Source organism: Puniceispirillum sp. (SeqCode) (assembly GCF_965657105.1).
In the GTDB taxonomy this organism is placed as follows: domain Bacteria; phylum Pseudomonadota; class Alphaproteobacteria; order Puniceispirillales; family Puniceispirillaceae; genus Puniceispirillum.
Window position 1 is genome coordinate 19087 of the sequence record NZ_CBFHNB010000001.1, and the last position, 57671, is coordinate 76757.

The window sequence follows — 57671 nt, forward strand, 5'->3', positions numbered from 1 at the left end:
CCCCTGCCATCAAATAATGGCTGGCCATAATAGCTAGCCATATTAAGCGCACGCGTGGCTGGTTTCAGATCAACCGCATGATGTTTATAGAGTACAGAACCAGCCTTAGTTCGTGCAACAGGAATGCGGTAATCTAGCTGTCCTTGTTCAATTGTGACGGGCTGGCTTAGAGCAAACCCTATTTTTGATGGCGCGCTAACGTCCGTTTGACGCATTGGTATTTCAGCTCCCACCGTCCAGCTTGATGATAAGATGGTGCTGACACCTGTCAGCAAACTGCCCTTTGTTTCAACTTGGGAATGTGTCATGCCGCCTGCCAACTGGGCAAAGCCATTCAGCCCCAATAGATCGCGTTTATAGTCAATATTGATATAGGCGGTATTGCTTGATTTAACCTGCCCAAAACTGCCGCTAAGCCGATTGCCTAGAAACTCATTTTCTGCCATGCCTGCTCCTAATGTCATCCGCGTCCAATCGCCAAGGAGAATGGGCAGCGCAACATGCTGGTCAGATTTAAAATAGGCTGCGTAATGATCCGCGATGCCGCCAGCACGCGCGACGCTAGTACGAGGCACATCTGCTGGCAATATACGCGTTGTCAGATTGACATAGAAATCCCGCTCAAATGAATCCAGCACCATAACCTCGCCAAATGCGGCAAATTGTGCAGGCGTTCCGCCCGCAATTATCGCACCACCGGACACCGCCGCCACCGATCCCGCCGCCCGTCCTGTTGTAGGGATCCCCACAGCGCCATAAGGACTGGTAGCCTTTTCCATATCGAGAAGGCCTTGACCATGTAGATTGACATCATAGCCCGCGACGGTCTTATCCGCCGTCACCAATAACAGCTTTGCCAGATTTTTACCTGACATATGCGGCCACATCTGATGCACCACTGCCAGCGCACCAGCGACCATCGGTGCAGCCATGCTGGTACCTGTCAGATAAGCGTAATCACCATTGTGATAGGTGCTATAGATATAGGTGCCAGGCGCCATTATGAAGCTATCCTGTATTTTTGCAGCATCATGGCAATGATCGTCAACCCAGGTCACGCACACATTGCCGGCCGCATTACCACGCAGGAACTCGCCATCCATATCCCAATTACCGACGATCAGCATCTGTCCGTCTAGAATCAGCGCACCATTATCGTCCGTGGCGGTGGCCAGTTGGTTATAACCAGCACTATAAATGGTGCCATCATTGCCAGCCGCCTTGACCAGCACCTGATCTGATCCCAAAGCTGTTTTCCACGCATAAGCATCGCCTAAGCTGTTATAGTAGCCATTAACACCATGGTAAGCATGTGTGCTGTAATAAGAACCGTCGTCCAGCTTCACGAGGGTATTTTCAAAACTTGCATCCCGTAGATAAGCCGCGCTCATATTGATTGCGACAGCACCCAAATCACGACCCCAAGCGGCAGCTTGGCGCGCAATCTGGAAACTGTAACTCCAGCCGCTTGTGACCTTGGCAATCGCCAGATCCGCATCAAACGCAGCGCCATGCATTCCACTATCATTCTTGGCTGCCGCCACAATTCCAGCCACATGTGTGCCATGTCCATTTGTGTCAGTTAGCCCAGTGCCTGAAAAATCAATGCCATATTTGATTTTGGACGCAAGATCCACATGACTTGCATCAATGCCTGTATCGGCAATAACAATTAGGCTTCCTTTACCCGTCCAGCCGCGCGCGTAAGCATCGCTGAAATTTGTAACAGCTAAAGGTGAGGCGCCATAGGCATTGCCCCAATATTCCGCCGTTTCAAAATAGGATGGCGCAAGCGTGTCAGCATCATCTAAAGCACCTTCATTCAGATTATCTGTGCGCACACCAATATCATTAACATCAAAGCGTGTATCCTCAACTGGCGGCACTTCACTTACCGACAATCCAGCTCCACCACCGCCGCCACATCCAGAAAGAACGCAAAGCATGCATACCGCTACAAAAGGCCCACTGTGGGCTGACATTTTGCGCAGCAATATCAGTAGTTTTGTGGTTGGTAATTTTATGAAACCGATTAGGCGGCACGTCAGAAAGACATGATTTGTTAGGCACGTTAAATACGCATACATAAGTGCGACGTCTCCAGTCTGGGGGTAAGGACTGGAACAGTCGTAATATCATAGGTAGATAAAGTAAAATTTCGGTTAATTGCTAATTTTTATACAACTTAAAGAATGTAAACCTTATAGATAAACATTCATGATATTTTTAGTTTATTAACCTTAATTTAATACTTATTAAAATACTGTTTATTAACACTTAAAACAAACCCCTTTTTCATGTGCTTAAAGTTCGTATTTTGAGCATGAGAAATATATACAATATTAAAATACAACTATTGCGATAATAATGCATTGCGAATCGTAGATTTTTACTGGTGTTTTGTTAACCTTTAAAAGATACAAGACCAAATCATGGTCAGGCTGCGATGGTTCTACTCACCAAGATCAAAATGCTGCATAGGAAAATTAAGGTAGAACTTAATGACATGGAATGTAACAGCAGAGGTAATAATATACATTTTCCTACTCATATCAGTTATCGAGGTTTCACATTGTGACTCTTAATATTTTGATAAACTTCTACCAAATATGCCACTTCGCTAATTTGTCAGGTGTAGAAAAAGCCGATATTATCCATTTGGCTTCAGAAAACGGAGGGATAAATGGACGAACACACAATCCAGACGGCACCAGCTGATGTGGGGCCGGAAAACACAAAATTGATCAACGCGTTTGCCGATGCGGTGATTGCTGATGATGACGAGCAAGCAACGCGCCTTGCAAAACTAATTCTGTTTCAGCCAGAAAGCCTGATGGCAATCAAGATCGCCCGTGGAGCCGCGCATATTCGTGAGCGTGGTTTTCGTACTGATCTAGCAGATAGAAAATATGGCCATGGCTGGTTGGATCGATAAACTCGAATTCGCTCTTGCAAGTGAATTTGAATATGTGCGCGATCTGGGTGCGCCGGGAGCTGTACAAAGGCATAAAGACGTTCGTGCGCGCCAATGTGACTTGTTTCGCGATCTTGGCAAGAATGGGACTATTAGTGACATTCTTTCCGGCGAAAAAAGCCTGCTTGCGTTTGAACTTGCCTATTACGCCAATAGCAAAGCGATGAAAGGCAGTCTTGAAGATGCACTATTTGATCTAGCCATTACCGAGAAGCTGGTTCAAATAATTCAGAATCCGGCAAGCTATAAAGCTGTCGATGAAAGCCATGCCCGCCCCAGAAACCGCATTGGTGGCCTTCCCCGCGATGAAGCCCGACAATTCTTCAAATCGCATTGGACGCGCCTGTTAAATCAAGACAAAGCACGGCTTGATGTGATCGACAAGCAAATCATCGACGCGCGCCGTGCCAATATACGCACGGCTGAAAAACAATATATCGGATTGCAACAAATCGCCCTTGGCATCACCCCACAACCGCCTGACAAAGTCCATAGGGCTGGTCTCGGCATGTAGGCCACTCACATAATGATAACCAAACGCATCAACCGCGTCTCTGGCGATCGTTACGGGCATTTAGCGCGTTATCTGGCCGGCTGCTGGTGATCCCGGAGGGACTCGAACCCCCTACCTACAGATTAGGAATCTGTCGCTCTATCCTGATGAGCTACGGGACCACATTATTTATATGCCGCATTTCATCAAGAAATGCCATCTTTGCCTTGTATGTGTTGCATCAATTTTGCCCGCGAATTGTCCCGATCCGCCCCTGCATTGACAAAAACACCACTAGGGCGCATAAACCGCCTAACAAATAGGCGCGGTTTGTGTAAAGCGCCCTCCAAAAGCTGTTGCTGGAAACTTTACTTATGACAAGCCTTAATGATGCTGATTCCGCAGATCAACCTTCTGCGAACGGTAAATTTGCCGATTTTGACTTACCCGAAAATATGCTTGGTACTCTTGCGCGCGAGGGGTTGGTTGTTCCAACACCAATCCAGCAAATGTCGATACCACTGTTACTGTTAGGACATGATCTAATTGGTCTGGCTCAAACTGGCACTGGCAAAACGGCGGCCTTTCTCCTGCCACTCATGACCCAGCTGAGTTATTCGCCAAGCGTGCGTTCAGGCCAGCCTCCAAAGGCGCTGATATTAGCGCCAACGCGTGAATTGGCGAATCAGATTTCAGCAAATCTCTCGCGCCTGTCTGCTGATATGAATATACGTCATATCTGCGTATTTGGTGGTGCGCGTTATGAAGGTCAGATTCGTGGGCTAAAACGTGGTGTTGATATTGTTGTGGCCACACCTGGCCGGCTCATGGATCTTATGGAGCGCGGTTCATTCGACCCGTCCGGCATTACTCATTGGGTTTTGGACGAAGCCGATCATATGCTTGATCTTGGTTTTTATCCGGCAATGAAGCATATTTCTGCTTCCTTGCCAGCTGACCGCCAGACTATGCTGTTTTCGGCCACAATGCCCCCCGAAATTGAAAAGCTTGGCAATGAATTTCTGACAGATCCTGAGCGGGTTAAAGCGCCACAATCGGGCATCACTGCCGACAAAATCACCCAACATGTGACCCTGATGGCCGAAGCTGACAAGCGTGACCGGCTGTGCGATGTGCTTAATCATGAAGACACTGGTCAATGCTTGATATTTGTGCGTACCAAACGACGCGCCGATGCACTTTCCAAATTCATGGAAGATCGGGGCTTTGCTGTTGATACATTGCATGGCGATATGCGCCAGGGTCTGCGTCAAAAAGTGCTACGTAATTTCCGTGATGGACGATTACAGGGCCTGATCGCAACCGATGTGGCTGCGCGCGGTATTGATATTGCTGGCTTGTCGCATGTGGTCAATTTTGACCTGACTGACACACCCGAGGCCTATGTTCACCGGATTGGCCGAACAGGTCGTGCGGGGCTTGGTGGCCTAGCTTTATCTTTCTGTTCTCCGCCTGAAGAGCCGCGCCTTGCGGCTATCATAGCGGTTGTTGGCGCCCGTGTGGAGCTTTTCGACATGGATGGCGAACCAGTCACTGATTTTAAGGCCAAGCCTGCCAAAGCCAAAGGTCGTAGCCGCCAACGTCCGAGCAACCAACGTCCGGGCAACCGCGGCGGATCTGATCGGTCTAGAGGTGAACGATCAGAAGGTGGTCGTTCGGACAGTCGCCGCGCAGACAGCGGACGTGGCAATAACCGCTCTTCTGATAGTGGCCGCAAACCAGCGCGCCAAGGTGAAGGGGACGCCAGCACCAGAAAATGGAACAAAAAACCTGGTGATAGTAACCCACGGGCAAATAACAAATGGTCATCGCATGACGATAGTGCCAATGATGAAAACCGCTCGACACGTGGCGCGTCAAAACCATCATCCAACAGCAAACCGGCGCGAACCGGAAAACCGGGTGGCAAGCCTAGCTTTGGCAAGAAACCATTTGCGAAAAAATCATGGGACAAGGCTGACGATCGCCCCGCGCGTTCACATGATGACCGCCCACAACGTAGTGACCGGCCACAAAAAGATAGAAACCGAGACGAAGCAAGTGGCAAGGACGGTAAACCGTCATTCGGTAAAAAGCCATCATTCGGGAAAAAGCCACCATTTGGCGCGCGTACAGATTCTGGCGATAAACGACATAGTGGCCGTAATGAAAGCCGTGACGAAAGCCGGAGCCATAATCGGGGCGACAGAAAACCCGATGACCGTGGCGGCAAACCAGCCTTTGCTAGAGCTGGCAAGCCAAAATCAAAGCCAAATAGCCGCGCAGGTAGCAAGCCAAACACGCGGTCAGCTGGTGGCGAAAAGCTTCTGCGCCGGAAGAAATAACATCAAGAAAAAATAACAGCCAATCGAAGCGCTAATCCTGAATGGATTGGCGTAAAACAAACTTCTGGATTTTGCCTGTCGATGTTTTGGGCAATTCACCGAATGTAATGGCTTTTGGCCGTTTAAAGCCTGCCATTTGCCCACGGCACCATTCCAGCAACTCTGCTTCGGTGATGGTTGCCCCGTCTCTAAGCTCAACAAAGGCGCATGGCACTTCACCCCATTTATCATCAGGCTTGGCTACCACCGCCGCTGCAATCACATCTGGATGACGGTATAGATATCCCTCAACTTCAACTGATGAGATATTCTCGCCACCCGAAATAATCACATCTTTCAAGCGATCCTTGATCTGCACATAACCATTTTTGTGCCATACCGCCGCATCACCTGAATAGAACCAGCCATCACGCATCGCTGCTGAAGTCGCCTCGGCATCCTTATAATAGCCCTTCATTACCACATTGCCGCGTACCACAATTTCTCCTTGGGTTTCGCCATCACGGGGCACTTCCTTGCCTGTTGCGCTTTCAACAACAGCACTACTTTCAACGACAGGAAAGGCAATCCCCTGCCAACTTTGAATGTCGGCCTGTTCCGCGAATGTCAATGCGTCCCATTCTGCGCGCCATAGGCATTGTGTAACATGGCCATAGGTTTCAGTCAGACCATAGACCTGCATGACCTCTAGCCCCATTGCTGCTGTTTTTTCCAACATTGCGGCTGGCGGGGGTGCGCCCGCAGTCAGCACCTTGATCTTATAGTCCAGCTTTGGCCGTGTATCTTCTGGGGCATTGACCAGTAATGACAGAACAATTGGCGCGCCGCCAAAATGTGTAACCTGATGCTTTTCAATATTATCAAAAATTGATGCGGCCGTGATCGTTCTGGTCAGCACAATCGTTGCCGCCATTAAAGCCATCGTCCAGGCGTGACCCCAGCCATTGCAATGAAACATCGGCACTACATAAAGATAGGTCGGATGGCGAGGCAATTCCCATGCGGTGACGGTACCAACACTCATCAAATATGATCCTCGATGATGATAGACCACGCCTTTTGGACGGCCAGATGTACCTGATGTATAGCTTAATGCAATCGCCTGCCATTCGTCTTCGGGCAGTTCCCAGTCATAATCTTTATCACCTGTTGCAATAAACGCTTCATAATCACGATCACCAATATGCGGCAAATCACCAAGCGCCGGATCACGAATATCTATAACCGGAATGTCACGACCCAGAAGTTTCAAGGCAGCAACCACCGTTTCATGGAATGCTGTATCAACAATCAATAAACGACTATCACTATTATCCAGAATATAGGCGATTGTTTCGGCTTCGATTCTTGTATTCAGAGTATTCAGAACACATCCTGCCATCGGAATGCCATAATGTGCTTCAAACATTTCAGGGGTATTCGCCGCAATCACCGATACCGTATCACCAAGGCCAAGCCCCATTTTAACCAGCGCAGACGCCAATGCACGACAACGATCATAGGTCTCTGACCAGCTATAGCGGCGGTCGCCATAAATAAGTGCTGTACGATCACCAAATATATCCGTTGTCCGTTGAATAAAACTTAATGGCGAAAGCGGCACATAGTTAGCCTTGTTTTTCCCCAGTGCCTGATAATGCTGATGCATGATACCTACCCCATCTTAAAATTGCGTATTTTTGGTTATTCTGTTGAGTCTCGCCAGATCAAGGCTAACATGATGCCGACAGGAATGTACCTGTCAAGCATCCGCTCTTAAAGTACATTGTTATATTTATATATTTAGCCATACGGTAAAACATGATTGAAAAAGACACACAATTCCCTAAAAACAACGGCCCTTTATCAGGTATTAGGGTTCTTGACCTGTCACGCATCCTTGCGGGGCCAACCTGTACACAGCTAATGGGTGATTATGGCGCCGATATTATCAAAGTGGAAAAACCTGGGCTTGGGGATGATACGCGTGCTTGGGGACCGCCCTATGTAACCGGATCAGACGGCATGCCAACCGCCGAAAGCGCTTATTACCTGTCATCAAACCGAAATAAACGGTCATTTGCCATTGATATCACCACGCCCGAAGGGGCTGAAACTGTGCGCAAATTGGCAGCACAGTGCGATATAATGGTCGAAAATTTCAAAGTTGGCGGACTAGCTAAATATGGTCTTGATTATGATTCCATCGCCGCCGTTAATCCTGCCATCATCTATTGCGCCATTAGCGGCTTTGGCCAGACCGGCCCCAATGCACATTTGCTAGGTTATGATTTACTGGCACAGGCCTTTGGTGGAATCATGAGCCTGACTGGTGCCCCCGATGGCGAGCCAATGAAAGTTGGCGTGGCTGTTGCTGATGTTGTATGCGGCCTTTATGCCTGCACCGCGGTGCTTGCGGCCTTGCAACATCGCAATAGAACTGGAGACGGCCAATATATAGATATCGGCCTTGCCGATACCCAGGTGGCATGGCTCATCAATAATGGCACCAATTACCTGACCTCAGGGCAGCCCCCACAGCGGCTTGGCAACGCTCATCCCAATATTGTGCCCTATCAAGTGTTTGCCACCATTGACGGACATATCGTTGTGGCTGCTGGCAATGATACACAATATGCTCGCTTCTGCGAGGTAATTGGGCGCGCTGATCTGGCTACCCATATCGACTATCTGACCAATATGAATCGGGTCAAAAACCGCAATAGCCTGATACCTATTCTTACTGCCGAAATCGCCAAACTAACCAAAGCTGAACTGGTTGCCAAAATGGAGCAATATGGCGTCCCCGGAGGCCCAATCAACACGTTGCCTGAGGTGTTTGAGTCAGAGCAGGTAACCGCGCGTGACATGAAAATTTCTTTGCCACATGCAACCGCCAAAAGCGGAAAAATAGACCTGATCGGCAACCCTGTCAAATTCAGCAAAACCCCTGTATCCTATCGATATTCACCGCCAACATGCGGCGAACATAGCGCCGAAATCACGGCTGAATTACTGACAGATATTGATGACAAACTACCCTAAAGTTAATAATATCAGTTTTTAATATGGCCATTATGGCAACGGTAACTGTAATGTTTCCCATCTGGATCTATTTTTACATTGATCTGGCGCCAAAGTCGGCTTGGCTTGGCTCAAGATTCATAGTAGATAAAAAGCATAATTGGCTAAACAAAGCCTTTACAACATATTTGGCTAACCGCATTACCTTTCAGGAGACGCATTTAGTCAACACGTATTTTGGGCCGCCTGATCAACGTATTCAAAGAGGGTTAAGTAAATGAAAATGACAACCGAAGAGGCTTTCGTAAAAGTCTTACAAATGCATGGCATTGAGCATGCTTTTGGTATCATTGGCTCAGCCATGATGCCTATTTCAGATTTGTTCCCAAAGGCTGGCATCACATTCTGGGACGCTGCACATGAATGCAACGCAGGTATGATGGCCGATGGTTACACACGCTCAACCGGCGAGATGTCAATGATGGTCGCACAAAATGGCCCTGGTATTACAAATTTTGTAACACCTGTTAAAACAGCCTATTGGAACCACACACCTTTGCTTCTGGTAACGCCGCAAGCTGCTAACAAGACCTTGGGTCAGGGCGGCTTCCAGGAAGTCGAACAGATGGCTTTGTTCAAGGATATGGTTGCCTATCAGGAAGAGGTCCGCGACCCAACCCGTATTGCCGAGACGTTGAACCGTGTTATCTTGCAAGCCAAGCGTTGCTCTGCACCAGCACAGATCAACATTCCTCGCGATTTCTGGACACAGGTCATCGATATCGAGTTGCCTGCTATTGTCGAGTTTGAGCGCCCAAGCGGTGGTGAACAAGCCCTTGATGAAGCCGCCAAATTGCTTTCAACCGCCAAGTTTCCCGTCATCTTAAACGGTGCTGGCGTGGTCATTGGCGATGCAATTGAAGCATCGATTAAACTTGCGGAAAAGCTTGATGCCCCTGTTTGTTGTGGGTATCAGCATAATGACGCATTCCCGGGATCACATCCGCTTTTTGCCGGCCCACTGGGTTATAACGGTTCAAAAGCAGGTATGGAACTGATTGCCAAAGCCGATGTTGTGCTGGCACTAGGCACACGCCTAAATCCGTTTTCGACTTTACCTGGATACGGCATCGATTACTGGCCAAAAGACGCCAAAATCATTCAGGTTGATATCAACCCTGATCGTATTGGCCTGACCAAAAAGGTATCTGTCGGCATTGTTGGTGACGCCAAGAAAGTCGCAACCAGCTTGCTTGCTAAGGTTAGCGATGACGCTGGTAATGCTGGACGTGCAGAACGTGTCGCATTAATCGCCAATACAAAATCATCTTGGGCACAGGAACTGACCTCGCTTGACCATGAGGATGATGATCCGGGCACAACATGGAACGAGCGTGCACGCGGACGCGAGCCAGAAAAAATGTCACCGCGTATGGCATGGCGTGCAATTCAGTCAGCCTTGCCAAAAGATGCGATCATCTCATCAGACATCGGAAATAACTGTGCCATCGGCAATGCTTATCCAGCCTTTGAAGAAGGCCGTAAATATCTGGCACCAGGCCTGTTTGGTCCTTGCGGTTATGGTCTTCCAGCAATCATGGGTGCCAAGATTGGCAAGCGCGATGTACCAGTTGTCGGTTTTGCTGGTGACGGTGCCTTTGGTATTTCAATGAATGAAATGTCTGCGATTGGCCGTGAAGAATGGCCTGCCATCACAATGGTGATCTTCCGCAACTATCAGTGGGGCGCGGAAAAGCGCAACACAACTTTGTGGTTTGAAGATAATTTTGTCGGTACCGAGCTTGACCAGCAGGTTTCTTATGCTGGCATTGCCAAGGCATGTGGCGTCGAAGGCATTGTTGCGACCAGCATGGACGGTCTGACAGATGCACTGAACACAGCGATTGACGCGCAGATGAAAGATGGCAAGACAACATTTATCGAAGTCATGCTTAATCAGGAACTAGGCGAGCCTTTCCGTCGTGACGCGATGAAAAAGCCTGTTGAAGTCGCTGGCATCAATCCAGATGATATGCGTCAGCAGAACGTTGCCTAACGCTGTTCATTCAGCCCGAATATAATATCCCTGACAGCCGCCTTTTGAGGCGGCTGTCTTTTCATGGGCGCAATATAATTATGTCTTTATCGTTTGTTTCTGGTAGCGTCCCCTTATGGCATCAACCAAAGTAATATCTTCATCGCCCACCTTTCAGGACTGGATGATCCTTGCTATTTTGGGATTGATCTGGGGCGCCAGTTTTCTGGGCGTTGAAATGGCACTTACCGGCTATGGCCCCATTAGTATCGCCGCAGGGCGCGTGGCGATTGCAGCTATTATTCTGTTATTCATAGCTGTGCTTTTTGGGGATGGTCTGCCCAAATTTGACACCCCAACCAACCGGCGCATATGGCTACATTGTTTTGCAATGGGGGTTTTTACCAACGTGCTACCTTTTACCTTATTGTCATGGGGACAACAGATCGTCACCTCCAGTTTTGCGGGTATCTGCATGGCTGTTGTGCCGTTATTCGTGTTACCGTTGGCACATTACATGGTGCCAGGTGAGCGCATGAGTATGGCCAAGGGCGTTGGTTTCCTTTTCGGTTTTGGCGGTGTTGTCATGCTAGTTGGCGGTGACCAGCTTGGTCTGTCTTTTGCTATTTTGGGAACCGAGTCAAAGCTTATCATGACGGCACAATTTGCCTGTGTGATGGCGAGTTGCTGTTATGCCATCGGCTCCATCAACACACGCCTTTGTCCACCAATTAGCACCCTGTCATATTCGGCAACAGGCCTTATGCTAGGTAGCATTATGCTTTTGCCAACTGCATTCTATATTGAGGGCATTCCGGCCATTCCGGAAACGGGCGCATTAGCAGGAATTCTCTATCTAGCTATTTTTCCAACCGCGCTGGCAACTTTACTACTGACCGTGCTGATAAATCGTGCTGGGCCAAGCTTCTTGTCGCTAGTGAATTATCAGGTGCCTGTCTGGGCGGTTCTTATCGGAACCATAGCCCTGTCCGAGGCATTGCCTGGGCATTTTATTTCGGCATTGGCTATTATTCTGACCGGCCTAGCCATATCACAGTTTTATGATCGCTGGCGCAAGCAAACAGCTGGTTAAGCCTGTCGGCTATGGCCACTCACATCATCGAAGGCAGTAATAATGAAATGGCGGGCACGAAGGTCAGTAGCATTAGCCGTAATATATCGGCGACCCAGAATGGTGTGACACCTTTGAAAATGGTTTTAACCGAAACGTCTTTCAGCACCCCTTTGAGCACAAATACATTCAAACCAATCGGCGGCGTTATCAGGCTAATTTCTGTCACGACGACAACCAAAATGCCAAACCAGATCAAATCAAATCCCAATCCTTGAACTAGCGGTGCAAAGATAGGAACTGTCAACAGGATCATCGACATCGATTCAAACACACATCCCAGCAAAACATAAATCAGCAGGATAATAAAAATTACGCCCAATGGCGAAACATCAAAATTTGTGACAATATCGATAAGCGCTGAAGGCAACCCCGCTCGATTGACGAAGTTTGAAAAGATCAGAGCACCGAATAACAGCAAAAACAACTTAGCCGACGTCAAAGCTGTCTCGCGTAACACTGCCATCGCCGAGGATATGTTCAACGCCCCCCGCCGCCATGCGATCAGCATCGCGCCAGCCGCACCCATACCGGCCGCTTCCGTAGGCGTAAAGGCACCCACATAGATGCCCCCAATTACAAAAATGAATAAACCGAGCGTAGTCCATACATCACGAAGCGCAATCAGCCGGTCTGCCCAGCTGCTTTTTTCACCTGCCGGGCCAGCTACAGGATTACGCGAAACCACAACCATGACGGCAAGCAGATAGAACAGAACACCGATAAGACCTGGCAAAACTCCAGCAATAAATAATTTTCCAACCGAGGTTTCGGTCATCAATCCATAAATCACCAGAATAACACTTGGTGGAATCAAAATGCCCAGCGTACCGCCAGCCGCAATCGACGCGGTGGCCAATGAATCGTCATATTTGTAACGCCGCATTTCAGGCATAGACACTTTGGACATGGTGGCGGCTGTCGCCAAAGACGATCCACAAATCGCTGAAAACATGCCGCAGGCGCAAATTGTTGACATCGCCAACCCACCTTTGCGATGCCCCAGAAACACATAAGCTGCACGGTATAATTCACGCGCCATGCCGCCACGTTCAACCATCAGCCCCATCAGAATAAACAAAGGAATAACCGACAAGCCATAGGACTGACCTGAATCAATCACCAGTCGGCTGGCACTTGAGACCGCCGCGCGATAGCTGGACAGCTCGCCAAAACCAATCACGCCGACAAGACCTAGCGCAATACCCAGCGGCATCCGCATAAACGCCAGCACAAGGACAGCGGCAAAACCAATCAACGCTACGATCATTTGACATCCTCATCATCAGCAGAAAAATCTTTGCTGGGATTTGAAAACACAACCAGCAAACGGATAAAGGCCAGCACCGCCGCCGTATAAATAGATAGCGTAATAAAGGTCACGGTAATCACCCGGGGAATGCCCAGATATTCAGTCTTGTCACCATCCTCCAATGCGCGCACAGCATAATCAAACACACGACCACCTATGCGGTAGGCCACATAAATCGAAATAACCAGCATCACAATACTGATCATCCAGCCAATTCGGCCTTTAGCAAAAAAGCCGATTAAATCAACTGTCACATGATCATTTCGGTAAAACATCGCCGGAAGAGAAAAGAAGATAATGCCTGCCATACATATGCGCACAAGTTCGACCGCGCCAACAACAGGCATCGATAGAAAGTAGCGGCCAATCACATCTACGCAGGTCAGAACAACAAGCAAAAACAGAATAATTGCTGCTAAATTAGACACGAAACGGCTGGCATTTTCGGCCACCCGTTCCGCTGATTTTATCAACCCAGACAAAAAAGAGATGTCTCTGGTCTAGAGCTGTGACTTGAAAAAGGCAAGAGCTGCCTTGCCATCCACGCCACGACCATCAATCGCAGCCAGAACTTTGGCCTCTATGCCCGCAGTTAGCTCTTTGAAATAGGCTTTATCAGAATCACTTGCATCTGTAACAGATAATCCCACTTTCAAACCTTCAGCCATTCCCAAATCATCTGCCGCATCCCAATATGAGCCTACTTTTGCGGCCATTTTCACACCACGCATGTCATCAATACATTTTCGGTGAGATGCAGATAGACCATCATAGGTATCTTTGTTCATCGCAATGGCAAAAGATGTTGTGTAAATGCCGTCTGTGTTGCGATATGTATTCTTCACAACCTCTGAAACTTTGAAAGCATGCATAGTTTCCATTGGGAAGAATACGCCTTCCGCAACACCTGATGAAAGGGCTTCATAAACATTTGGTGCCGGCATATTCACACCAGCAACGCCTAATGCGCGGCCTATATCATTGGCCACACCACCACCGACGCGTAATTTCATACCTTTAAGATCTTTGAATGACGAGATAGGCTTGACCGTATGAATCATACCTGGGCCATGCACAAAGTTGGCAAGTATTTCAACGCCTTTGGCTTCATTGGCAGCAGCTAGGTATTTTTCCCATGTCGCCTGAAATGCGGCTGACACAGTTTCGGACTTACCATATAGACCCGGTAATTCAGCAAGCTTTGTTGTCTCGAATTTACCCGGCGTATAGCCATGCACCATCCAATTAATATCAGCCACACCATCACGAACAGTGTCATATTGTGCTAGTGGCGATGCCAAACCATATTCGACCTTCAAGCCAAGGCTACCACCTGAACAAGCTTTAAGCTCACCATCCATCCATGGGAATACTGATGCGTTCATGGCGTGCTGTGGACTAGCCCACGAAGACACTGTCAGAACGGTGTCAGCATTTGCCACCGATACGCTCAATGGTGCTGCCAAGATTGACAATGCAGCGACACCAAGGCCAGCCACTTTAAATAAATTAGATTTTTTCATGATAACTCTCCCTTGCAGTAAGCATCTTATTTTTATTTTTCCTCAGAAAACCTTCATTTACCCTACACATACGGTTGAAAGTGGCAACCCAATTTTCATAATGCGCGTCGATTTAAAATTACCCGAATTACGATGTGGCCTTGATAGTGACGGCAATCGTTGTATTGGCAAATAATAACCCATCATCTGATAAACGTTTTTTTCTTCCCCTATCTTCTCATCCACCGTAACGTCACTTAATTGTAACAATATGGGGGACGACATGAGCAACAATCAAATCGGAAATAGCGAACAGCTACAAGATCCTAATTATGAAATACCTATGGGGCCAAGAGTGGCACTAGGGCTTCAGCATGTATTGGCAATGTTTGCCAGTAATGTAACACCATCAATTATTATCGCTGGCGCTGCAGGCTTTGCCTTTGGCGGCGAAGACATGGTGTTTCTAATCCAGATGGCCATGCTTTTTGCGGGTATTGCGACCTTGTTTCAAACGATTGGCATTGGACCTGTTGGAGCCCGGTTGCCTGTCATGCAAGGGACTAGCTTTGCCTTTGTGCCGATCATGATAGGCATCGTTAAAGCTGGCGGCATGGCGACATTAATGGGTGCTATCTTGGTAGCGGGCATTTTCCACACCTTCCTTGGCGCTATTATTGGCCGTATTCGTCATTTATTCCCCCCTCTGGTATCTGGAATGGTGATAATGGCTATTGGTCTAGCACTGCTTCCTGTAGGCATCAAATATGCGGCAGGCGGTGCAGCCGAATTCCAGATGAATGCACCAGAATGGGGTGATTTCAGTAAATGGAGCCTGGCTCTGACCGTAATCATTGTTGCCCTTGGCTTCAAATTTTTCACTCGTGGCATTGCGTCTTCAGCAGCTATTTTGCTTGGCTTGATCGCTGGTTACCTTGTTGGTATCGCGACTGGTGTTGTCAATTTTAGTGGCGTCGCCAAAGCTGCATGGTTTGTTGTGCCAACACCTTTCAAATATGGCATTGAGTTCAGTGCCTATGCGATCATCGGTATGATACTGATGTCAATTGTAAGTGCGATTGAGACTGTTGGCGATATTTCTGGTATTGCCAAAGGTGGCGCTAACCGTGAAGCGACTGACGAAGAACTGGCTGGCGGCACTTATGCTGACGGACTTGGCAGCGCGATTGCGGGTATTTTTGGTGGCTTGCCAAACACATCCTTTAGCCAGAATGTTGGCCTAATTTCAATGACTGGCGTCATGAGCCGGGGCGTAGTGACTATTTCAGGTATTTTCCTGATCATCTGTGGCTTTATTCCAAAGATCGGTGCCATTATTTCTGCAATGCCAATTTCGGTACTTGGTGGGGGTGTGATCCTGATGTTCGGTATGGTCGTATCGGCTGGTATCAACATGCTATCAGATGTGCATTGGAGCCGCCGCAACATGGTCATTCTGGCTACATCACTATCTGTTGGCCTTGGTTTGCAAGCTGTACCAAAATCGATGCAGCATCTGCCTGATAGTTTTGAAATGCTGATGGTTTCGGGTTTGTTACCTGTTGCCGTACTTGCTGTGGTGATGAACATGCTTTTACCTGAGGATGCAGACTGATTGCATCGTGCATAATACCAAACCGTGGGCGCCGTCAAAATGATTTGGCGGCGCTTACAAAATGTCAATGGAATCAAATGGATTAATAAATGTCAGGGCAAACACTTCTTATCAAAAATGCTGATATTCTTTGTACTATGGCATCTAGCGGACAAGACAGTGCCAGTGATATAAACGAAATTAAAAATGGCGGTTTATTCATTCGTGACGGCGTTATCGAGCAGGTTGCCACCACCAATCAGCTCCCCACATCAGCCGATACTGTTCTCGACCTTACCGGACATATTGTTATTCCTGGCATGGTCAATACCCACCATCACTTATTTCAGAATTTAACCCGTGCGGTACCTGCCGCCCAGAATGCGCCGCTATTTGGCTGGCTGCAAACTCTCTATCCAATATGGAGCCATATAGGCCCCGACCATATTTACTGGTCAACGGCTCTTGGGCTTGCCGAGCTTGCCTTAAGTGGCTGTACGACATCGTCAGACCATCTTTATCTATATCCTAATGGTGCACGACTTGATGACGCCTTATCTGCCGCGTCTGATATTGGTGTTCGTTTTCACGGCACACGAGGTTCGATGAGCATTGGCGAATCCAAAGGTGGCTTACCTCCCGATAATCTGACCGAACATGAGCCTGATATCCTGAATGAATGCCAGCGCCTAATCGAAGAGTATCACGATGACAGCCCCTATGCTATGCAACGTATTGCACTTGCCCCATGCTCACCCTTCTCGGTCAGTATGGATCTTATGCGTGAAACCGCCTCAATGGCACGTGCCTATCATGTTGGCATGCACACGCATCTCGCCGAAAATGTCGAAGATATCGATTACAGTTTAGCCACCTTTGGCATGCGGCCAGGTGACTATATCGAAGCTGTTGGCTGGACAGGTGATGATGTCTGGCATGCGCATTGTGTGCAGTTGAATAAAGATGAGATTGACCTATTTGCCCGCACAGGCACGGGCGTGGCGCATTGCCCATGTTCCAATATGCGGCTTGCCAGCGGCATTGCGCCTATCCGCAGCATGCTCGACGCTGGTATGAAAGTCGGTCTTGGCGTCGATGGATCAGCATCGAATGACAGTGCTCATATGCTGAACGAAGCCCGCCAGACCATGCTTCTGCAACGCGTCAATCAAGGTGGTGACGCCATGACAGCGCGTGAGGCCTTGCGCCTTGCCACGGTGGGAGGTGCTTCGGTTCTAAATCGAAATGACATTGGCATTCTGGCACCTGGCTATGCTGCTGATATTGCCGCCTTTGATAGGCGCAGGATTGATTTTGCCGGCAGTGACTGGGATCCCGTAGCGTCACTCATATTCTGCGGGCCGGTCAAAACAAATTATACAATTATCAATGGCAAAATTGTCGTAGCTGAGGGACAGCTAACCACGATGGATATGAACAAGCTACTTACCGAACATCGCCGTATGTCGCATCATTTAATGACCGCTTAACAATCATCTAAAACACATCAGAGATCAATTTGAGCCGTCATATCTTCTGCCCAGACCTCATCCAGATTATGGCCATTACCCGAACGATCCATGACCAGAAAGTCCTGACTTTCCTCTAATATCAGCAATGGATGATGCCACGTGCCCCGATCATAACTGACCCCCTGACTACCGGTAGCCCGAAAACAGACAAGCCGGTCAAAATCAGGCGCGCTATCATCGGCATTGCCAGCGGCCACAACAACCAACCAATCATGATTGGCTAGCGGCATAAAGGCCTGCGAACCAAGTGGATGCCGTTCAAGCATAGATATCTCAATCGGGCTGGAACGGCGTGTTCCCCGAAATAGGGAAATAATGGGTATGCCGCCTTCATATGCAACATCGATCTGCGCCAGCGCGTCAAACCGCGTCGTGGTGCCCTGATTGATGCTGATCTGCTGGGCGCCATCTGTTTCAATAACCGTGCCATAAGGTGCAAAGGCGCCCTTGGTTAGGGGCTGAACGGAAAGCTTTTGGCTGTCCATTATGTCACCACCTTGCCAAATAATCGCAATCGCGAAACACCACCATCGGGGAAAATATTCAACCGCACAATATTAACGGGACCCATATCATTAATATCAGCATCACTGAATCTATGGATATTATCAGCTGATAATGACTTTTCACCCATAAGTTCAAGCCAGTTTTCAGCCGCGTCTAGATCAACCTCACCCTCAATCAATGCGGCTTGAATGCTACATCGGTCTGGATAATTACCTTTAAAATGTGCTGTATCGACTTCAATGTCTGAAATCAGCCCCGTAGCACCAAGACGAACCACGATCCAGTCATGCCCTGGTTCACGGCGGCGACGAGTTTCCCAACCATCCCCCATTGTCTGGCCACGCCCTTCGGAAATCAGCGCATTGACGTCACCATAATGCGCATCATTATAGCCAAGAATACAACCACCAGCGCGTAACGCTGATAACTCGACAGATGTATCGCCCTGACCTGACCAGTCACGTTGCACATCGCCAAAAAGACGCAGTCTGGCAATGCCACCATCTGGGTAGATATTCAGCCGCACGATATTCACAGGACCCACATCTCGAGCTGATAACAGGTGATGTGCATCTGGCCCTAGTTGGGTTTCGTCAATCACCGTTTTCCAATCAGCCTTGTCGATATCACCATCTACGCAATACGCAGCTTCCAACATAGCGCCTGGCGGATAATTACCTGTAAAATGAGCTGTATTGATATCGACAAGCCGAATGGTTCCGGTTTCGCCAAGATGCAGAACGCACCAGTCATGGCCACCATGACGCCGCCGGCGTGATTCCCATCCATCCATCCATTTGCCATGATCATCAAATTTGTCTGGCACAAAGACAGGCACTGTATCAGCTAGCATACGCGGTGCTTCGGCAAAGAAATCATCACTTACCGAATGAATTTTAGTGCCCATCCGCGTTGATGCCAAATTAACCAGACCCATGGCTTCGGCTGGTGGAAATTCATTGTTCATTTTTACCTCTTTCATATGCGGCAGGTGCCGTAATAGTCTTATTCACGAATAGGGATATGTTTTAATCCAGTGTTTGGCTATATCAAGCCGCCGTGCCATCCACACTTTTTCATGTTTTTGCACGTGATCAATGAATTTTACCAGACCTGCAAAACGTGCCGGACGGCCAATCAGGCGGCAATGCAACCCAACTGACATCATCTTTGGGCTTGTTGCGCCTTCAGCATATAATGTGTCAAACGCATCTATCAGATAGCTGGCGAATTGATCACCTGTATGAAACCCCTGTGCGGTTGCAAAGCGCATATCATTTGTATCAAGCGTATAGGGCACTATCAGTTGTGGTCGGGTGGTGTGCTTACTCCAGAATGGCACATCATCCGAATAATCATCAGCGTCATAAACAAAGCCACCTTCTTTTGCCACCAGATCACGCGTATGCGCACTGGTGCGGCCTGTGTACCAGCCCAGTGGTCGCGCACCACAAATGTCGGTATGGATTGCAATCGCCTTTTCCATATGCGCATGTTCTTCATCCACGCTCATGCCATGATAATTGATCCAGCGATAGCCATGTGAGGCAATTTCATGCCCATCTTTCAAGGCTTGTTCAATCACCTGTGGATGTCTTTGCATCGCCATGGCAACAGCAAAAAGCGTAATTGGAATTTTACGAGCTCTGAACAGATCAAGAATACGCCATACGCCAGCCCGCGAGCCATATTCATAAATCGATTCCATCGACATGTGACGCGCATTGTGAAACGGTTCGGCACCAATGATTTCGGATAAAAACATTTCTGATGCTGAATCACCATGCAGAATAGAATTTTCGCCGCCTTCTTCGTAATTCAGCACAAACTGAACCGCAATGCGCGCGCCATCCGGCCATTGTGCATGTGGGGGTTGGCCATTATAACCAATCAGATCACGCGGGTAATCGCCCATTAACTGCCCTCAATCTCGCCAGCGCGCATGGCCGCCCGCCACGCGGCCAGCAAGGCACGTTCTTCGTCTTCAACCCATATCACATTCCCTGGCGGCATCGCATGAGATTGCGCCGACTGCCAGAAAATTTCATCAACCAGCGCCATAACTTGGGTTTCATTTTCAAGCAGGATGCCCTTAGGCGCAAACGCCATACCATCCCATTGCGGCACCTCGGCATGACAAACACTGCAGCGCTCAATAACAAGCTCGACAGCATGGGCATGCAACTCTGCTCCGCGCCCATAGCTAGCCTCGTCATAGCTGGCCTGCGGTGCACCGGCATAGGATAGAAACATCGCCAACACAGTCAGAACAGCAGCCACAAACCATGTCCAATTTGGAGCTGGTAGTCCTTTATGCTTGGTGTTGTAGTAATGCCGGATCACACAACCTATAACCAGAACAAGCGCCAGAATAATCCAGCTATAGGCGGTCGCGAATACCATTGGATAATGGCCACCAAGCATGACAAAAATCACTGGTAAGGTCAGATAATTATTATGCAATGAGCGCTGTTTACCCCGAATGCCGTATGCTGGATCGGGCGAATCACCTGCTTTGAGCGCTGCCACTACCTTGGTTTGCCCCGGAATAATCACCATCAGCACATTGGCAACCATCATCGTGCCGATCGTAACACCCATTTGCATGAAGGCACCACGCGCTGAAAAAATTTGGGTGTAACCATAGGCAAGCAGCACGAGAAACACAAACCCCGCCACAGCCAGCATCGTATCATCACGCCCAAGCGGACTTCGACACAAGCCGTCATACACCACCCAACCAAGAATAATACCAGCAAGACTTATGGCCACGGCCTGCCATTCAGTAATATCAAGAATCTCAAGATCGATCATATACAGGCTTGCCGCACCATAATAAACCAGCGCCATCAGTGCCATGCCCGAAATCCATGTCCCATAGGCTTCCCATTTGAACCATGTCAGTTCTTCCGGCATCCGCTTTGGTGCAACCAGATATTTGACCATGTTATAGAAACCGCCCCCATGAACCTGCCATGCCTGCCCATGCGCTTCATCTGGCAGCTGTTTGCCAGGCTTCAGGCTTAAATCAAGCGCAATAAAATAGAAAGACGACCCGATCCAGGCAATGCCAGCAATAACATGCACCCAGCGAATTAGCATTTCTGACCATATCCAAAGATAATCAATCATGAGGCAATCTCCATTTCTTTCAGCAAATATATACCCCATAAGAAGCGATGATCATATGTGATGTTAAAATAATGTGCGATCATGAAAACGCCCCTTCACAATCAAGCTCCTGTTGCCAGATGGCAAGTTGCGCCGCAATCGATATGGCAACGCGTATAGGTTGCTTTCCAGTAATAAGCCCAACACCGATTGGACAAGTCAAGCGCATTAATGCTTCATCACTAATGCCTGCCTTGCTTAGCCGGCTTCGGAAACGGGCGTTTTTGGTCTTTGAGCCGATCAGGCCAAGCCTAGCAAAACCTTGGCCTGCCAGAACAGTATGGCAGATGGCCTGATCAAGCGCATGCGAATGTGTAATAACCAGATGAAAAGCATCTGTTGGCGCGTGTGCCGCAATCAATGTTGGGTCACGTGCTGTCACTTCGGAAACCCATTCAGGAATGACTGGCGGAAATCTGTCTGGTGCAATATCGACCCAATAGACATCAAAACCCAACCCCTCAATGATCGGTATTAGCGCCCTTCCAACATGTCCGGCACCATAGATGAATAATGGCCTTTGATAAGATTTTTGCGGCAATATAAAGCCCGTTTTATCAGCCGTTATTGATGCACCATATCCAATGAGGTCACGATCTGCCAGCACAAGCGGCTGGCCTGCTTTTAATGGATGTAAAACGGGCTGTTCACTATCTACCAGCTTTTCTAAAACTGGCAGATCAGCCTTGGTAAGAGCTTCGAGCAATACCCGGACATGCCCCCCGCAACATTGTCCCATATCGGAGCCAAGGGCGATATCCATAACATGGCGATACCAATCAACGGGATTGGCCTGTATCGAGGTGATATCACTACGTGCTTGATGCATCACTTCAAATTCCAGCGCGCCACCGCCAATCGTATCCCATATCGTATCGGCCTTAATCAGCATATTGGCACCCACGGCGCGCGGTGCTGACCCGCGCACTTGAATAACACTCGCATGGATAACAATGTCTGTGTCTTGCAACAGCGTAATCGCCATAGTGAGCCAGCCAGCATTCCCCTGATTAACGGTTTGCCTATTGTCAGAAGACTCAGACACAAGGCCCTCCCAACGCAATTGACCGCATTAACAAGCGTTCACAAGTCGCGGGCGCATCAAGCATAGGATATTCACCACTTTCGCCTACCGATTGAAGCGCATGTGATAAGGCCATCAACACGCTGATCCCCAACATTAATGGCGGTTCACCAACAGCTTTTGATTTATGGATTGTGGCTTCACTATTTTCCCCCTCGGCAAATAGGGCAACACGAAAATCAACAGGCCGATCCGAACAGGCAGGTATTTTATATGTCGAAGGCGCATGCGTCATCAAACGCCCGTGTTTGTTCCAGACCAGTTCTTCGGTTGTCAGCCAACCTGCCCCCTGCACAAAGCCCCCTTCGATCTGGCCAATATCAAGTGCCGGGTTTAATGATTTACCGACATCATGCAGTATATCAGTGCGTAAAATCCGGTTCTCACCTGTCAAGAGGTCAATAACGACCTCGCTACAGGCGGCGCCATAGGCAAAATAATAGAAAGGTCGTCCGGTAAGTGTTTGCTTGTCCCAATGCACTTTTGGTGTTGCATAAAAACCTGTTGAAGAAAGCGATATCCGCCCCATATAGCAACGATGCGCCGCCTCGGCAAAGCTGTAATATTGATCACCAACCAACACCTTGCCATCACTAAAATGAACATCTTTCGGATCGATCTGCGATTGCTCGGCCAAAAAATCCTGCATCCGCGTTTTGATCGCATGTGCGGCGCGCATCGCTGCCATGCCGTTAAGATCACTTCCAGATGATGCTGCCGTTGCTGATGTGTTTGGCACTTTGCCTGTCGTTGTGGCTGTGATTTTTACGGTTTCAAGCGGAACCGAAAACGCATGGGCAACGATCTGGGCAACCTTTGTGTAAAGCCCTTGTCCCATTTCAGTGCCGCCATGATTGAGATGCACCGAACCGTCATTATACACATGCACTAACGCCCCTGCCTGATTCAAAAAACTACTGTTAAAAGAGATACCGAATTTAACGGGCGTTAGAGCAATGCCTCGCTTTACATAGCGATTAGTTTTGTTGAACAGTTCAACCGCTTTGCGACGCTTTACATAATCGCTGGTCTTTACCAACGTGCTGACGATATCCTGAATAACGCAATCTTCAACTGGCTGCCCATAGGGGGTGACACCATGATCTGATATATCTTTATGCGGGTAGAAATTCCGCTGGCGTACAATAAGCGGATCAAGCGCCAGATGATGCGCAACAGCATCGATAACACGTTCAATACCCACCATGCCTTGCGGCCCTCCAAATCCCCTGAAGGCCGTATTTGACTGGGTATTGGTGCGGCACCGATGTGATATGATACGCATATTTTTGATATGATAAGCATTGTCAGCATGGCACATGGCGCGCGCCGCAATAGACTCTGACAAATCCCATGACATGCCACAGCGTAATGCCTGCTCAAAAACAACCCCACTTATCTTGCCATCATCATCAAAACCGACACTGTAATCAATGCGGACATCATGCCGTTTACCAGTCAGCATAAAATCATCATCACGATCATAAATAGTTTTGGCTGGCCGACCTGTTAATTTGGCCGCTATCGCCGCCGTAATGGCAGGCAGATTGCCCTGGCTTTCTTTGCCGCCAAAAGCCCCACCCATACGCCGCGTTTCAACCGTAATGGCGTGGTTAGCCACCCCCAGCGAAGTGGCCACTTTATGCTGGATTTCGCTTGGATGCTGGGTGGAACAGTAAAGCGTCATGTCACCATCTTCACCTGGCACCGCCAAGGCTGCCTGACCTTCAAGATAGAAATGTTCTTGCCCACCAATGACGATGCGTCCGTCAAGATGGTGCGGCGCGGCGGCAATGGCACCATCGGCATCACCTGTCGAGATGGTCGCCGCAGGCCCTAAAAAAGCGCCTTCCTGCATCGCTTGATCAATCGTCAAAATGGCTGGTAAAATATCGTAGTCAATATTGGCAAGACCTATGGCGGCACGCGCTGAAGCCATATCAACCGCAGCTACAGCAAACACAGATTGACCAACATAGGACACCGTATCATCAGCAAAAATCGGGTCATCACCAGCAACCGGACTACAGTCATTTATGCCAGGTACATTTTGTGCCGACATTACAGCAACAATCCCCTCGGCACTGGCAACAGCCGAAAGATCCATACTGATAATTCGCGCATGCGCATGCGGACTTTGAGCAATAAGAACCTGCAAGGTATTCTGCGGCACAGGCAGATCGTCCGTATAATGAGCACGTCCTGAAACATGCTTATGCGCACTGTCATGACGTACAGGCTTGTGCAGTGCCGTTTGTGGCAATGTTGTATCGAACCTTGTCATCTAATCGGCTAACAGCGCCGAAACACCGCCCCCTGCAAGTTCGACATGCGACTGTCCGGTGATTTCAAGGCCATATTTCAGCACCAGATTTCGCGCCGCCTGCATGCGATAATCTGCACTGCCCCGCATATCACTAAGAGGCGTAAAATCATCACCTAGCAAGGATGCAGCGGCGATAAAGCTGGCTTCATTAAATGAGCCACCAATTAATATCTGTTCTGCCGCGCTGGCACGCATCGGTGTCCCAGCCATACCACCAAACGCAATAACCGCATCAATGATCATACCGTTCTTTACAGTGACATTTGCCGCCATCATCACGGCTGAAATATCTTGGTCAAACCGTTTAGATAGCTTGTAACAGCGCAGATATGGTGCTTTTACCTTTGGCACTAAAATAGCCGCAACAAATTCATCTGATTTTCGGTCCTGCGCGCCATAGCTGACAAAGAAATTTTCAAGCTTCATAACGCGCGTCTTGGAACCTTGTCGAAGCTCGATCTGGCTCCCAAGAGCTATGAGCAATGGGGGCAAATCGCCAATAGGCGACCCGTTCGCAATGTTGCCGCAAACCGTACCTGAACTGCGCACCTGCAAAGACCCAAATCGGCGTAATAATGTCGAAACAGCTGGCCATCTTTTGCCGAGTATTTCCATCGCTGTCTGATGCGTTACAGCAGGCCGTATAATCAGATTGGCTTTATCATCCTCAATCTTATCAAACCCCTCTACACGGCCAGTCCATAGCATACGCGATAATTGGCGTTGCTGTTTGGTTACCCATAACCCTATGTCAGTCGCGCCGGAAACGATTGTTGCGGCCAAATCTTCGGCATAAATAGTAGCAAAATCCGCTTGCTTATATGGCGCAGTAAACGCTTTTTTGCCATCTGAAATTTCAACCACTTCGTCATGCTGGATATCTAGTAACAGAGCTTTTTCAGCCTTTTGGCGCTTGCTTTCCCATGTTGATTTCGCCATGCCTGCCAATGACAGACCTGCATCCACAATCGGTCGATAGCCAGTACACCGACATAAATTTCCAGCCAGCGTGTCATCAATTTGATTGGCCGCAAGTCCATCCTGATTACACCAGGCCGCATATAGCGACATAACAAAGCCGGGGGTGCAAAAGCCGCATTGGGATCCGTGAAAATCAACCATGGCCTGCTGACAAGGATGCAATTCACCATCCGGGCCACTGATACCTTCCACCGTCGTCACCGCGCTACCTTCAAGCATCCCCATAAACAGAATACAGGCATTCACGGGTCGCCATATCAGACGACCTTTGCCATCAGTACGCGCAACGACAACTGTGCAGGCACCACAATCACCTTCGGCGCAGCCTTCTTTGGATCCTGTGAGCCCTCGTTCACGCCGCAACCATGTCAGCAGCGTCATATCACCAGCAATGCCAGCAACTGTCTGTATTTCACCATTCAGAACAAAGGTTAGATAGGTTCGCACGCCATCTCCATTAGCTACCACGATAAGTCGAATAACCGTAAGCCGATAATAATAACGGGACATGATAATGCTGATCATCACGATCTATGCCAAAGGCAATGACAATATCATCCAAAAACGGAAATTCCGGCAAATCATCCCCCATCTCACGCAAATAGGATGCCGCATGAAAAACCAGCGCATACCGGCCACGCGCTAGCGCATCACCCTCAAGCAGGGGGGCATCACATCGGCCATCAGCATTTGTTACGACTGTTTTCAAAACCGTCTGCGTATCGCCTTTTATGCGGATAAGGTCAATTTCAAGGTGTGCCGCGGGTTTACCACGTGCAGTATCTAGGACATGGGTAGTCAATCGACCCATTGTAATCTCCTGACAATTAGTGATGATTGCTAAAAATTAGAATGACAATTTTTCATTGATTTAGCAAACTAATCTACACAAATGATGCCGACCCAAATGCGACCACATGAAAGGCTTATGAACTGATGAATAAACTTGCCTTGCACGAAATGCCAGAAGACCAATTGCTAGCATGCCTTGGCGGCATTTACGAACATTCAATATGGGTTGCCAAAGCTTTGCTAGATGGCGGCATCAGCAAAGCAGACAACGATCCCAACCTACTGGCACACCGTATGAAAGTCATTGTTGATGCAGCCAGTGACGAGGCAAAATTAACATTGCTACGCGCGCATCCCGAACTGGCTGGCAAGCTGGCTATTGCTGGTAATCTTACAGCCGAATCAACCGCTGAACAGGCCAGTGCTGGCCTTGATAAATGTTCGCAAGCAGAATTCGAACAATTCCAGAATCTCAACGCCGATTACACCGCTAAATTCGGACATCCTTTCATCATCGCCGTGCGCGGCCTGTCACGTGCCGATATTCTGGCCGCCTTTCATCAACGTATCAACAATGACCTAGCCACCGAATTTAACTCCGCCCTTAATGAAGTTCATAAAATTGCGCGCCTTCGGCTTTTTGAGTTGGCCGCCTGACTGGATAGATTGACATGAAGATAACCGAACAGGAAATGATAGATGAATGTCGCGCCATATGCGGCGATGCACATGTCGAAACTGGCAATGATATTGATCCCAAGTATCAGCGTGACTGGCTAGGCAAATACCCATCCAACCCCTTTATCGTTGTGCGTCCTGACAGCACTGAAAAAGTGGCCGCTTTGATGAAACTATGCACCGCCACCAAAACCGCAGTGATTCCGCTTGGTGGTAATTCAGGCCTGACTGGCGCAACGCAGGCGCATCCCGATCAAAAAGCCATGATCCTGTCGCTGGAACGGATGAATATGATCCGTGACGTCAGTGGTGATGGTCGTTATATGATTGCCGAGTCTGGTTGTATCGTCGAAAATCTACATAAGGCGGCAGATCAGGCGGGCTGGATGTTTCCCTTGGTTTTTGGTGCCAAGGGTACAGCACATATCGGCGGTGCCTTGGGCACAAATGCAGGCGGGTTAAATGTTGTACGATATGGGAATGCCCGTGCGCTATGTCTTGGCTTAGAAGTGGTCACAGCAGCAGGCGACATCATGAATTTGCTTCCGGCACTTAAAAAAGACAATACTGGCTATGATCTGGTCAATCTGATGATTGGCTCTGAAGGCACACTTGGCATCATCACCGCCGCAACCCTGACCTTGGTTCCAAAGCCAGCTGCCTATGCAACGGCAATGGTTGTTGTGCCAGATATGGAGGCGGCGCTAAAGCTGATGAACCTTGTGCAAATTCAAACTGGGGGCCGGCTAGAAGCCTATGAGCTTATGGATCAGGTGATTTATGATTTATGCGTCAATAATCTTGACCATGTCACTTCGCCTTTTGATTATAGTCCTGTGCTTAGCATATTGATGGAAATTGCCGCTGGCAGTCCTGATGATGTTAAGATGCACACTGATGGACGGCTAAATCTTTCCATCCAGCTTGAAACCATTCTGGCGTCGGCATTTGAACAAGGGCTTGCCGATGATGCCATTATCGCCAACTCCGAAGCCCAACGCCAAAATTTATGGGCGATGCGTGAAGGTGCGCTGGACGCCATACAGAAACATGGTAATTGGGTGATGAGCGATGTCAGCTTTCAGGTTGCCGATTTACCCAACGCTATTACCGACTTGAAGGCGGCTTTCGCGGCGGTGGCACCAGGGCCATTCTGTGTTGCCTTTGGTCATATGGGCGATGGCAATCTCCATGCTTTTGCGCGCCCTTATGATGAAGACCCAAAAGATCGCCCGAAAGAAGCCGCAGCGATCAAAGCGGCCTTGCGCGATACTGTGGTGAAATGGCATGGATCCATCAGTGCCGAACATGGAATTGGTCAGGATAAACAGGCCGAAATGAAACAGCTGAAAGATCCAGTTGCCTATGCCATGATGAAATCGATCAAAGCCGCTCTGGATCCTGACAACATTCTGAATCCAGGCAAAGTTCTGCTATAGACAGAAAACGAGTCATGCCAATAGCAGAATAATAACACTTTGATATTGCTATTTGGTGTCACTACCGGAGTGGAAATTAAAGACAGCACCTTCCTTGATCCCACTAGGCCAGCGTGCGGTTACCGTTTTCAACTTGGTGTAAAAACGGACACCTTCCATGCCATGAACAGCGTGATCACCAAACATAGAGGCTTTCCAGCCGCCAAAGCTATGATAGGCAACAGGCACCGGAATGGGCACATTGACGCCGACCATACCGATATTCACATTGGCCGCAAAATCACGCGCGGCGTCACCATCACGGGTGAAAATCGCTGTACCATTGCCATACTCATGATCAATCACAAGCTGGCGCGCATCCTCATAGGTTTTTGGACGCAGAACCGACAGCACAGGTCCAAAAATCTCGTCACGATAGACCGACATATCCGGGGTTACCCGGTCAATCAATGTACCGCCAACAAAATAGCCACCTTCATAGCCTTGCAAAGACAAGCCGCGACCATCAACAACAACCTCGGCACCATCTGCCTCGCCTTGGCTAATGTAATCTTCAACGCGCTTTTGCGATTCGCGGGTAATGACGGGGCCCATTTCAACACCGGGCTCATCATACTGACCGATTTTCAACGCCCGCACTTTTGGTGCCAGCTGTGCAACAAAACGATCAGCTGTATCATCACCAACCGCCAACACTGCCGAGATAGCCATACAGCGTTCACCGGCTGATCCGTAGGCCGCACCCATCGCGGCATCAACAGCCTGATCCATATCAGCATCGGGCATAATCACCATGTGATTCTTCGCACCGCATAAAGCCTGCACGCGTTTGCCATTATTACATCCACGGCCATAGATATATTTTCCAATCGCTGTCGAGCCAACAAAGCTAATGGCGCCCACATCAGGATGATCAAGCAATGTATCAACAGCTTCTTTGTCACCATTGACGACATTCAGGCACCCATCGGGCAGGCCAGCTTCGGTCAATAGGCGCGCCAGCAAAAGTGGTGCCGCCGGATCGCGCTCAGACGGCTTTAGAATGAAAGTATTACCGCAGGCCAAAGCCATTGGGAACATCCACATAGGCACCATTGCTGGAAAATTAAACGGGGTAATACCAGCCACAACACCAACAGGTTGACGTTGTGAATAGCTATCAACATTACCTGCCACCTGTGCTGAATAATCGCCTTTCAACAAATGCGGAATGCCACAGGCAAACTCAACAACTTCCATACCACGGGCAACTTCGCCCTTGGCATCGTCAAGTGTTTTGCCATGTTGAAGCGAAATGGCTGTTGCAATTTCGGTATGGTGACTTTTTAGCAAATCACGAAAATTAAACATGACCTGAGCGCGCTTGGCAGGCGGCGTCGCAGCCCATCCCGTTAGCGCGGCTTTGGCCGAAGCAACGGCCTGGTTCACTTCGTCAATGCTGGCCAAAGGCACAGACCCGATCACAGCACCCGTTGCGGGATTGTAAACATCTTGTTGTCTGCCGCTAGTTCCAGCGACTGCTGATCCGCCAATATAATGTGTATCTGTCATGATAAGTCCAAGCATGGCATCTATTACGATGCCTCTATAATGTTTAAGATATCTATATCTCGCACAACCTAAATGCCGGTGCAATTCAGAACTGCAAAATTATTGATCTTATCGCTATGATCTTTGCCAAGATCCTATATAAACGAATCATGGAATTATGGGTTTTACTGGCTATTTTGGCAGCAGCTACACAAGCTTTGCGTTCAGCCGTTCAAAAGAAAATGACGCCTCAGCTTGGTAGCTATGGCGCGAGCTATATCCGTTTTTCCTATTCCTTCCCCTTTGCTTGGGCGATTGTGCTTGCCTATATGATGCTGGTCAATGTTGGCATACCCAGCCTGCCACCAATGTTCTGGTTCTGGATCAACATCGCCGCAATCACGCAAATCGCTTTTACGATTCTTCTTATCATGCTGTTTTCGCATCGATCCTTTGCTGCCGCGGTTGCCTTTTCCAAAACCGAGGTGTTGCAAGCGGCACTGTTTGAAGCCATTATTCTTGGCGTTGTCGCCAGCCTGCAAACCGCCTTTGCCATCACGCTTGGTGTGGTGGCTACAATCATGCTGTCACTGGCAAAATCAAGTGTCACTAGCCATTCGATTATGCTTACGATTTTCTCGAAACAAACTGGGTTTGGACTTGGGGCTGGTGCCTTTCTGGGCTTTTGCACGGTCGCTTATGGCGCGGCCATAAAATACATACCCACAGATGATGTGATGCTGAATGCTGGATTGACCGCAGCCATTGCCGTCACAATCCAGACGCTTGGTTTTGGAGCTTGGATGTATGTCGCAAAACGCCATGAACTGGTCGCCAGCTTCGTATATTGGCGCGAAAGCACCATGGCGGGTTTATGGGGCACACTTTGTAGCCTGTTTTGGTTTGCGGCCTTCGCCATGCACGCTGTTGCCCCGGTACGCGCGGTTGGACAAATCGAATTGCTTATGAGCATCGGTTTTTCTTACTTCTATTTTAAAGAAAAAATCAGCCTGACCGAACTGATCGCCATAGCACTACTGGCACTGTCCATCATTCTGGTGTTGCTGGCCTAGCCAAGGCACAATCAGGCCAGTTTCAGGCCAGTTTCAGGCCAGTAATTTTATCACCGCCTGCTTTGCCATTTGCACAACAAGATGCGCCCTAAAATCAGCATTGGCATGCATGTCAGATAGCAATAAATCCGGATCAACTGACACATCATCAAGCACATCAGGGTTAAACCGCTTTTCCAAGGCCGCTTCAATGTCACTAGCCCTGAACACACCATCCTGACCAGCACCAGTCACCGCAACTTTGACCTGCCCATCATGCCGCTTGGCGACACATACACCAGCCAACGCATATCGTGATGCCGGGTTGGGGCATTTTACATAGGCACATATCTGATCAAGTGGAAAATGAATAGCGGTAATGATTTCATGCCCATCCAACGCTGTTTCAAACATACCAACAAAAAAATCGTCTGCTGCAAAGATTTGTTGGTCAGTGTGAATAGTGGCACCGGTTGCTAATAATGCCGCCGGATAGCACGCGGCTGGATCATTATTGGCAACTGAGCCCCCAATTGTGCCACGGTTACGCACATGCGGGTCACCAATCTGCCCGGCAAGATCAGCCACGCCGGGCAAATAGCTACGCACCAATTCATGACCCGCAACCAGCGCATGAGATGCCATCGCACCTATCTGCATATTATTATCGCTGACCGTAATCTTGGTAATATCAGCTATGCCACCAAGATCGACAAGCATATCAGGCGCGGCTAAACGCTGTTTTAGCGTCGGGATAAGGGTCATGCCGCCAGCCAGTAATTTTCCATCTTCCGCCGCCGTCAGAAAATCACGCGCCGACGCATAGCTGTGGGCTTTCTTATAGATCAGATCATACATGATCTACCTCATCCACCATATCACTAGCACTCATCACGCGCGCCGCCTGCTGAACTGATTTGATAATATTGTTATAGCCAGTACAGCGACAGATATTCCCTTCAAGAGCGCGGCTAATTTCATCAATGTCAGTCGTCGGATTATGCGCCAGAAAATCAACTGCCGTCATGATCATGCCTGGCGTGCAATAGCCACATTGCAAACCGTGATTATCAATGAATGCCTGTTGAACCGGATGCAGATCATCACCCTTGGCCAAACCTTCGATTGTGGTTAGCCGCGCGCCATCTGCTTGCACAGCCAGCATGGTGCACGCCTTTATCGCCATCCCATCAAGATGAATAACACAGGCACCACACTGGCTCGTATCACATCCGATATGCGTACCTGTCAGCTGCAACATTTCGCGCAAAAAAACACCAAGTAGCATAGTGTCTTCGACATCGGCTGTTACTGGCGTCTCATTCACAACAAGATTAACGATAGTCATTATTGCGGCCTTTCACATCATCTGTCATCAAACATGCCGATATGCCAGCAGCTTATGACAAAGCTATCCTTGCGCCAATTTATACCAAGGTCAATATTACCGGACTACATATATAATATCAGTTAGATACTGTTGATATATTTTATAAAATAGCCCAATAAGCCGCGTGGAAGAGGGCGTTTCACCAAAGCTGGATCGATAATATGATGCAAACTTGGCCTGACTTGCCTTTAAACCCTGACTTGCCTTTTAACATAGTGATGGTTTTTACAGCCCTAGGCATTCACACGCTTTGTTTGGCTAAACGGAGCATTCGAGGCAGGTTGACAGGTGGTTATGCAGCGGATTGCAAACCCAGTAGCTGCATCTATTTACCTGACCGGCAAGCTTTACAATTATGAAGATGGACTGGAAGGCTTCAAGGCCTTTGTCGAAAACCGTGGTGCTGTCTGGAAAGACAAATAGGGCACAGGCTAACGTCGCCAGCGCCACCAGCACCTAGACGACAAGACCCTCGATGGTCTCAAGAAGAGCCGCATTAACAGCGCGTGCGCCTGTATCAAGGCGGTTTTTATGGCGGCGGGCACCAGGCAATCGCACACCATCCATTGCATTGAGCTTGGCCACAAAGCCCTCAACATGCTCTGACCAGTCAGGCCCTGCAATAATATCGGGGGACATGGCAAGAATCATTTCACCGCCACGGGCAGGTCCACCATCACCATTGTCATTTTCTTTGGCTTCAAAGCTAAATTGTTCCCCTGTCAAGCCAGCAGCCAGCAATTCAACCATCATCGAAATCGCCGAGCCTTTATAGCCACCAAATGGCAAAAGAACACCTTTCGCGATTTGAGCTGGATCAGTCGTTGGCTTACCATCCTGATCAAGACCAGTACCTATAGGGACTGTTCGCCCATCGCGCGCGGCAATCTGTATGTCACCCATCGCCATTGACGCTGTTGCCATATCATATACCACCGGCGTTGAACCAGGACGCGGCCATGCAAAGGAAATTGGATTCGTTCCAAACAGAGCTGTCGTTGATCCAGCTGGCGCAACCGCCGGCATATAGGCTGTACAGGCAATACCAACAAGACCACGATCGGCCAGAAATTCGGTTTCGGGCCATAGGGCGGCAAAATGGTGAACACCAATCAGTGATAAAGCACCAATGCCAATCTCTTTGGCCGCTTCAGCCAGAACCGGCAAACCGGCGGCTTGCGCGATGGGGGCAAAACAGCCATGTCCATCAACCTGAATAACTGCTGGTGTGATTTTAGTGACTGTTGGTTTTGCCTTGCCATTAACCTTACCGCTTCGCAGTGCTTTAACATATCCTGGCACGCGAAACAGGCCATGTGAATGCGACCCGTCACGTTCGGCACGTGTCATTATATCTGCCAGGGCCATAGCATTCTCGTCGTCACAGCCATTGGCCAGCATAACGCGGATAATCAGAGCGCTTATTTCATCGAGCGTCAGGTCAACAGTACTCATGGCAACAGCTTTCTGTGTATCAGGTATTACTTGAAGCGCGTATTACTTGTAGCGCGGTGTCGCTGAATCCCGATCTGGGCGGGCAATGGCCGCGATCGCTGTTTCCAAAGACACCGAACCAACCGTTTTACCTTTATCATCTACACAGCATCCCGTTGACACACCTTGCTTTGTCATCTGCTGTAACGCGACCTCAATAGGCGTATCACAAGTCAGCTTGGGACCAGATGCGCGTGATGCCGCCTTCATGATTGAACGTACCTCGATAACACGACCCCGGTTGATATCCTTGATGAAGTCAGAAATATAGTCATCTGATGGGCGCATGATAATATCCTGCGGGTCACCTTGCTGGATCACTTCACCATCGCGCAAGATGGAAACCTGATCGCCAATACGCAAGGCTTCGTCAAGGTCATGCGTGATAAACACAATGGTCTTGTGCAATTCTTCCTGCAGATCAAGCAGGATATCTTGCATATCCGTCCGGATCAGCGGATCAAGAGCCGAAAAGGCTTCGTCCATCAACAGGATTTCAGCGTCAGTTGCCAGTGCCCGCGCCAAACCAACACGCTGTTGCATGCCGCCTGATAGCTGTGCAGGATAATGATTTTCAAACCCCCCAAGGCCAACCCGGTCAATCCAATGCTGGGCACGCTCTTTGGCTTCGGCCTCAAGCACCCCCTGAATGGTCAGACCATAAGCCGCATTCTGGGCCACAGTTCTGTGTGGTAGTAATGCGAATTTCTGGAACACCATTGATGATTTATGCCGGCGGAATTCACGCAGATCTTCTGGTGACATCGCCAGCACATCTTCGCCATCAACAATCATCTGACCTTCGGTCGGCTCGATCAAACGGTTAATATGGCGTATCAAAGTTGACTTACCGGACCCCGACAGGCCCATGATAACCTGAATACGCTTTGCCGGAATATCAATATTGATATCCCGCAAACCTAGCACGTGACCATGTTCATCAAGCAAACTTTGCTTAGTGGCACCCGCACGAACATATTCCATGGCACGTTTTGGATTATCACCAAACACTTTATAGAGTTTGCTAATTTTAATTTTTGTATCAGTCATGGTCAGCTCCTTGGCGGTGGGCTTGTAAACGCCGCCCATAAGCTTGTGAAACACGGTCAAAGATAATTGCCAAAGCCACGATGGCAAGGCCATTCATGAGGCCAAGCGCAAGATACTGGTTTGCAACTGCCTGAAGCACAGGAACGCCAAGCCCCTTCACACCAATCATTGACGCGATAACCACCATGGCCAGAGCCATCATAATTGTCTGGTTCACCCCAGCAAAAATATTTGGAAGCGCCAACGGAATCTGCACGCCAAAGAGACGTTGTTTATAATTAGCACCAAAGGCATCGGCGGCCTCGAGCACTTCCTTATCAACAAGGCGTATGCCAAGGTTGGTCAAACGGACAATCGGCGGGATTGCATAAATACAAACCGCAATCATGCCAGGTACCTTGCCGATTCCCAGTAACATTACAACCGGAATCAGATACACAAAGCTCGGGATTGTCTGCATAATATCTAGTATGGGCGTAATGATTGATTGCGCCCGGTTTGACCTTGCCATCAATATGCCTAACGGAATGCCAAAACCAATACATATTAACGTGGCAACAGAAATAATCGCCAACGTCGCCATTGTGTCTTCCCACATGCCAAAACGGCCAATGATGAAAAATGCGATAATTGACCCTAACGCCAACTTCCAACTGCGTGAACCAAGCCATGCAAGTCCGGCGATGATGCCTATAATGATTGGCCAAGGCGTTGCAATCAGAAGTCTTTCAAACCAGATCATAAATTGAAGAAGTGGGTCAAAAAACGACTCTAAACTCTCACCATAATTACGTGAGAAAGACTTAAAGGCAAAATCGACAGTTTTTTTAATATCGCGGAGTTCTTGTCGCCCTAATTCGGGAAACTCTTCTAGAAATTCCATTTCTGGCACCTATAGATTAAATATTAACAGGCCTGCCAGTTTCCTGGCAGACCAAAGTTTTGAGTGAGGCTATTTTACAGAGCCGCCTTAACTTTTGCAGCAACATCTGATGATACCCAGCTAGACCAGACATCACTATGCTTTGACAAGAACTCATAAGCGGCATCTTCACCGTTTGCTTGCTCTTCAGTCATGTAAACGAGCATACCGTTCATAACCGGGCCTGGGTAAACACGCTTTGTCAAATAGTCATTGGCATCACCAGCACGCTTCTTGAAGTCATCAGTAATAACAGTGTTCACAACTGACTCTGTCCAAGCAGATGGCTTTGGGTCTTCACACTCTTGCTCTGGCAGGGCAATACAACCATCCCAGTTATCTGCACCAGCGAAAGGCACGCCGAAATCCATCATCTGCATGTCGTATTTACCAATCATATCAGTTGGTGCCCAATAATAACCAAGCCAGTTCTGTTTGCTATCTGCTGCTTTTGAAATTGAGCCATTGAGACCTGCAGATGAACCAGGATCAACCAGCAACCAGCCTTTGGCTTCCATATCAAAGGCGCGATACAGATTATTGGTGGTCAACTGGCAATTCCAGCCTGATGGACATGTGTGAAGCGCACCTTTTGATGGATCTTCGGGATGCGGGAACAAGTCAGGACGCTCAATAACATCCAAAACAGACTTCAACTCAGGATGATCTTTCAACGTGTGCGGCAAAACAAACCAACCTTCACCAAGGCCTGTGATTGGGGCAGCAGACGCAATATGCAAGCGGCCTTCATCAACAGCTACAGCAAGGGGCCGTGCAACAGCATTAGCCCACAGCTCAGGGGCAATATCCGGCACACCCTTTTCCATCATTGACGTGGCAGTAGGCATTGTGTCGCCTGGCACGATTTCAACTTCGCATCCATAGCCTTCTGACAGGATGATTTTGTCAACTTGCGCCATTAACGCTGCAGAATTCCAGTTCATCTCTGCAATTGTTACAGTTCCACAATGGCCATCAGCAGACGCCTGACCAGCAAGACCGATCGCACCTGAGGCAATTATGGCTGTAGATAAAAGTATCTTTTTCATTTGGGTTTCCTCTCCCGTTTCTTAATGTTGGGCACTTTGTGCCACCGTTATTGCCATAAACTTTAGTTATGACATCGCAAAAAATAGTTCAAATCACGACATATGACGGTGCAATTACACCATTTACAAATATCCAAACTCATCTAAGACATGCTGTGATTTGTTAATTAGTAACACTTTAACGCCTTAAACTGTCAAATCAATGCCTATATTCTGGCTCTTCTTCGTCAAGGATCGTGCGAATCGCCGTCAGATGTGCCTCTTGGTCAGTATCATAATGTTCCCATTGCGATGCTGTTTTTTCAGCAACATCGTCAGAAACATACGCCAATGGCATGCCCGATGACAAAGCCGTTATATATGTGCGGCACCCACGCTCAAAATGATAAGCAAGGTCAAATGCCAGTGACGGCGTTTCAGCCACCGTCATCAAACCGTGGCTTCCCATCATCATGGTGCGGCGATTACCAAGCAAGGTTGATAAACGTTCCGCTTCATCATCAAGACCCATACCATCAAAACCGGTATCTATGGCAACTCTGTTATGATAACGGCAGGTTGTCTGGTCTATGGCGGGCAAGGATGGGTCTTTTAAGGCACTAAGCGCGGTCGCATAATGCGTGTGAAGATGCACGATACATCGCGCCTGAGGGTTATTACGATGCATTGCACCATGGATCGCCCATGCTGTCGGATCAATATTATCAGCTTGTTCCTTGGCCGACTTGTGCGCATCCAGCAACAATAGATCACTGGCTTTCATCTTTGAAAAATGCACACCATAGGGATTCATCAAGAATTGCTGGCCGTCATCTGAAACAGCATAGGAAAAATGATTCGCAATACCCTCATGCATGTTTTCACGTGCTGTCCATCTAAAAATGGCGGCTAGATCACAGCGTGCTTCATCAAGATCAACAACTATGTTTGACATCGTTTACCTCCCAGACTTTATCACAATCCTTAATTGGATTCATGATTCGTCCATAACAGTATGGTGCCGAAAAGATCGGGGGTTTGTCCAGACCAATTTATCTGCCAAAGATGAACCAGAATTGACATTTAACGCATAATCGGCAAAGGCTGATACTTAAACAAGGCTGGTTTGCTATTTAGCTGGCTGAAAAGGCGGCAGATAGATACAAATGCCCCCCGAAACATAATATTAAGTATCATAATATTAAGAATCACAATTCTAGAATCCTATTTAACAAGGTTAAAGAATCATGCAGAGATGCCAGTCCATAATCGCAGGTAAACCCGTTGCAAGCGGCGAATCGCCAATCGAGAAACGTTATCCGGCAACAGGTGAAATTATCGCCCATATAGAGCCAGCAACATTGGCGATGCTGGATCAAGCAGTAACCGCCGCAACAGCCGCGCAAAAAATATGGGCGCGCACCGACCGCACCGAACGCGCGCGTATTCTGCACAAAGCGGCCGGTTTGATGCGCGACGCGAATGATGAACTAGCCCGCCTTGAAGTGCAGGATGTTGGCAAACTATATAGTGAAGCGGTCTCAGGTGATGTGCCTAGCGGTCCTGATGCGCTTGATTATTTTGCGTCTTTATCGGCAACCATGACAGGCGACCATTTTAGCTGGGAAGATGCCATCGGCTATTCTGAGCGCATCCCGCTTGGGGTTTGCGCCGGCATTGGGGCGTGGAATTATCCGGTGCAGATTGCTTGCTGGAAAGCTGCACCCGCACTGGCAACAGGTAATGCCTTTATTCTAAAGCCGTCTGAAGAAACCCCTCTTAGCGGCCAACGCATCGCCGAACTTTTCCATGACGCAGGCCTGCCAGATGGTCTATTCCAGATTATTCATGGCGACTACCGCATTGGCAAGGCCATTTGCGAACATCCTGGCATTGCCAAGATATCGCTCACAGGCGGTGTTGAAACAGGCAAGCTGATTATGGCACAAAGCGCATCCACACTCAAAAAAGTAACCTTAGAGCTTGGCGGTAAGTCACCGCTTATTGTGTTTGATGATTGTGATTTTGATCTGGCGGTTCAAACCGCACTTGACGCCAATTTCTATACCGCTGGCGAAGTATGCTCAAATGCAACCCGCGTCTTCGTTCAGGACACAATCGCCGAAGATTTTGTCGCCGCGATGGTTGAAAAAACAAGCGCGATGAGCGTAGGAGACCCCATGGCGGCTGATATACAGATGGGGGCATTAATTTCCGAAAAGCATCTGGGACGGGTTCTTGATTATGTTGACATCGGACGAAATGAGGGGGCCACCATTGCCACGGGCGGTAACCGCGTTCACCCTCAGGGGTTTGAAAATGGCTATTTTATGGAACCCACAATTCTGACAAATTGCACCGACGATATGCGCGTTGTCCGTGAAGAAATATTCGGCCCCGTGATGTCAGTTCTGACTTTCAGCACCGAAGATGAAGCGGTAACCCGGGCGAATGATACTAAATTTGGACTTGGAGCTGGTCTGATGACCAAAGATTTGTCACGCGCGCATCGTGTTGCCAGCCAACTTGAATCAGGCAATGTATGGGTGAATACATTTAATATTCTGCCGCCAGGAATGCCATTTGGCGGCGCCAAGAGTTCAGGCTTTGGACGTGAAAACGGCATCTATGCCATCGAAGCCTACACTGAGGTCAGATCAACCTATATTCAATTATAATCATTCAAATAGATTTGGTGGTTTGGTTGGTGCGTAATGCGAGGCCAACATGCTTTGCAATTTGGCGGATTGTGTTGCCGCGTCGAATTCAGCGCGCAACCGGCGTTGGGCTTTTGCCACCATCGCTGGCACATTGGATATGGACGCAAAGCGCGTTAGTGCCGATGCTAGCGACGCACTGTCATTTTCCGTTGCCAGAATACCGCTGACATTATCGGTAATGATTTCGGGAATGCCTGCATGATTGGTGGCGATCACCGGACAACCAGCGCGAATAGCTTCAAGGATCACCGTTGGCAGCCCCTCACAATCACCATCTGGCGCTTGATGACTTGGCACCACGACCGCACTGCATGACCGCATCCGCAAGGCCAATTGTTCAGGTGTTTGCCAACCCAGAAATGAAACATTCGGAATACCGTTCGCCATCTCACGAAGCTGATTTGCATCCGGACCAGTGCCTGCAATATCAAGCCCTTTTATGCCATTAGCCTTACCGCTTTGATGTAGCATTCGTAAGGCTGTCAGCAAAACATCAACACCCTTTTTACCTACCAAACGGCCAATGAATAATAACCGGCCATCCCGTGATGTTGGTGCTTGAATATCCGCTAGATCGATTCCGATATAATGGGTAATCAGCTTATGCTTGGGAAAGCCCTGCGCCTCAAGTCGCCGTGCCACAAAATTGGATACACATAAAAATCCATTCGCATATTCTTGAAGTGACGTCAGCCGTCTTTGATAGATAGTGGGCAACAAACGTGTGCGTTCATGCGTAAATTTAGTTGCATCACCACCGTGATAGGTCACATAAAGCGGAATACCCAACCGCTCTGCAACTGGCAAAGCCAGTGCCCCCCCACGTCCAAAATGCGCGTGAAGAACCTGCGGTTGTAATGCCCGCAAAGACTTGTAAAATGGTGAAAATCCGGTTTGTTTGAAAATCGTCGTGCCAAGCGCTGTTCGCGCTGTTAGGCGCTTTGGCGCGTCAAGTTCATTGGCGCGCCAGCCAATTTTATTTGCAAGATAGACTGGGCGTAATCGGTCAAAACTGATGTAGTGTGATGCAATGAAACCTTCCGAGGGCAATAAAAGCTTATCCCTGAAAATCAGGCATGTCTGATGGTGCGCATCATTCGGCATATCAATTGTCATCCTCGCTCCCTGACAGGGGTAAAGCAGTGGTATATTTTATTTCTTCCATCGCAAAGGATGAACTGACATCGGTGAGCTCGACATTGGCAATCAATGTTTGATAAAAGCGATCATAGGCCTTCATATCCGGCACCACAACCCGAAGCAGATAGTCAACCTCACCACTCATGCGGTAAAACTCCACAACTTCAGGCATGCCCGCCACCATATCAGCAAAGTTTTTGAGCCAGTCAGCATTATGCTGATCAGTGCGCACAGCAACAAAGACCGACATGCCCACACCCATTTTCTGTGGGTCCAGCAACGCAACACGTTTCCGGATTAAGCCATCTTCTTCCATGCGCTGGATGCGTCGCCAGCATGGCGTGACCGACAACCCCACCTTGCGCGCAATATCGGCAACGGGCTGGGCTGCATTGTTTTGAAGTTCGGCAAGAATTTTTCTGTCTGTTTTATCCATGATAAAAGGTCCATTAGGTTTTGGACAAAATTGGTGGCAAAAACACAATTAAAACGCAAAATCATTGCTAATCTGTAACACAAATATCGATAATAGGGAAAAAATATCTAGTTCTTTAGAATGCCACTATTGTGATTTTCTTGAACAAGGCATATTTCAACGCTTGCATTCAGCAAAGGCTATCGGCAGTATCACGCCTCATGGCACAGACAGAACCAAACCTTATCAATCTAGTCAAAGTTGACATGCCGCAGCCTGCCATTGTGACCAGCAATGACTGGCATGATTATGCGCTTATCGATAGCGGACATCAGCGCAAATTAGAACGATTTGGAAAATTCTATTTTATTCGTCCTGAGCCACAGGCGATGTGGTCGCCGCGCCTTGATGAAGGTGCGTGGCAAGCCGATGGCGTCTTTGTTGCTAGCCATAACGAAACTGACAGCGGTGAAGGCGGTGGCTGGAAACTGCAAAACAACCTGCCTGATAATTGGCTGGTCAGCTATCAGAATTTGCGCTTTTTTGCGCGCCCAACACCATTTCGCCATCTTGGCTTTTTCCCCGAACAGGCCGCGCATTGGGACTGGTGTGCTGATGCGATCAAACAACGCCTTATCAGCCAGCCAGACACACGTCCGCGCATACTGAATCTGTTTGCCTATTCAGGCGTTGCAAGTTTGCACGCCGCCGCCGCCGGGGCTGATGTCACACATCTTGACGCCAGTAAAAAGGCAGTGGCTCACGCTTTTGAAAATCGCGACGCGTCGGACATGCAAGATGCGCCGATCCGCTTTATCACCGATGACGCCATGCGTTTTGTCGAACGTGAAATCAGACGTGGACGCCACTATGATGGCATTATTATGGACCCCCCAAAATATGGCCGCGGGCCAAAAGGCGAATTTTGGCGTATCGAAGACGATCTGCCAGCTTTATTGAAAGCATGTCGGAGACTGTTATCAGACAATCCTCTTTTCATGGTGCTGACCATTTATGCCATTCGCGCATCGTCCTTGGCTGCGCATTATGCTATGGCCGAAGCGGTCAACGGTCTTGGCGGCACCGTCACCTGTGGCGAACTGGCTGTGCAAGAAGACATGATCAAAGAGCATGACGCAAGACGGGTGGTATCGCAGGCCAATTTTGCCCGCTGGCATGCGGGGTGATTTCAGCCTATCGGCGGTTTCGCAACGCCTCATATAAAGTGACGCCTGTTGCCACTGCAAGATTCAACGAGTCCGAACGTCCTAACATCGGCAGACGGATCAACTGTGTACAAAGCTGCATCAGGCTAGGGGGCAAACCAGCCTGTTCATTGCCCATCAAGATCATCAATGCGCCACTATAATCAGCATCTCGGTAATCAACAGAGGCGGGCAAAGCCGTGCCAATAATCTGGCCGTCTTGGTTTGTCCATTGCCGGGCAAATGCAACGAAATCTGGCTGATTGCATTGCACAATTTCAACGTTGAATATGGCTCCCATTGATGCGCGCACCGCTTCAACCGAATATGGGTCTGTGCAATCGTCAATCAGGATGATGCCTCTGGCACCAGCCGCATCAGCACTGCGCATGATGGTGCCCAGATTGCCCGGATCACGCACGCGATCAAGCGCCACCCATGGACGAGATGGATCAGGCGCAACCGCATCAAGATCAGTCCATTTTTGTCGAAACGCGCCAAGCAGCATTTGCGGATTGTCTTTGCGGCTGATTCGTTGCAACAGCTTTTCGGACATCGGCAAGGCGCGCCCATCGGCACGATCAAGTGCATCCAGCAGCTTTCGCACATGTGTTTCATTGTCGCGACCTGCCAGAAATGCAAGCCTATGCATGTCCCAACCAAGCGCAACAGCTTCATTGCATATGCGCGTTCCTTCAGCCAGAAACCAGCCTGACTGGCGCCGGTATTTGCGTTCATGCAAAGCGCGCAGAAACTTGACCTCAGCATTGGCGGTGCTGGTAATTGGTGCCGGAATAGTTACGTGGTGGTTGTTTGTCATGAGCGCTATGTAGCAAAATTGTGGAGATGACACCATAGCTTGTGCATCTACGAAAGTTCATATATCGCGGCTCTTTTGCTTGGAAAGCATCATGCAACCGCAATGAAGAATTATTTTAGATCAAAATGACGTGAATTTGCACTTTTTTATTTGGCTTGCGACAAATTCCCCATAATGTGGTGATTATTAAAAGGGTAAAACCCCGCCGCTTTGAAGGATACCATGATGAGCGCACAAACCATAAAAAGCCTCTTGCGAAATGACGATCAAGCATCAACGCAAAAAATTGGATTTTTACTTTTAAATGATTTTTCCATGCTGGCTTTTTCCGCCGCGATTGAACCTTTGCGAGTAGCTAATCGGCAAAGCAACAAAGACCTGTTCGACTGGGTGATTGCCAGCATTGATGGGACCCCAAGCATGGCTAGTAATGGCGTGGTTATTTCGTGCGATGGCGCCTCTGATATTCTACAGAACTGCCGCATGGTATTCGTCTGTGCTGGCGTCAATGTACGCGCCAACACCAATAAGTCAGTTTTGAATATTGTCCGGCGTCTCGACCGCAATGGAGCCGTGATTGGCGCGATCTGTACCGGCACCTATGTCATGGCGGCGGCAGGTTTGCTTGAAGGACGACGCTGCACAATACACTGGGAAAATATCGATGGGTTAGCCGAGGAATTTCCTGAACTGGAAATCACCAATGACCTGTTTGAGGTTGATGGCACACGCGTCACCTGCTCGGGCGGAACCGCGGCTCTTGATATGATGCTGAACTTGATCACGCAAACACATGGTGCACAGCTTGCAGCCGAGGTGTCAGATCAATTTATTCATGACCGTATCCGCGAACCCACCGACCGCCAGCGTATGGAACTTCGTTCACGTATTGGTGTCAGCCATCCAAAATTGCTTGCTGTTGTCAAAACCATGGAAGACAATCTGGAAGAACCACTGGCGCAAACAGCCATTGCCCGCATGACAAATCTGTCAACACGGCAGCTTGAACGCTTATTTAGAAAATATCTGAATACTACGCCAACACGTTACTATTTGAATTTGCGACTAGCGCGTGCACGGCATCTTTTAAGACAGACATCAATGTCGATACTGTCTGTTGCACTGGCCTGTGGTTTTGTATCTGCATCGCATTTTTCAAAATGCTATCGTGAATGCTATGGCCGAACACCGCGCGCTGAACGAAGCCCAAATTAGCGCCGTTTTAAGCGCCTCAACCCCATAGATCGATTAGGTGATGCTTAACGAGCCGCCGCTTTAATCGCCCCCAGCATACTGGCAAGACCATTTTTTCGTGTTGCCGATAGATGCGAGTCGAGCCCTATTGCGCTCAGGAAGTCAGCCTCTGTTTCACGAATTTCACGAGCATCCCGCCCAGAATAAACGCGAAGCAACAGCGCCACTAGCCCTTGCACAATTGCGGCGTCGGACTCTGCTAGGAAAATAATCTTGTCATCATCCTGCTGTTCACTGGCAAAATAGACAACTGACTGGCAGCCCCGAAGCCGATGATCATCATCACGATATTGCGGGGGAAAATCTGCTAACTTACGCCCCTGATCGATCAATAATTGATAGCGATCCTCCCAATCATCAAAGAATGAAAACTCCTCGATGATGGCCTGCGCTTCTTCTTTAGCTGTATTGACCGACATAACACTTAATCCATTTCATTTAGGGTCGCTATTACCTAGCTGATATTGCGCCGCCGTGCCAATAGATCAAGTAGGCGTGATGCCGCATCAACAGATTTTGTGCCTGGCAGAAACACTGCTGCCGCGCCAGCTTTGCGTAAAGCCGGAATATCACCTGGCGGTATCACACCACCTACGACCAGTTCGATATGCTGACCTTCACCTTTATCGAGGCGTTGCCGCAAAGCTGGCACCTGACTAAGATGACTTGCCGCCAATGTCGAAATACCAACCGCATCGACATCCATCGAAACCGCCATCTCATAGACTTCATCCGGATTTTGGAATAGCGGTCCGATCGTGACATCGAACCCTATATCAGAAAAGGCCGATGCAATGACTTTCTGTCCGCGATCATGCCCATCTTGACCAAGTTTAGCGATCAAAATACGGGGTGGACGGCCCGTTGCTGTTATAAAAGCCTCTATGCGCGCTGTTACAATCGACAGATCCTCGGCGCCAGTCATCTGTTGCCGCCAAACCCCCTTCACCGCTTTGATTTCAGCTTTATGACGACCAAATTCTGTCGCCAGCGCCGATGATATTTCTCCCACCGTTGCCCGGCATCGCGCCGCTTCGATGGCAAAGGGCATCAGATTATGAGATCCCGATGCAGCATTTTCCAACGCCGCTAATGCCGCCTTGACCTTGGCTTCATCGCGCGCATGCTTTAACCGTTTCAACTGGGCAATTTGCTGGGCACGGACATCGGCATTGTCAATACGGCGCACCTGCACCTCTTCATCAGCTGTATCTGTGTCGGCGGTTTCATTAACAGGCTGATATTTATTAACCCCAATGATCGTTTGTGTGCCCGAATCAATCTTGGCCTGGGTGATGGTGGCAACCTCTTCGATACGCAATTTTGGCAAGCCATCTTCTATCGCTTTGGCCATCCCACCCATGGCTTCAATCTCACTCATATGCTGGCGACATTTATCAGCCAGATCACGTGTCAGACGTTCAATCAGATAAGAACCACCAAATGGATCTATGACATGCGCCATATTGGCTTCATGTTGCAGATGAAGCTGGGTATTTCGGGCGATCCTGGCCGCGTAATCGGTGGGGAGTCCAAGCGCCTCGTCAAGTGAGTTAGTATGGAGCGATTGCGTTTGCCCTGCCACCGCCGCCGCCGCCTCGATACAGGTGCGTGGCACATTATTAAACACATCCTGCGCGGCCAGCGACCATCCCGATGTTTGACAATGCGTACGAAGCATCAAGGATTTAGGGTTTTTTGGCGCAAAATTCTGCTGCATGATTTCGGCCCATAACAGGCGTGCCGCTCGCAATTTTGCGATTTCCATATAAAAATTCATGCCTGTTGCAAAGAAAAAGGACAAACGCGGCACAAAAGCATCGACATCAAGTCCAGCCGCAACCCCAGCGCGAACATATTCCAGCCCGTCTGCAAGCGTATAGGCAAGCTCCAGATCAGCCGAAGCACCAGCTTCCTGCATATGATAGCCCGACACAGAAATGAAATTGAATTTCGGCATATGGTCAGCGCAATAGGCAAAAATGTCAGAAATGATCCGCATCGAGGGTGCTGGCGGGTAAATATAGGTATTACGCACCATAAACTCTTTCAGCACGTCATTCTGAATCGTGCCGGTCAAGGCTTCAGGCGGCACGCCCTGTTCTTCCGCCGCAACGACAAACAAGGCCAGAACAGGCAAAACGGCGCCATTCATCGTCATCGACACACTCATGCGGTCAAGCGGAATATCACGGAACAACACATTCATATCCAGAATAGAATCGATCGCAACGCCTGCCATGCCCACATCGTCAGCAACAAGCGGATTATCCGAGTCATATCCGCGATGCGTTGGCAAATCGAACGCGACCGAAAGCCCCATCTGGCCAGCAGCCAAATTCCGGCGATAAAAAGCGTTGGATTCTTCGGCTGTCGAAAATCCGGCATATTGGCGAATGGTCCAGGGCCGTATCGCATACATGGTGGGATAGATACCCCGCACATAAGGCGCAATGCCTGGCTGTTGCCCAGCTATATCAGCCATCGACATATCCTGCGGCATAGCCATCGACTCAATATCGATCGCTTCTACCGTATTATAGTGCCCACGATACGCGGATGTGGCACCGCGAAAAGACGCCGCATCAGCCAAGTTTATTTGGGTAAAATCAGGAAAATCACGCATTCGTCTGCTGTCCTAACAATAATTCAAGCGCATCAATCAGCGAGCTAGCACCCGTGATATCCGCCGCCGCAACAAACGTAGTATCCGGCATGAGCGCAGACATGTCAGCGCGCAGACCGGCAATAGCATCAAGCTTACTAGCTATATATATAACCACATCGGGTTTAGCCGCACGAATATCACGCGCTGTATCAGCCCCACAGACAAGTGTTATCACTGACAAACCGCCAATTGCACATAGCTGATCGCTGTCTGCCTTGAGGGACTGCAATGCCTGATCCATAGTCCCCGATGGCAACAGACATATGATACGAGGTTGCCGCGCTGAAGCTTTACGACGAAATTCTTCGATGATATGAGCAGGTCGCGCGATCAAAGACCCATCACCACCCCAGCCGCCAGCATCAATATCAGCGACCGGCGCCATGTCAGGTTGCAATGTCACACCCAAAATCATGGCATCGCCCATGACAAGCCTAGCGTTAGCTTTTGCCTGTCCTTCACTGGCTAAATCAGCAAACACATTATCCTTGTAACATGATGATGCGCCACCCTTGCTCTCCAGCATCTGAAATGCCGACCATGCCGCTTTTGCTAAATCATCGGCACGCGCTTCGATAAAACCAGAACCACCAGCTGGGTCAATCGCTTTTGCAATACCTGATTCCTCGATCATCAATAATTGCGTCATGCGAGCAAGACGACGGCCACGGGCAGTTTCGCCCGTCAGAATATCATGCGCAAACCCTGTCAGAGCATCAGCATTACCCAACGCTCCACCTAACAAGGCTGTTGTTGAGCGCAGCATATTCACATCCTGATCCAAAAGGCTGAACATCCGTAATGATGGCGCCGCATGCAAACGCAAACGATGCTGATCAGGGTCAAGACCAAGAGCTGAAACGATGCCTGCCCAGCCATGTCGAATTGCACGGCATTTGGCCAGGCCAGCATATAGATCGGCAGGCAAGGCGATGGTCACTTCGATCAGCGCGGCAATCGCCCTAGGGGCAATACCCGCCTCCATTGCACGCCGCATAATATCGGTAACTGATGATAGAATAATCGCCAATTCATTGACCGCCGTGACACCTTTATTATGCCAATGCCATCCATTAACCGCAAAAATTGATGTTGGTATTTGTGTGGCGGCGCGGTTAGCAAGCGCAAAGCCAGCCGCCAGTATGACATCTGAATCAGCATCTCCTTCTGCCATAAAGGGATCTAACCCGGCATGTAGATTGGCCTTGCTGATATCACCATCAATATATGCGATAAATCTATCCACCAGCTGATATGTGCTGGCACCGCTATCTAAATGCACTCCAACAGCGGGCAACATGATGCCATCAAACAGCCCGCCAAAGTCAATCTGCGCATCCCTATCCGCACGTAGCCAGAGCGATGTTGCGCCCTGTTCGACGTCATCAATTATACATTTGTTGATGGCTTTAACGTCACCATTTATGTGCAAGGGCTGGCGTATATCCCATCCAAAAGCCACACGCTGGACTGGGTCATGTGACAGACGCCGCACGCTTGTCGCCATATCGCCAGCAAGCTGGGTTGAACCGCTATCATAAAGGGCGTCAACAATCAGACCGTCTTCGTCATAACGTAGCAAGCTATCCGCCGCCGCGTTCCGAAGCATTTTTTCAACCGCATTAACCCAGTCATCACGAGAGGCTGGGGGAAAACAATTATCAACTGATGACATGATATGCCTTTGTCTCATATAGTTCTTAGCAAAGCTAACAGTCACGATTGGTCAAATCAAGGATGCCCATGACCCCGAGCCGTCATACCTCAAAAAGCGATTTACGGCACCCCCTTATAGCGCATGATGTGCGTATTGACCGCTGGATTATGGGTTTGCTTATTCTTGTGACCGCAATACGGAGCCTTGCTATCTTGATCAGCCCCTTGGAATTAGGTGTTGACGAAGCGCAATATTGGGCATGGAGCCAAACGCCAGATTTTGGATATTTCACCAAACCTCCCCTTATTGCATGGATCATAGGATTGTCGCATGCCCTGTTTGGACATGAAATCTGGGCCGTACGTCTGCCAGCACCATGGCTTCATCTTCTGACCGCGATCATATTATGGCGAACGGCAAGCTGGATAGCAGGGCCTAATGCGGGACGCTGGGCAGCCGTTATATGGATTGCCCTACCTATCATTTCGGTTGGTAGCTTTGTCATTTCAACCGATACACCGCTTTTGCTGGCACTGAGCGTGGCCTTGATGATGGTCATTGGTGTTCTGCATAATCGGTTTGACCCACTTCGCGGCATGTTTATCTGTGGCCTGGCTGTTGGTGTTGGGTTTCTGGCAAAATATGCGGCCATATATTTTCTGGCTGGCATACTTTTATGGGCGCTATGGAACCGGTTGTCAGGGACAAACAATAGTATCAGCTTACGGCATTTATTGCTTTTTGGCCTTGGCATGATCATCGCCGCCAGCCCGAATATAATATGGAATCTAACCAATGATTTCACCACAGTGCGGCATCTTGGTGATAATGCCAACATTGCCAAACAAAGTTTTGATCTAGCCAAAGTTGGCGGCTTTATGCTGGGTCAGTTTGGCGTTGCGGGCCCAGGCATCTTCATGCTTATGCTAGGTATTCTTCGCCCCCCTTTCAGCACCAGCCCAAAAAGACTGATGATATGCCTTAGCCTGCCAATATTGGGCTTAATGACCATTCAAGCCTTTATCAGCGATGCTAATGCAAACTGGGCGGTTGCCAGCTATCCCGCACTGACGATCTGGCTGGCTTGCTGGATCGCCCAGACAAATAGATGGCGCTGGGGGCTTTTGGCCAGCGGCATCAACGCGGCCATTGCGATTGTCATTATCAGCGCCAGCATGGCAGGCAGTCTTGGCGTTTTTACCCCCGCATCCGATCCGCTTCGCCGATTGCGCGGATGGGAAGCACTAGCCACCGATGTAAACGCCGCCTTGGAACAGCATGATGCCAAACTCATAGTCGCAGACAGACGTGCAACAGCGGCATTAATGGGATGGCATTTTTACGATAGTGATATCGATATTGCCGTATATGACAGGGATGGCATTCCCAGCAATCATTACGAACGCAACCACGCCTTTGGCAGTGCGGTGACTGGCACCCGTGCCATTATCGCTGTTGATGGGCGCACGCAGGCGCCGGACTTGCCACAGGTAAACTGGCACGCCAATCCTTCAATCTCCGAACATGAGATTTCAAAAAACCGGACCCGCAAGCTGTTTATATTTGCGGGCACGCAGACGACTTTGCCTTAGCCTCCCCACGCACCAGCCAGTCTTATAATTTGGTTTTGCTTTTGGTGATCTGTTCAAAGATCGCCAGTGTTTCGGGGCTGACATGATGCTCAACACCTTCAGCATCTTCTTCGGCGATCTCGGCAGACACGCCAATCGTTATTAGAAAATCACGGACAACGCGGTGCCTGTCTTGACTGCGCTGAGCCAAACTCTTTCCGGCCTCAGTCAGAAAAATAGACCGATAGGGTTTGCTTTCAACAAGGTCAGCACGTTGCAGACGTTGAATGATGGCATTTACTGTTGGGCTGGTAACACCAAAACGCGCGGCCAGATCAACTGTGCGCGCTTCACCTGTTTCCTTGATAAGCTCGGCAATCATTTCGACATAGTCTTCGGCCACCTCGCTTTGGTGCGCACGGCGGATGCGGTCAAATTTTGCCGCACTTGTTGCTACATCGCTTTGGTCGTCTTTATGTGTCATGGGAAACCATACCCTCCACGGCGGAAATTAAAACATTCCTGATAATTTAGCCACACCAAAATTTGTTGAGGTCTTTTATAATTTTTAAGAAAATATTATTCAGCCAACGAGCTTGCGCCGCTTTCTAGGCTTATATAGGATGGCGACATATATCTAATAGTCGCCTTCAGATCATGACTGTGCGTCTAACAAACCTCGATGAAAGACAGCTATGGATAAGGCCACCCAAACTGAATTAGAAGCGGCAGCATTTCGCCGCCTTGTCGCCCATTTGCAGGATCGAACCGATGTCCAGAATATCGATATGATGAATCTGGCTGGGTTCTGTCGGAACTGCATGTCGCGCTGGTATCGCGAAGCCGCCGAAGCTGATGGCATAACCCTTAGTGATCCTGAAGCCCGTAAATTAATTTATGGGATGGATTACGCCACATGGAAAGCCACCTACCAAACCGAGGCCAGTCCTGATCAACTGGCAAAAATGAAACAATCCCATGACCATGAAAAGAAGGACTGATCCATGTCAGCAAACCCATGTCTGTAATTCCCGGCACCGGTGCGGGCGCCGAACAGCTCACCCAGTTTATTGAGCGTATTGAACGTCTGGAAGAAGAAAAACGCGCCCTCATGGCGGATATCAAAGATGTCTATGCCGAAGCGAAAGCCACGGGATTTGAACCAAAAATCATGCGGCAGATTGTGCGTATGCGGGCTATGGATCGCGACCTACTTAGCGAGCAGGATGCGCTTCTTGACACCTATCGCGATGCACTTGGCTTGCGCTAGCGCATGGGGTGATCACTGCGATGGATAACTTTGGTGATCGCCTTGCCGAGGCAAACCGACAGACACAAACACCGCTGTGCATGGGCATTGATCCGCATGTAACGATGATACCTGCGCTATTTGGTAATGCCACCGCCGAAGCTGGAAGCGAAGAAGCTCTATCTGCCATTGCAAATTTCTGCGACGCCTGTGTAAAGGCGGCAACAGGCCGTGTCCCCGCCATCAAACCGCAAGCTGCCTTTTTTGAAATGCAGGGGCCAAAAGGCATGCAAATCCTGCAAGATCTTGGTCATGCGGCTATTGATGCTGGTCTGCTTGTCATCATGGATGCTAAGCGCGGCGATATAGGCAGCACATCAACCGCATATGCCAAAGCCTGGATCGGGCATGACGCCCTGTTTCCATCCGATGCACTGACCATCAATCCCTGGCTTGGTATCGATACACTTGAACCATTCATCAATCAGGCTGACGCTACCCATAGCGGCTTGTTCATCTTAAACCGGACAAGCAATCCGGGGGCAGGCGATCTTCAGGACCGCATGGTTGATGATAAGCCGCTTTATATGCATCTTGCCAATATGCTAGCGCCAATTGCCAGCGCCCGGATTGGCGCATCGGGTTGGTCATCAATCGGCATTGTCGCTGGGGCAACCTGGCCTGCCGAAGCAAACGCATTGCGGGCAACTTTGCCAACCGCGCCTTTTCTGGTTCCCGGTTTTGGGGCGCAAGGGGCTGGTGCCGAGAAAGCGCTAGCTGGTCTGGTGCGAAGCCAAGATCACTGGCAAGATCACTGGCACAATCACTGGCAAGGTGGTTTGATCAATAGCACACGCGGGCTGATATTCCCCGAATCGGCGCGCGACGCTACATCCATTAACGCATGGCACAACACCATTTTGGCTAAAATTGACGCCGATAAACATCTGCTGAACAGCATTTAACCAAAAAAGAAACGCTTTCTTTACCACGCTCACGGAAACGTGAACCAAACACCCCATAATTATCATTTATGATGCTTGTATAAGGTCATTAAAAAGCAACAAAATATACATATTGTTTTATGTGGTCATAGAGCAGATTAATGTTGAATATTGTGGGTGATACCTATGGCAAAAGATACTAAGTCGGTAAAGTCGTCAGACGTTGAAAATTCCGAAAATGGTGAAGATCTGGTTCCCAGCGCACCGTCCCGTGAAATAAAAGAAGGGGAACTGGTCTGGTACAATGAACGCAAAGGTTATGGGTTCGTAAAAATTGACGATACCGAAATCTTTCTGCACCGATCAACACTTGATCGATTTGGTTTGATACGGCTTTTGACTGGTGACCGGGTGAGCGTGTCGCTCACAGAAAACGAACATGGAAAAGTCATTCAGGATTTGCTGACGGTTGAACGGCCTGTCAGTCCGGCACCACCAATGGCATCAGCGCCAGGGGAAGATGAAGTCCGCGCTGTAGTCAAATTTTTCAATGATGTTCGTGGCTATGGTTTTGTCACTGCCGAGAATATTGACGATGATGTTTTCGTTCATTCCCGAGTGCTTAGTGATTGTGGTTTCCACTCACTTCTGCAAGGACAGAAGCTACTTGTGAAAGTTGATGATTCTGGTCGCGGCCCGCAGGTTCAGGCTGTTCGGTTGCTCAACGAATAAAACTCTGTTACTCCAGCAAAAGGCCAACGTAACTGGCTTTCAAGGCTGGAGACGTATGATGTTACTATTTTCTAAGCCCAGCGCATGGATTATAATCCTGCTCGCTGGATCGGCGATGGTTTCTGCAACGCTTGGCATTCGCCAAGTCTTTGGTCTTTTTGTCCTGCCTGTCTCGAACGAACTTGGCACTGGCTTGCAGTTTTTCTCGCTTGCCATTGCTTGCCAGAATATTGTGTGGGGCATATCATCACCATTCTTTGGCGCTGTTGCGGATAGATATGGTTCGTGGCGTGTGGCGGCATGTGGCGCCTTGCTCTATGCCATCGGCCTGCTATCAATGGCCTTATATGTGACTGAAGCGGGTGTGCTTATTGGCCAAATTTTCATTGGTATGGGATTGGGTAGTGCTGGTATTTCAATTGCTGTTGGTGCGGTTGCCCGCGCCGCGCCGCCCGAAAAAAGGTCATTAGCGCTTGGCCTCGTTACCAGCTTTGGCTCCTTTGGCCAATTTGCGCTTGTCCCCTTCACCCAGGAATTGATGTCAAACTATGGATGGCAAACAGCGCTTATTATTTTATCTGTGATCATGGCTTCTATGGTTGCCATGTCACTGGGCTTGCGTGGCGATGGCCAGTCAGACCAGAACAAAGCCAGCGTTTCAGATATTGCCCATTTGACGGCCGCCAGTGCATTACGAAGCGCGGTTTCAAGTCGTGATTATATCCTGTTGACCACTGGTTTTTTTGTATGCGGTCTTCAGTTGGTTTTTATAACAACGCATTTGCCAACCTACCTTGCTGATGCTGACATTGGTCTTGATGTAGCTGGTTGGGCGCTGGCGCTGATAGGTTTATTCAACATAATAGGCGCCTTCATATGCGGCTGGCTTGGCGATATAACGTCCAAGAAAAACGTGCTGGCTAGCGTGTATTTATTGCGCGGCCTTGCCATAGCTGTCTTTATCTTGACGCCTGTCACGCCAGTTTCGGTATTGCTCTTTGGCGCGGCCATGGGGCTTTTATGGCTAGGCACAATACCCCTGACCAGTGGCCTGATCGTGGTTTTCTTTGGCCCCAAATATGTCAGCATGCTCTATGGCGTTGTATTTCTCTCGCACCAGATCGGCTCATTTGTCGGCGCGTGGGTTGGTGGCCTCTGGTATGATGCCTATGGTAATTACGAAGCCATGTGGTGGCTGAATGTCGGCTTTGGTGTCTTTGCTTTTGTTATAAACTGGTTGATACGTGAACCAAGCTCCAAAACACCTGCTTTCGCCGCTGGCTAGCTTTGTTCGCCAAGCCAGCGTTCCGCATCAAGCGCGGCCATACATCCCATACCTGCCGCGGTTACGGCTTGCCGGTAAATTTTATCGACACAGTCCCCAGCGGCAAAGATACCATCTACAGATGTCCTCGTGCCGCCCTTTTCCGCAATGATATAGCCTTCATCATCAAGCTCGACCGCCTCTTTAAAAGCGGCGGTTGCTGGATCATGTCCGATAGCAACAAACATACCATGGACAGATATTTCTTTATCGGCCTCACCTGTTGTTGAGGTCAAACGGACACCCGTTACGCCACCATCATCTCCCAGAACTTCGGTAACTTCACGATTCCATTCAACGCTGATATTGTCCTTTTTCAACAGGCGTTCCTGCATGATCTGTTCAGCGCGCAAACTATCGCGGCGATGCACCAGCGTGACCTTATTACATATATTTGCCAGATACAGCGCTTCCTCAACTGCCGTATTACCACCGCCAATAACAGCAACATCACGTCCTTTATAAAAGAATCCATCACAGGTGGCACAGGCTGATACGCCGCGGCCATTAAAGGTTTGTTCGGAGGCAATGCCCAGCCAGCGTGCCTGCGCGCCTGTTGCCAAAATCACGACATCGGCGGTCATTGATGCGCCTGAATCCAAACTGATATGAAACGGACGTGTGCTGGCATCGATATTCGTTACAAGATCATAGATCACCCGTGTCCCTACATTTTCGGCCTGCGCTTGCATTTCGGTCATCAACCATGGTCCCTGAATAACATCAGCGAATCCCGGATAGTTTTCTACATCAGTGGTAATTGTCATCTGCCCACCGGGCTGTAATCCAGCGATAATCACAGGCGAAAGATTGGCGCGCGCCGTATATATACCAGCACTAAGACCCGCAGCACCAGCGCCGATAATAACAACATGTTCATGGGTAGGTGATGATGCAGACATATAACTTCTCTCTTCGATAGAAAATAAGGATAATAGATTAGCCCTGACGGGGTGTTATTTTCGATTTTACATGCTAGCCTTGCTCAATGATTTATCCAAGATCAATTCGTAATAGTTATCGTATTCTGGCTCTGTTTTTTGCTCTTATTATATCAGCAACAAGCGCTACCAGCTTGCACGCGCAATCGACCAACCCCTTTTTCGTAATTAATGGCGCTGATGTCATTTCAGGTTATCCGCTTGAGGGGCATTTAATCATTGCACGAGCTGCGCCAAATCATAAAGTGACATTTGACGGCACGCCTATCACCGTCGCCGATGATGGCTTGTTTGTGATTGGTTTTCACCGTGACTCTGATGATGATGCCACACTCAGCATAACGGATGGTAATGGTTCAATCGCAACCACAATCCTATCACCCGCCCAGCGTGACTATAATATCCAGCGCATTGACGGGTTGAAAAAATCAATGGTGACACCACCACAAAAGGTGCTTGACCGGATCAAGGCTGACTCCCAAAAAGTGCGCAAAGCGCGCGATATGCCAGCCCCAATAGGGGATTTCTGGCGCGGTCTTGACTGGCCGGTTCTGGGGCGTATCTCAGGGGTTTATGGCAGTCAGCGTATTTTAAACGGCAAGCCCCGGGCACCGCATTATGGCATTGATATCGCTGCACCATTGGGCACACCTGTTCATGCCCCTGCCAGTGGCACAGTTACACTTGCCTATGATCTTTATTTTTCCGGCCTGACGGTGATTTTGAACCATGGGCTTGGCGTTAATTCAACCTTTTTGCATCTAGATGAAATGGCTGTAAGCGTTGGTGATAAAGTTGAACGTGGAGGGTTGATAGGCACGCTTGGCTCGACAGGTCGTTCAACTGGCCCTCATTTGGATTGGCGAATTGACTGGCAAGGGCGCCGGATTGATGCGGCACTAATCGCAGGCCCAATGCCAGATTTGCCTGAGTCATAGGTCACAAAGATGCAACCAAAGCCTGTCATTTTCATTTTTGGTCTTGGTTATGTCGGGACGCGGCTTGGGCATATGCTAGCGGAACAGGGCTGGCATATAAAAGGCACTACCCGTGATCCTGCCAAATTATCAAGGCAAGCGGCCGCTGGCTGGGATATTTTCCCTTTCAGCACCGACGAACCCCTAGCTGATCCCGAAGCCACACTTAAAGATGTTGATGCTGTTCTGACAACCATCACCGCGATTGGTGGCACAGATCCAGTTCTGGATGCGCATGGCGATGTGCTGGCGGATTTCAATGGCTGGAGCGGCTATGTCTCGGCTACCTCGGTTTATCCTGATCAACCTGATGATTTCTGTTTTGAAGATACTCCGCCAGCCCCTGCCACCGAACGAGGCAAGGCACGCGTAATTGCCGAGCAACGCTGGCAGGAATTATTAAATAGCGAAATATTCCGGGTTGCTGGTATTTATGGTCCTGGGCGCAGCCCCTTTGACGGGCTTCGCAATGGCACCGCCCGTATTATCACCCGCGAAGGGCAGGTATTTAACCGCATCCATCTTGACGATATTTGCCGGATCATTATCGCGGCCATCAAGCAACCACGTCCAAGACGGATTATCAATCTGGCTGATCACAAGCCTGCGCCCCAAGGTGATGTCGTGCGATACGCCGCCAAGCTTATCAACCTTGCACCGCCAGAACCGCAAACCCTCGAGCAGGCGA

At 49.1% G+C, this 57671-nt stretch carries 52 protein-coding genes and 1 tRNA gene (1 of these 53 running past the window's edge); 23 read left to right on the forward strand and 30 right to left on the reverse strand.

Going from position 1 to position 57671, the window contains the following annotated elements:
• Positions 1-1946, reverse strand: a 1946-nt coding sequence (locus ACTF7Q_RS00085) for a S8 family peptidase (protein ID WP_438995820.1), incomplete at its 3' end; no start/stop codon positions are given.
• Positions 1947-2683: 737 nt separating this feature from the next.
• Here ACTF7Q_RS00085 and ACTF7Q_RS00090 point away from each other — a divergent pair.
• Entirely contained in the window at positions 2684-2935 is a 252-nt protein-coding gene (locus ACTF7Q_RS00090; protein WP_438995821.1) for a hypothetical protein, read from the forward strand.
• Positions 2916-3488 carry a hypothetical protein gene (locus tag ACTF7Q_RS00095; RefSeq protein ID WP_438995822.1) on the forward strand — a complete coding sequence of 191 codons (573 nt, stop codon included), beginning with the start codon at positions 2916-2918 and terminating at the stop codon, positions 3486-3488. Before ACTF7Q_RS00090 ends, ACTF7Q_RS00095 begins: the two co-directional genes overlap by 20 nt.
• A gap of 84 nt (positions 3489-3572) precedes the next feature.
• Here the strand turns inward: ACTF7Q_RS00095 and ACTF7Q_RS00100 are convergent.
• A tRNA-Arg gene (locus ACTF7Q_RS00100) sits at positions 3573-3649 on the reverse strand.
• 192 nt (positions 3650-3841) lie between these two features.
• On the opposite strand from ACTF7Q_RS00100, the gene ACTF7Q_RS00105 reads away from it, so the two are divergent.
• Positions 3842-5812 (forward strand): DEAD/DEAH box helicase, encoded by a 1971-nt coding sequence (locus ACTF7Q_RS00105; RefSeq protein WP_438995823.1) that lies wholly within the window; start codon positions 3842-3844, stop codon positions 5810-5812.
• A 31-nt stretch (positions 5813-5843) separates the two neighbouring features.
• On the opposite strand, the gene ACTF7Q_RS00110 is transcribed toward ACTF7Q_RS00105, so the two are convergent.
• Complete coding sequence (locus ACTF7Q_RS00110) at positions 5844-7460, reverse strand: acyl-CoA synthetase (protein ID WP_438995824.1); 1617 nt, start codon at positions 7458-7460, stop codon at positions 5844-5846.
• A 152-nt stretch (positions 7461-7612) separates the two neighbouring features.
• Here ACTF7Q_RS00110 and ACTF7Q_RS00115 point away from each other — a divergent pair, with 152 nt between their 5' ends.
• The 3 genes from ACTF7Q_RS00115 (at position 7613) to ACTF7Q_RS00125 (ending at position 11943) form a co-directional block, all read left to right on the forward strand.
• On the forward strand, positions 7613-8836 hold the full coding sequence (locus tag ACTF7Q_RS00115) for a CaiB/BaiF CoA transferase family protein (RefSeq protein WP_438995825.1): 1224 nt from the start codon (positions 7613-7615) through the stop codon (positions 8834-8836).
• Positions 8837-9092: 256 nt separating this feature from the next.
• Positions 9093-10871 (forward strand): sulfoacetaldehyde acetyltransferase, encoded by a 1779-nt coding sequence (gene xsc / locus ACTF7Q_RS00120; RefSeq protein ID WP_438995826.1) that lies wholly within the window; start codon positions 9093-9095, stop codon positions 10869-10871.
• Between the two features lie 115 nt (positions 10872-10986).
• A complete protein-coding gene (locus ACTF7Q_RS00125) occupies positions 10987-11943 on the forward strand; it encodes a DMT family transporter (protein WP_438995827.1) in 957 nt (318 codons plus the stop codon).
• A gap of 19 nt (positions 11944-11962) precedes the next feature.
• Here ACTF7Q_RS00125 and ACTF7Q_RS00130 read toward each other — a convergent pair whose 3' ends face one another.
• The 3 genes from ACTF7Q_RS00130 to ACTF7Q_RS00140 are packed head-to-tail and all read right to left on the reverse strand — an operon-like array spanning position 11963 to position 14817.
• Complete coding sequence (locus tag ACTF7Q_RS00130; protein WP_438995828.1) at positions 11963-13252, reverse strand: TRAP transporter large permease; 1290 nt, start codon at positions 13250-13252, stop codon at positions 11963-11965.
• Complete coding sequence (locus ACTF7Q_RS00135; RefSeq protein WP_438995829.1) at positions 13249-13776, reverse strand: TRAP transporter small permease; 528 nt, start codon at positions 13774-13776, stop codon at positions 13249-13251. The genes ACTF7Q_RS00130 and ACTF7Q_RS00135 overlap by 4 nt, the downstream gene beginning before the upstream one ends.
• Positions 13777-13794: 18 nt before the next feature.
• The gene (locus tag ACTF7Q_RS00140) at positions 13795-14817 is read right to left on the reverse strand and encodes a TRAP transporter substrate-binding protein (protein WP_438995830.1); all 1023 of its coding nucleotides are present in this window, start codon (positions 14815-14817) and stop codon (positions 13795-13797) included.
• A 262-nt stretch (positions 14818-15079) separates the two neighbouring features.
• Here ACTF7Q_RS00140 and ACTF7Q_RS00145 point away from each other — a divergent pair, with 262 nt between their 5' ends.
• Both ACTF7Q_RS00145 and ACTF7Q_RS00150 read left to right on the forward strand, forming a co-directional pair.
• On the forward strand, positions 15080-16411 hold the full coding sequence (locus tag ACTF7Q_RS00145) for a uracil-xanthine permease family protein (RefSeq protein WP_438995831.1): 1332 nt from the start codon (positions 15080-15082) through the stop codon (positions 16409-16411).
• An 89-nt stretch (positions 16412-16500) separates the two neighbouring features.
• Positions 16501-17880, forward strand: coding sequence for an 8-oxoguanine deaminase (locus ACTF7Q_RS00150; protein WP_438995832.1), 1380 nt, complete (start codon positions 16501-16503; stop codon positions 17878-17880).
• Positions 17881-17897: 17 nt separating this feature from the next.
• Here the strand turns inward: ACTF7Q_RS00150 and ACTF7Q_RS00155 are convergent, their stop codons facing one another.
• The 8 genes from ACTF7Q_RS00155 to uraH all read right to left on the reverse strand — a co-directional run bounded on the left by ACTF7Q_RS00155 (position 17898) and on the right by uraH (position 26802).
• Complete coding sequence (locus tag ACTF7Q_RS00155; RefSeq protein WP_438995833.1) at positions 17898-18407, reverse strand: ureidoglycolate lyase; 510 nt, start codon at positions 18405-18407, stop codon at positions 17898-17900.
• A complete protein-coding gene (gene alc / locus ACTF7Q_RS00160; protein ID WP_438995834.1) occupies positions 18407-19396 on the reverse strand; it encodes an allantoicase in 990 nt (329 codons plus the stop codon). The genes ACTF7Q_RS00155 and alc overlap by 1 nt, the downstream gene beginning before the upstream one ends.
• 42 nt (positions 19397-19438) lie before the next feature.
• Positions 19439-20344, reverse strand: coding sequence for an allantoinase PuuE (gene puuE, locus ACTF7Q_RS00165; RefSeq protein WP_438995835.1), 906 nt, complete (start codon positions 20342-20344; stop codon positions 19439-19441).
• A complete protein-coding gene (locus ACTF7Q_RS00170) occupies positions 20344-21561 on the reverse strand; it encodes a urate hydroxylase PuuD (protein ID WP_438995836.1) in 1218 nt (405 codons plus the stop codon). The genes puuE and ACTF7Q_RS00170 overlap by 1 nt, the downstream gene beginning before the upstream one ends.
• Positions 21562-21640: 79 nt before the next feature.
• Complete coding sequence (xdhC, locus tag ACTF7Q_RS00175; RefSeq protein ID WP_438995837.1) at positions 21641-22645, reverse strand: xanthine dehydrogenase accessory protein XdhC; 1005 nt, start codon at positions 22643-22645, stop codon at positions 21641-21643.
• Positions 22638-24968 carry a xanthine dehydrogenase molybdopterin binding subunit gene (gene xdhB, locus ACTF7Q_RS00180; RefSeq protein WP_438995838.1) on the reverse strand — a complete coding sequence of 777 codons (2331 nt, stop codon included), beginning with the start codon at positions 24966-24968 and terminating at the stop codon, positions 22638-22640. The genes xdhC and xdhB overlap by 8 nt, the downstream gene beginning before the upstream one ends.
• The gene (xdhA, locus tag ACTF7Q_RS00185) at positions 24969-26501 is read right to left on the reverse strand and encodes a xanthine dehydrogenase small subunit (protein ID WP_438995839.1); all 1533 of its coding nucleotides are present in this window, start codon (positions 26499-26501) and stop codon (positions 24969-24971) included.
• A complete protein-coding gene (uraH, locus tag ACTF7Q_RS00190; RefSeq protein WP_438995840.1) occupies positions 26449-26802 on the reverse strand; it encodes a hydroxyisourate hydrolase in 354 nt (117 codons plus the stop codon). Before uraH ends, xdhA begins: the two co-directional genes overlap by 53 nt.
• Positions 26803-26927: 125 nt before the next feature.
• Here uraH and uraD point away from each other — a divergent pair, with 125 nt between their 5' ends.
• Both uraD and ACTF7Q_RS00200 read left to right on the forward strand, forming a co-directional pair.
• Positions 26928-27440 carry a 2-oxo-4-hydroxy-4-carboxy-5-ureidoimidazoline decarboxylase gene (gene uraD, locus ACTF7Q_RS00195; RefSeq protein WP_438995841.1) on the forward strand — a complete coding sequence of 171 codons (513 nt, stop codon included), beginning with the start codon at positions 26928-26930 and terminating at the stop codon, positions 27438-27440.
• Positions 27441-27454: 14 nt separating this feature from the next.
• Positions 27455-28900, forward strand: a complete 1446-nt coding sequence (locus tag ACTF7Q_RS00200; protein ID WP_438995842.1) for an FAD-binding oxidoreductase — start codon at positions 27455-27457, stop codon at positions 28898-28900.
• Positions 28901-28948: 48 nt separating this feature from the next.
• Here ACTF7Q_RS00200 and ACTF7Q_RS00205 read toward each other — a convergent pair whose 3' ends face one another.
• Positions 28949-30451 (reverse strand): CoA-acylating methylmalonate-semialdehyde dehydrogenase, encoded by a 1503-nt coding sequence (locus ACTF7Q_RS00205; protein ID WP_438995843.1) that lies wholly within the window; start codon positions 30449-30451, stop codon positions 28949-28951.
• 149 nt (positions 30452-30600) lie between these two features.
• Between ACTF7Q_RS00205 and ACTF7Q_RS00210 the strand changes: the two genes are divergently transcribed.
• Positions 30601-31503 carry a hypothetical protein gene (locus tag ACTF7Q_RS00210; protein ID WP_438995844.1) on the forward strand — a complete coding sequence of 301 codons (903 nt, stop codon included), beginning with the start codon at positions 30601-30603 and terminating at the stop codon, positions 31501-31503.
• Between the two features lie 33 nt (positions 31504-31536).
• On the opposite strand, the gene ACTF7Q_RS00215 is transcribed toward ACTF7Q_RS00210, so the two are convergent.
• Positions 31537-32340 carry an FAD binding domain-containing protein gene (locus ACTF7Q_RS00215; protein WP_438995845.1) on the reverse strand — a complete coding sequence of 268 codons (804 nt, stop codon included), beginning with the start codon at positions 32338-32340 and terminating at the stop codon, positions 31537-31539.
• Entirely contained in the window at positions 32333-32830 is a 498-nt protein-coding gene (locus tag ACTF7Q_RS00220; RefSeq protein WP_438995846.1) for a (2Fe-2S)-binding protein, read from the reverse strand. The genes ACTF7Q_RS00215 and ACTF7Q_RS00220 overlap by 8 nt, the downstream gene beginning before the upstream one ends.
• Positions 32831-33166: 336 nt before the next feature.
• On the opposite strand from ACTF7Q_RS00220, the gene ACTF7Q_RS00225 reads away from it, so the two are divergent.
• Positions 33167-33295 carry a hypothetical protein gene (locus ACTF7Q_RS00225; RefSeq protein WP_438995847.1) on the forward strand — a complete coding sequence of 43 codons (129 nt, stop codon included), beginning with the start codon at positions 33167-33169 and terminating at the stop codon, positions 33293-33295.
• Positions 33296-33328: 33 nt separating this feature from the next.
• On the opposite strand, the gene ACTF7Q_RS00230 is transcribed toward ACTF7Q_RS00225, so the two are convergent.
• The 5 genes from ACTF7Q_RS00230 to ACTF7Q_RS00250 all read right to left on the reverse strand — a co-directional run bounded on the left by ACTF7Q_RS00230 (position 33329) and on the right by ACTF7Q_RS00250 (position 38321).
• A complete protein-coding gene (locus tag ACTF7Q_RS00230) occupies positions 33329-34327 on the reverse strand; it encodes an Ldh family oxidoreductase (RefSeq protein WP_438995848.1) in 999 nt (332 codons plus the stop codon).
• A 42-nt stretch (positions 34328-34369) separates the two neighbouring features.
• Positions 34370-35416 (reverse strand): quaternary amine ABC transporter ATP-binding protein, encoded by a 1047-nt coding sequence (locus ACTF7Q_RS00235; protein WP_438995849.1) that lies wholly within the window; start codon positions 35414-35416, stop codon positions 34370-34372.
• Positions 35409-36299: an ABC transporter permease gene (locus ACTF7Q_RS00240; RefSeq protein WP_438995850.1), complete on the reverse strand. Its 891-nt coding sequence runs from the start codon at positions 36297-36299 to the stop codon at positions 35409-35411. Before ACTF7Q_RS00240 ends, ACTF7Q_RS00235 begins: the two co-directional genes overlap by 8 nt.
• Before the next feature lie 74 nt (positions 36300-36373).
• Complete coding sequence (locus ACTF7Q_RS00245) at positions 36374-37387, reverse strand: glycine betaine ABC transporter substrate-binding protein (protein WP_438995851.1); 1014 nt, start codon at positions 37385-37387, stop codon at positions 36374-36376.
• Positions 37388-37586: 199 nt separating this feature from the next.
• A complete protein-coding gene (locus tag ACTF7Q_RS00250) occupies positions 37587-38321 on the reverse strand; it encodes a class II aldolase/adducin family protein (protein WP_438995852.1) in 735 nt (244 codons plus the stop codon).
• A gap of 292 nt (positions 38322-38613) precedes the next feature.
• Here ACTF7Q_RS00250 and betB point away from each other — a divergent pair, with 292 nt between their 5' ends.
• Complete coding sequence (gene betB, locus ACTF7Q_RS00255) at positions 38614-40044, forward strand: betaine-aldehyde dehydrogenase (RefSeq protein WP_438995853.1); 1431 nt, start codon at positions 38614-38616, stop codon at positions 40042-40044.
• Here the strand turns inward: betB and ACTF7Q_RS00260 are convergent, their stop codons facing one another.
• A complete protein-coding gene (locus ACTF7Q_RS00260; protein ID WP_438995854.1) occupies positions 40045-41202 on the reverse strand; it encodes a glycosyltransferase in 1158 nt (385 codons plus the stop codon).
• Positions 41192-41662, reverse strand: a complete 471-nt coding sequence (locus ACTF7Q_RS00265) for an Lrp/AsnC family transcriptional regulator (RefSeq protein ID WP_438995855.1) — start codon at positions 41660-41662, stop codon at positions 41192-41194. Before ACTF7Q_RS00265 ends, ACTF7Q_RS00260 begins: the two co-directional genes overlap by 11 nt.
• 200 nt (positions 41663-41862) lie before the next feature.
• On the opposite strand from ACTF7Q_RS00265, the gene ACTF7Q_RS00270 reads away from it, so the two are divergent.
• Entirely contained in the window at positions 41863-42828 is a 966-nt protein-coding gene (locus ACTF7Q_RS00270) for a class I SAM-dependent methyltransferase (RefSeq protein ID WP_438995856.1), read from the forward strand.
• Positions 42829-42835: 7 nt separating this feature from the next.
• Here ACTF7Q_RS00270 and ACTF7Q_RS00275 read toward each other — a convergent pair whose 3' ends face one another.
• Positions 42836-43666, reverse strand: coding sequence for a TrmH family RNA methyltransferase (locus ACTF7Q_RS00275; RefSeq protein WP_438995857.1), 831 nt, complete (start codon positions 43664-43666; stop codon positions 42836-42838).
• Between the two features lie 225 nt (positions 43667-43891).
• Here ACTF7Q_RS00275 and ACTF7Q_RS00280 point away from each other — a divergent pair, with 225 nt between their 5' ends.
• Complete coding sequence (locus ACTF7Q_RS00280) at positions 43892-44881, forward strand: GlxA family transcriptional regulator (protein ID WP_438995858.1); 990 nt, start codon at positions 43892-43894, stop codon at positions 44879-44881.
• Positions 44882-44925: 44 nt separating this feature from the next.
• On the opposite strand, the gene ACTF7Q_RS00285 is transcribed toward ACTF7Q_RS00280, so the two are convergent.
• Genes ACTF7Q_RS00285 through ACTF7Q_RS00295 form a run of 3 tightly spaced genes read right to left on the reverse strand, consistent with a single transcriptional unit; the run spans position 44926 to position 49263 of the window.
• Positions 44926-45339: a SufE family protein gene (locus ACTF7Q_RS00285; protein WP_438995859.1), complete on the reverse strand. Its 414-nt coding sequence runs from the start codon at positions 45337-45339 to the stop codon at positions 44926-44928.
• A gap of 35 nt (positions 45340-45374) precedes the next feature.
• Positions 45375-47546 carry a methylmalonyl-CoA mutase gene (gene scpA, locus ACTF7Q_RS00290; RefSeq protein WP_438995860.1) on the reverse strand — a complete coding sequence of 724 codons (2172 nt, stop codon included), beginning with the start codon at positions 47544-47546 and terminating at the stop codon, positions 45375-45377.
• Positions 47539-49263 carry a methylmalonyl-CoA mutase family protein gene (locus ACTF7Q_RS00295; protein WP_438995861.1) on the reverse strand — a complete coding sequence of 575 codons (1725 nt, stop codon included), beginning with the start codon at positions 49261-49263 and terminating at the stop codon, positions 47539-47541. The genes scpA and ACTF7Q_RS00295 overlap by 8 nt, the downstream gene beginning before the upstream one ends.
• Positions 49264-49331: 68 nt before the next feature.
• Here ACTF7Q_RS00295 and ACTF7Q_RS00300 point away from each other — a divergent pair, with 68 nt between their 5' ends.
• Positions 49332-50837, forward strand: coding sequence for an ArnT family glycosyltransferase (locus ACTF7Q_RS00300; RefSeq protein WP_438995862.1), 1506 nt, complete (start codon positions 49332-49334; stop codon positions 50835-50837).
• A 22-nt stretch (positions 50838-50859) separates the two neighbouring features.
• Here the strand turns inward: ACTF7Q_RS00300 and mntR are convergent, their stop codons facing one another.
• Positions 50860-51300 (reverse strand): manganese-binding transcriptional regulator MntR, encoded by a 441-nt coding sequence (gene mntR, locus ACTF7Q_RS00305; RefSeq protein ID WP_438995863.1) that lies wholly within the window; start codon positions 51298-51300, stop codon positions 50860-50862.
• Positions 51301-51511: 211 nt separating this feature from the next.
• Between mntR and ACTF7Q_RS00310 the strand changes: the two genes are divergently transcribed.
• From ACTF7Q_RS00310 to ACTF7Q_RS00330, 5 genes are all read left to right on the forward strand, one after another.
• Positions 51512-51817 carry a DUF1244 domain-containing protein gene (locus ACTF7Q_RS00310; RefSeq protein ID WP_013046274.1) on the forward strand — a complete coding sequence of 102 codons (306 nt, stop codon included), beginning with the start codon at positions 51512-51514 and terminating at the stop codon, positions 51815-51817.
• A 17-nt stretch (positions 51818-51834) separates the two neighbouring features.
• Positions 51835-52086 (forward strand): DUF2312 domain-containing protein, encoded by a 252-nt coding sequence (locus tag ACTF7Q_RS00315; RefSeq protein WP_013046275.1) that lies wholly within the window; start codon positions 51835-51837, stop codon positions 52084-52086.
• Between the two features lie 20 nt (positions 52087-52106).
• On the forward strand, positions 52107-53030 hold the full coding sequence (gene pyrF / locus ACTF7Q_RS00320; RefSeq protein ID WP_438995864.1) for an orotidine-5'-phosphate decarboxylase: 924 nt from the start codon (positions 52107-52109) through the stop codon (positions 53028-53030).
• 165 nt (positions 53031-53195) lie between these two features.
• Positions 53196-53741, forward strand: coding sequence for a cold-shock protein (locus ACTF7Q_RS00325; RefSeq protein ID WP_438995865.1), 546 nt, complete (start codon positions 53196-53198; stop codon positions 53739-53741).
• A 58-nt stretch (positions 53742-53799) separates the two neighbouring features.
• Positions 53800-55026 (forward strand): MFS transporter, encoded by a 1227-nt coding sequence (locus ACTF7Q_RS00330; protein WP_438995866.1) that lies wholly within the window; start codon positions 53800-53802, stop codon positions 55024-55026.
• On the opposite strand, the gene trxB is transcribed toward ACTF7Q_RS00330, so the two are convergent.
• The gene (gene trxB, locus ACTF7Q_RS00335; RefSeq protein ID WP_438995867.1) at positions 55023-55967 is read right to left on the reverse strand and encodes a thioredoxin-disulfide reductase; all 945 of its coding nucleotides are present in this window, start codon (positions 55965-55967) and stop codon (positions 55023-55025) included. The genes ACTF7Q_RS00330 and trxB overlap by 4 nt on opposite strands.
• A gap of 86 nt (positions 55968-56053) precedes the next feature.
• Between trxB and ACTF7Q_RS00340 the strand changes: the two genes are divergently transcribed.
• Positions 56054-56944, forward strand: a complete 891-nt coding sequence (locus tag ACTF7Q_RS00340; protein WP_438995868.1) for a M23 family metallopeptidase — start codon at positions 56054-56056, stop codon at positions 56942-56944.
• Between the two features lie 9 nt (positions 56945-56953).
• Positions 56954-57671: the 5' portion of an SDR family oxidoreductase gene (locus ACTF7Q_RS00345; RefSeq protein WP_438995869.1), read on the forward strand. The gene runs 152 nt beyond the window's last position; 718 of the gene's 870 nt are visible here — the first part of the coding sequence; it begins with the start codon at positions 56954-56956; its stop codon lies off the right edge, out of view.

What these genes read in the sequence shown, in the direction of transcription:
- ACTF7Q_RS00090 (WP_438995821.1), top strand. Translation starts at nt 2,684, where the DNA reads ATGGACGAACACACAATCCAGACGGCACCAGCTGATGTGGGGCCGGAA.
- ACTF7Q_RS00095 (WP_438995822.1), top strand. Translation starts at nt 2,916, where the DNA reads ATGGCTGGTTGGATCGATAAACTCGAATTCGCTCTTGCAAGTGAATTT.
- ACTF7Q_RS00105 (WP_438995823.1), top strand. Translation starts at nt 3,842, where the DNA reads ATGACAAGCCTTAATGATGCTGATTCCGCAGATCAACCTTCTGCGAAC.
- ACTF7Q_RS00110 (WP_438995824.1), bottom strand. Translation starts at nt 7,460, where the DNA reads ATGCATCAGCATTATCAGGCACTGGGGAAAAACAAGGCTAACTATGTG.
- ACTF7Q_RS00115 (WP_438995825.1), top strand. Translation starts at nt 7,613, where the DNA reads ATGATTGAAAAAGACACACAATTCCCTAAAAACAACGGCCCTTTATCA.
- xsc (WP_438995826.1), top strand. Translation starts at nt 9,093, where the DNA reads ATGAAAATGACAACCGAAGAGGCTTTCGTAAAAGTCTTACAAATGCAT.
- ACTF7Q_RS00125 (WP_438995827.1), top strand. Translation starts at nt 10,987, where the DNA reads ATGGCATCAACCAAAGTAATATCTTCATCGCCCACCTTTCAGGACTGG.
- ACTF7Q_RS00130 (WP_438995828.1), bottom strand. Translation starts at nt 13,252, where the DNA reads ATGATCGTAGCGTTGATTGGTTTTGCCGCTGTCCTTGTGCTGGCGTTT.
- ACTF7Q_RS00140 (WP_438995830.1), bottom strand. Translation starts at nt 14,817, where the DNA reads ATGAAAAAATCTAATTTATTTAAAGTGGCTGGCCTTGGTGTCGCTGCA.
- ACTF7Q_RS00145 (WP_438995831.1), top strand. Translation starts at nt 15,080, where the DNA reads ATGAGCAACAATCAAATCGGAAATAGCGAACAGCTACAAGATCCTAAT.
- ACTF7Q_RS00150 (WP_438995832.1), top strand. Translation starts at nt 16,501, where the DNA reads ATGTCAGGGCAAACACTTCTTATCAAAAATGCTGATATTCTTTGTACT.
- ACTF7Q_RS00155 (WP_438995833.1), bottom strand. Translation starts at nt 18,407, where the DNA reads ATGGACAGCCAAAAGCTTTCCGTTCAGCCCCTAACCAAGGGCGCCTTT.
- alc (WP_438995834.1), bottom strand. Translation starts at nt 19,396, where the DNA reads ATGAACAATGAATTTCCACCAGCCGAAGCCATGGGTCTGGTTAATTTG.
- puuE (WP_438995835.1), bottom strand. Translation starts at nt 20,344, where the DNA reads ATGGGCGATTACCCGCGTGATCTGATTGGTTATAATGGCCAACCCCCA.
- ACTF7Q_RS00170 (WP_438995836.1), bottom strand. Translation starts at nt 21,561, where the DNA reads ATGATTGATTATCTTTGGATATGGTCAGAAATGCTAATTCGCTGGGTG.
- xdhB (WP_438995838.1), bottom strand. Translation starts at nt 24,968, where the DNA reads ATGACAAGGTTCGATACAACATTGCCACAAACGGCACTGCACAAGCCT.
- xdhA (WP_438995839.1), bottom strand. Translation starts at nt 26,501, where the DNA reads ATGTCCCGTTATTATTATCGGCTTACGGTTATTCGACTTATCGTGGTA.
- uraH (WP_438995840.1), bottom strand. Translation starts at nt 26,802, where the DNA reads ATGGGTCGATTGACTACCCATGTCCTAGATACTGCACGTGGTAAACCC.
- uraD (WP_438995841.1), top strand. Translation starts at nt 26,928, where the DNA reads ATGAATAAACTTGCCTTGCACGAAATGCCAGAAGACCAATTGCTAGCA.
- ACTF7Q_RS00200 (WP_438995842.1), top strand. Translation starts at nt 27,455, where the DNA reads ATGAAGATAACCGAACAGGAAATGATAGATGAATGTCGCGCCATATGC.
- ACTF7Q_RS00205 (WP_438995843.1), bottom strand. Translation starts at nt 30,451, where the DNA reads ATGACAGATACACATTATATTGGCGGATCAGCAGTCGCTGGAACTAGC.
- ACTF7Q_RS00210 (WP_438995844.1), top strand. Translation starts at nt 30,601, where the DNA reads ATGGAATTATGGGTTTTACTGGCTATTTTGGCAGCAGCTACACAAGCT.
- ACTF7Q_RS00215 (WP_438995845.1), bottom strand. Translation starts at nt 32,340, where the DNA reads ATGTATGATCTGATCTATAAGAAAGCCCACAGCTATGCGTCGGCGCGT.
- ACTF7Q_RS00220 (WP_438995846.1), bottom strand. Translation starts at nt 32,830, where the DNA reads ATGACTATCGTTAATCTTGTTGTGAATGAGACGCCAGTAACAGCCGAT.
- ACTF7Q_RS00225 (WP_438995847.1), top strand. Translation starts at nt 33,167, where the DNA reads ATGCAGCGGATTGCAAACCCAGTAGCTGCATCTATTTACCTGACCGGC.
- ACTF7Q_RS00230 (WP_438995848.1), bottom strand. Translation starts at nt 34,327, where the DNA reads ATGAGTACTGTTGACCTGACGCTCGATGAAATAAGCGCTCTGATTATC.
- ACTF7Q_RS00235 (WP_438995849.1), bottom strand. Translation starts at nt 35,416, where the DNA reads ATGACTGATACAAAAATTAAAATTAGCAAACTCTATAAAGTGTTTGGT.
- ACTF7Q_RS00240 (WP_438995850.1), bottom strand. Translation starts at nt 36,299, where the DNA reads ATGGAATTTCTAGAAGAGTTTCCCGAATTAGGGCGACAAGAACTCCGC.
- ACTF7Q_RS00245 (WP_438995851.1), bottom strand. Translation starts at nt 37,387, where the DNA reads ATGAAAAAGATACTTTTATCTACAGCCATAATTGCCTCAGGTGCGATC.
- ACTF7Q_RS00250 (WP_438995852.1), bottom strand. Translation starts at nt 38,321, where the DNA reads ATGTCAAACATAGTTGTTGATCTTGATGAAGCACGCTGTGATCTAGCC.
- betB (WP_438995853.1), top strand. Translation starts at nt 38,614, where the DNA reads ATGCAGAGATGCCAGTCCATAATCGCAGGTAAACCCGTTGCAAGCGGC.
- ACTF7Q_RS00260 (WP_438995854.1), bottom strand. Translation starts at nt 41,202, where the DNA reads ATGACAATTGATATGCCGAATGATGCGCACCATCAGACATGCCTGATT.
- ACTF7Q_RS00265 (WP_438995855.1), bottom strand. Translation starts at nt 41,662, where the DNA reads ATGGATAAAACAGACAGAAAAATTCTTGCCGAACTTCAAAACAATGCA.
- ACTF7Q_RS00270 (WP_438995856.1), top strand. Translation starts at nt 41,863, where the DNA reads ATGGCACAGACAGAACCAAACCTTATCAATCTAGTCAAAGTTGACATG.
- ACTF7Q_RS00275 (WP_438995857.1), bottom strand. Translation starts at nt 43,666, where the DNA reads ATGACAAACAACCACCACGTAACTATTCCGGCACCAATTACCAGCACC.
- ACTF7Q_RS00280 (WP_438995858.1), top strand. Translation starts at nt 43,892, where the DNA reads ATGAGCGCACAAACCATAAAAAGCCTCTTGCGAAATGACGATCAAGCA.
- ACTF7Q_RS00285 (WP_438995859.1), bottom strand. Translation starts at nt 45,339, where the DNA reads ATGTCGGTCAATACAGCTAAAGAAGAAGCGCAGGCCATCATCGAGGAG.
- scpA (WP_438995860.1), bottom strand. Translation starts at nt 47,546, where the DNA reads ATGCGTGATTTTCCTGATTTTACCCAAATAAACTTGGCTGATGCGGCG.
- ACTF7Q_RS00295 (WP_438995861.1), bottom strand. Translation starts at nt 49,263, where the DNA reads ATGTCATCAGTTGATAATTGTTTTCCCCCAGCCTCTCGTGATGACTGG.
- ACTF7Q_RS00300 (WP_438995862.1), top strand. Translation starts at nt 49,332, where the DNA reads ATGACCCCGAGCCGTCATACCTCAAAAAGCGATTTACGGCACCCCCTT.
- mntR (WP_438995863.1), bottom strand. Translation starts at nt 51,300, where the DNA reads ATGACACATAAAGACGACCAAAGCGATGTAGCAACAAGTGCGGCAAAA.
- ACTF7Q_RS00310 (WP_013046274.1), top strand. Translation starts at nt 51,512, where the DNA reads ATGGATAAGGCCACCCAAACTGAATTAGAAGCGGCAGCATTTCGCCGC.
- ACTF7Q_RS00315 (WP_013046275.1), top strand. Translation starts at nt 51,835, where the DNA reads ATGTCTGTAATTCCCGGCACCGGTGCGGGCGCCGAACAGCTCACCCAG.
- pyrF (WP_438995864.1), top strand. Translation starts at nt 52,107, where the DNA reads ATGGATAACTTTGGTGATCGCCTTGCCGAGGCAAACCGACAGACACAA.
- ACTF7Q_RS00325 (WP_438995865.1), top strand. Translation starts at nt 53,196, where the DNA reads ATGGCAAAAGATACTAAGTCGGTAAAGTCGTCAGACGTTGAAAATTCC.
- ACTF7Q_RS00330 (WP_438995866.1), top strand. Translation starts at nt 53,800, where the DNA reads ATGTTACTATTTTCTAAGCCCAGCGCATGGATTATAATCCTGCTCGCT.
- trxB (WP_438995867.1), bottom strand. Translation starts at nt 55,967, where the DNA reads ATGTCTGCATCATCACCTACCCATGAACATGTTGTTATTATCGGCGCT.
- ACTF7Q_RS00340 (WP_438995868.1), top strand. Translation starts at nt 56,054, where the DNA reads ATGATTTATCCAAGATCAATTCGTAATAGTTATCGTATTCTGGCTCTG.